This window comes from Enterococcus infantis (assembly GCF_049166715.1).
In the GTDB taxonomy this organism is placed as follows: domain Bacteria; phylum Bacillota; class Bacilli; order Lactobacillales; family Enterococcaceae; genus Enterococcus_C; species Enterococcus_C leclercqii.
In genome coordinates, this window is the sequence record NZ_JBMHFB010000002.1 from 1 (window position 1) to 57,671 (window position 57,671).

The following is a 57,671-nucleotide window of genomic DNA, read 5'->3' on the forward strand; positions in this document are numbered from 1 at the left end:
TTTTAGCTTGAGCATCTGCCGAGAAGCATCAGATCCGAGGAGACTCATTTTCAAGGGCAATCGGAGCAATAACAGGAAGGTTTCATGACACCTTATAAATTTTGTCAAAAAAAGGGTTGCCATTCCACTATATATCTTCGAAGAAAATGGAAAAGTCTATATCGAGCGACCATACGACGGTATTTATCGTAGTAATAGGGAACTAATGACAAGAATTAAACAAATTGTGGACAATTAAGTATTAGAATATGGGGCAGAGTCAGCATTTAAGGTTGACTCTGTCTTATTTTAGCTCTTTGTCAAATGATGTTGTTTTGATCAAATCACACTTTAAGAAATGCTTCGGCATTTCCTTTTTTGTATTACTAAATGATTTCATAGGTGATTTGATGGATTGGGAACACATCTGAAGGTGGCGGGAAGTCCTGAACCTAAACACTATCCTCTTTTTTATTTATTATGAAGTTTTCATGAAATCATTGCTCTAATTTTATCGTGGGTAGGAAATCAGCGATAAGAGATTGAGATGAGGGTAGAGATTTATCTCATGTGCAAAACTTCTAAGTTTTACAGATGCAAGCTGAGTGTGATAAAACCAGCTTCGGGACATGCGCAAATTATATATGCAAATGGAGGGGCTATTTTTGATGGTTGGATACGCCAGAGTTTCAACAAACGACCAAGAATGAGCAGGTCAAATAGGAATGTTAAAAAGTGCTGGAGCAGAAAAAATTCACAGCGAAAAAATTTTTGGTACAAAACGTGATCGTCTAAAATTTGAGGAATTGCTTTAGACGCTTTCTCCAGGTGATGAATTGATTGTCACCAAGTTGGATCGACTGTCGCCTTCGATTCAGCAGGGAACCATCTTGATCTCGGAACTACAAGAAAAAAATATCGTGGTAAATATTCTTAATATGGGTCGAATCGATCAATCGCCCAGTGGCAGCTTAATGTTGAATATGTTTTTGGCGTTTGCCCAATTTGAACGTGATATGGTTGTTCAGCGAACCCAAGAGGGAAAAGAGTATCAGCAGCTGCATAATCCGAATTACAGAGATGGTCGACGAATGAAGAAAACGCCACGACAAATCAAAGAGATCCTAGATTACCTAGAAATACATACTTATAAAAAAACGGCACGATTATTTGAAATTGATAAATCTACAATCGAGCGATATAAGCAGCGATACGGCGAGATAGTATCGAAAAAGTGATGAGAAAACAGAACCAAAAAGACCCATGCAAGAATGCGTGGGCGTTGGTTGGGAGTTGGGACAACACGAAAAGCTACAATAGCAGTAGAACTTTGTGCCTTGATTTGGCCAATCGCTGCGGATTTAATTCTCGTGATAAAGAGGTGAACGAAATATGATGGATCATATTGAACTATATGTAAATGACTTAGAAAAAACAAGAAAGTTCTATTCTACTTTGCTTTCCCTTATGAATTACCAGCTTTATCAGGACTGGGAGCATGGATTCAGTTACAGGTATAAAACATTTTACATTGTCTTTGTTCAGGCTGAAGAGAGCTATCGAGAAAAAGGATTTCATAGAAAAAACATAGGATTAAATCATCTGGCATTTTCGGTTGATAGCACAGAACAGGTAGATCAGATTCGAGTAAGAATGAAGGATTTTGGTGCCAAAGAACTGTATGTTGATAAGTTTCCTTTTGCCGGTGGAAAAGATCGCTATACTTTCTTTTTTGAAGATCCAGATCGTCTAAAATTAGAAGTTGTTACGCAAGCTTGTTAATTGATTAAACCTTACTGGTAGTGAAGAGATAAAGGGGAGCATGTATGCAGCAATTGATTATGTTATAATAAGGTTGTTATTGCAATCGCCTTCACGAAAAGGGGGATTTTTTATGCTAATCTCTGGAACATTCTGGTTCATATTTTCATTTATCCTATTGGTAGTCAATCAAATATACAGTGATTTATATTATAATTCATCGAATCCCCTAATGCTAATCCTTGCTATTATTTCGTTTATGCTAGGCATATTATTTTATTATCAATATTACTCGAATAAAAAACAAGGGAATGAAAGTAAGTGATTTTTTTTTGCCGCAATTACGATAGAAGGAAAACGGCACTACAAGAGCGGATTTTCAATGCCAGAAGCTGCATATGTTGAATGACGTTTGCAACTGGGGAAAGAGCATTTAGGGTGACTTGCAAGGCTCATACGAAAATAATACCATTTTCATAGAACGAGGTGAGGAAAAAATGAACAAAGAGTTACGTAAGTCATTTCTATTTGCGCTTATTATGGCCTTAATCTCTGGTAGTCAGATGTTAATGGTTTTGTTTTCTCATCGCGCGCTTTGGATAAAATGCTTGTCAGTACTGATCTTTATCATAATCCTCGCCCTTTGAACTTGGTTTTTTTATTGTAATTTCAAATTTAGTAAAGTATTGAATCAGTATGCACAAAACTTCCATTTAACGCCTGAAGCTGTGGCACATGCCACAGGTCAAAACCGTTATGATTTTTATTATCTAACCGGTAACAAGACGATGGTTTTTTATAGTGGTAACCTAAAAAGGCGAAAGCATATTATTGAAAGTCTAGTAAAGCAGTATGGAAAAATACAGGATTAAGCTGAAATTACTAGGCTCTTTTGATGCTGGTAATGCAGAAGTGAAATAGTTGAATAATACGGAAAATAAGCCCGTCGAATCTCGCTAAAGGTTACGACAGGCTTATTTTTTTCTTGTCATTACTGATTTTCAAAATCAATGTTGCAAAAGCTAACGCAAACATAACGCTTCAAAAACAGTCGAAGCTATTCCTTTCTAAGGAAAAGCACACAATCAAAAGTCATAGGTATTCCCCTTTTATGAGAGTTTGCCATTTTTGTTATTCCTAGATATTAATCAAACGGAGAGGCACTTCATTTGTCAAACTGGCTATATAGGTGAAGTGTTCCATCGAAAACCTGATAGACTTGGTCATATTTCTTCAACGTCACTGATTGAGTATCATGAGTTACTTCAATGTATATTCCTTGCTGATATTTTACCAGAAAGTCCAAAATAATTTGCTTAGATTTTTGGTCAACTCCAGTAAAAGGCTCATCTAAAAATGTAATTGGAAAATCAAAATTCAGCATTCGAAGAATACAAATAATCTGACGCTCACCGCCACTTAATTCAGAAATGTCATGATAATTTATTACTCGATTTTGAATAGATTCGGGTAGTTCGTTAAGTAACTGATTCACTTGTGGATTCAGAGGATAACTTCCAAATAAAGTTACATTTTCAGTAAAGGAAGCTTCAAATAAATGTTCTCTTTGTTGTAGTGTGAAGATAGATGCAGTTCGATCACTTGTATTTATTGGAACATCATCAAAGTAAAATGAACCAGTAGACGGGGTCAGTTCACCGTTTAGTAACTTAACCAGTGTTGATTTTCCAGCACCGCTCTGTCCAATGATAGCTGTAGGATGAAACTTTTCAAAAGTTACTGCATCAATAAACATCTTGTACTCGTTTCTTTGAAAACTAAGATTGTTAATTTCAAAAACTGCTACTTGTCTTGGTGGATAATCAGACTCCTCTAATTCCGGGAGTTCTAGCTGCTCTTCAATTTCCGCAACAATATCTTTTGAAGAATTCAAGACATTTATACAACTCAAGACTCCTTGCATGGATCCAATCAATTGACCTGTGTAGAGAAATGCTGCACTGACGGCACCTAAGCTTATTTCATTATGTAATAGTAAGTAGCCAGCTAAGGAGAAAACTGCCAAGTTCATCAAATTAGTTCCGATACTATTGGTCATGTCACTGAGAACTCGGAATTGACCGAAGCGAAAGTTTTTTTCTTCGGATTGTGTCAAAGAGTCTTGATGCCGTTTCCGAAAGATTTTAATTGTTTTCTGTTGTACATATTTATAGCCAGAGAGTAAATCCAATAATAGACGGTTGTATAGTTTTAGTTGGCCTAATTGTTCCTTTCGTAGTTTTGCCAATTTTTTTTGTGTAAAAATTGGCAAAAGTGAGGTTCCAACTGAAAAGATTATAATAATCCCCATCAGTCTTAAGTCTAAAACAAATAGCATACTACCACAGTAAATGAGCAAGTTTGCAATACTTTTCAGGAGATCAATCCAGGCACTGAGGTAATCTTCGTATACAGCATCTACATTGTTATTTATGATGCTCAAATAATCTACAGGCTGTGCTTGTTCAAATTTCTTTGGCTTTTGTGAGATGAATTTCGAGAATAATTGCTGCCTGATTTCCAAGTTGAAATCTCTTGATAATTTCCATTCCCACAAACGATTTAAGTATTCAAAACAGTTATTTAAAACAACCAATATTAGAAACCAAATAATCAGTTTTCCAAGATAAGGCGCTCCAAGGTTATATTTATCCATAAGAAGTTTTGTCATCATTGGAAAGAGAGAAGACGTCAGAGAAAAAATACCGTAAAAAATAAAGCCTGCCATAATGGTCCATTTCAGTTTGTTGATAAGCTTCTTCATCTATCTTTCCTTTCAAAAAAGATCGAGGAAGACCTCGATCTTTTATACCGTTCTTAGTTTTTTATCAAAGCAGAAGGTTTCATAATTTTTCCAAAATTTTAGTGATGAAACGTTTAACAAAGAATTATACGTTTTAATCATACGATTAAGGTTAGCCATTAGTTCGACTAATAGACCGGTATATATTGATGAATTCGAGTTATAGCTGAATTGAACAGTTAAGTTATCCATACCCGTGCGGAGATCTATTTTATTGTGCTGAATAACTCATCTATGAACAGTATAGATGAGTTTTATTTACTTGAATAGTGATAGATTGAGATTTTTGACTCTTAGTATTTCTTTATAACAATAGTTGGATTAGCTGAAAGTGAATCTATTGTTAGCTTGTAGAGAACGGCAACTTCAGTTGATAGATATCTATAGTATGAGATTAAAGGCTATATGGAAAGTGTTCAATAATTATATATTGAAATAATTGGTTTTTGATATACCAATAATTGTATGGTTTATAGAGTTGTTGTTGAAAACGAGATTATACGGATATTTTGTTAAAAATAAAGAGAGGCTCTAGGATTTCTTGGAAAAAAAGAGCCCGTAGTTTGGTGGGAGTAATTGCTAAGTTCTGATAGAAAAAGAAGGTCGGCATTATTTTTTGCGTGATATACTATTTATAACACCGCGAGATTAGTGATGATTTGTAGATATTGCAATACAAAGGGTACGAAACTATTAACGGACAGTATCACTGTGCAAATTGTGAACTGGATTTTAGTGAGAACCAAAAGGTATCATTTTAGATATATATCAATCAATAGACGACCAGAGATAGGATAAAAAATAATGCATTTTTAATGTCCTTATATTGAAAATCACATACTGATAAAAATATAATCTATGAGGTGGAAAATGAAAAAGGTGATGCTTTTTTTCTTATGTATCTTAGCAGGTTGCAGCAGTCAAAAACTTGAAAGTACAGCTGTAGAATTAGAAGATTCAAGGGTGTATTCTAAATCGGAGATACAACAAGGTGTGAGGGTAATTGAGCAGAAGTTTTCCGAAGAATTCGAATCTGGGCGGATAACTAAACTACACTATAAAGATGAATATATCGAAAAGATAAATGAATGCTCTGATGAGAAATCCTGCATGGTATTTAGAGCTGAGATGGAGTTTCCAAATAGAGACTCTAATCATGAACAGAATGCGAAAGACAGGTTCGATAACTGGTACTGGTATCTCACTTATGACACAGCTGAAAACAGGTGGGGTGTTTCCAATTATGGCTTTAACTAAGCTTTTTGCTGCTTGGTACACTAAGTATTGTGGAGCTTAAATGAGTCTTTAAGAATTTGAATGTTTTAGCTTGCGATTTTTTTGAGCGGCTTTTTCAGGAAGTTGTGAACTCAACTGGCGCAAACTTAAGCGTCTAAAAGGTTGCTCAATCAAATTATCCACCTTCAGACACAAGGAGTTTACACAAAATTGTACTCGCTTTTCGCTGCGAGCTGAACTCGGTTCCGGCGTTTGACTAGGTTCAAAAAGGCGCCCACTAAAAATTTCTCCAAAGCACTTCACGAGTAATCTCAAACAGTTCGTCGTGAAAATTTAATTGAGGAATACTCGAGTAAAGTAGGAATCGAGCGTGTGGCCGATCATTCCGAAAAAGTATCGCTTTCCTTATAGGAAGGGGATACTTTTTTGATAAATTGACTATCTTATGTTGGTGAGTTTTTGCTGATCGAGTTGTAGTTTAGAAAGATAGCCCAATAAAGGAATAGTATGTTGTGTGCGTCTAATTTTAACACCATGCCTGTTCTATCAATAAATTTGTCTTGATTTTTAAATGTATTGCTATCGTTAGAAGTCAGTTGTGTTTTTTATTAGTGTGTAAAGGGATGCTTGAAATAGATGTATATAACTCGTAGTATCTAATTTTAAAGTTATCGTAAGCGCTGTAATTTTTTTGATATTATATTACTATAACCATTAAAAGGAAAGACTAAATTATTTTATGGATATCGCTTGTTTTGAAAATGAAGGTGTTGGTAACTGAGAAATGGTGATTTTCTAGACAATTTAAAAAGCGGGGACTCGTATGAAACAAAGCATGCGCCACTTGAAGCAGTTCGCTACTCTTTTCACTCGACATAGAGCTGTAATTTTTAAACTAGGGACTATCTATTTTTTTCGTGGGATTTTCCCGACAATGTATATGATTGTGCTTGGAAAGATGATTAATCAGTTTCTGGAACAGTTGCAACCTGACACTCTAATGGTAGAACGTTTGTTACCGCTAATTCTGCTGCTGGGAACGCTCTATTTTCTACAAAGTCTGGTAGCTCATAGATTAGATATAGCAAATATGCGGTTTGAGCTCTTCTGTGAAAGGACACTTGAGCCGGAATTGGTAAAGCGGCATTTGGCGACTCCTTATGAAGTGATGGAGTCTGAAGATTACAAAGATCAGGTTGAGATGATCTTTAATGATTTTTCAGGACGCATTGCTACAGCTGTGCGGAATACATTTGAGCTCTTGTCGGTAATTTGTTCGTTCTTATTAGTGCTCGCAATCGTTGCCAGTCAAAATATCTGGATTGGCCTGGGTATTCTAGCAATTACGCTGCCGCTAATCAAGATAACTATTGAGAACGGTAAAAACAATTATGCTGTATTTTCAGAATTGATTCCATTGAGAAGGAAAAATGAGTACAAATTTTCCTTATTTAACAGTTTTGAGTTTGCTGAGGAGCGTCTGGTATTTGATAATAGTGAGGCATTGGATAAGTTTTACGATGAAGATTGGGAACAGATGTATCGAAGGGAGAAGGAGCTTGCCTTTCCATTCTTTATGAAGATCAATGCTGTGACTGTTTTTTCAAGTCTTGTGAGTGTCTTTACAGCACTGATTCTGATCGTCCCAGTCTATTACGGGCAACTTTCTATCGGATTCTTTATTGCATTGCTTAATGCCCTCATGATGGTGATGAACGCTGTTTCAAATGAACTACTTCCAATTGTGGAAGACTACAGCGAGAACTGGGAATATATGGCTGCTGTAGGGGCTTTTTATACGCAGGCCAGTCAGTTATCGGACTTGGAGAAAATGCAGATGCCGCCTGAAATATTCGAACAAATCCGTTTTGAACATGTTTCTTTCAAGTATCCGGGGGCCACAGCGTATACGCTGAAAGATGTCTCCTTTGAGTTAAATAAAGGCTCAAAGTATGCTTTTTTTGGAGAAAATGGTTCAGGGAAATCTACTATTATCAAACTTTTGCTAGGCTTGTATGGCAATTATGAGGGCAACATCTACTTTGGTGAACTTGAACTCCGGACTCTGAATAAGACCGCCTTAAGGAGTAGCTGCAATCTTATGCTACAGGACTTTAATCATTTCGCAATTCCAGTTTTTGATTTCCTCAATCTCAATGATGGTAGTTGTGAGGCGAATAAAATTGAATGGAATCAGGAGTTAAAGGAATTGCTTGGCCCCGAATATTTGGCTGATTCCTTGATGTTGGGAAATATCCACCAACAAGGCATTGAATTGTCCGGCGGTCAGTGGCAAAAGCTCCTCTTTTTAAGATGCAAGCATCAGATAAAAAAATTGTTCATTTTTGATGAACCTTGTGCTTCACTGGATTGTCGCGCAGAAAAACAATTTTATCAGGAAGTCGAAGGGTTATGCAAAAATGACCTGGCTATCTTTATCTCTCATCGAATGGGATCCGTTTTTTTAGCAGATGAAATTTTTGTTATTCACAAGGGATCCATCGAAGAGTCTGGAGAATTTCGAACTTTGGTAAATAACGGTGGTCTGTTTAGTCACTACTATCACAATCAAAAAAGTTGGTATGAAGATGAAGAAATTTGTTAAGTTATTTACCCTTTGTTTTTCTTTTGACAAGATGCGTACAATCTGGCTGGCTCTCCTTTTATTGGCTGCGAGTCTTTGGTCTGTTCTAAAAGTAGCATCATTGTCAAACATGATTGATGTTTTATTTGCCGCAGAAAGTCTGAATGAGCGTATTGCGAGCATTATTGGATGGGGCGGCTTTGTGATTTTTTCTCACTTGCTCCATGCAATGACCAGTTATTCTCTGAATGGAGCTACTCGACGATTGACCCATCAGCTGAATCGTCATGTTGCGAAAAAAATTCCGGCATTGTCACTGGAAGCTGCACATGATCCCGATTTTCTAGAGGCATACACTACATATCATACTGCTGTAAGGGAACTTCCCGTCACTTTCATTGGGGTTCTAAAGATTTGCTTTGATACGATTCCGTTTCTGATATTTATCAGTGTATTAATTGCTAATTATTATTTCCCGTTGATTGCAACTGTGCTTCTATTAATTACTTTGACAATCGTAACCATGCGGCGTAATCGAAGTACAGATACTCTTACCAATGCTTATGAGACAAAGAAAACGGCCGAGTTGAAAAAGTCCTACTATCAATCTCTGCTCTTTAAAGACCGGGCTTTACTGGAAATCATTGCAACACAATCAAAAGACCGTTTTTTCAATTTTTATGCCAATAGCAACAATCAGTTATCTCAAGTTGACGAAGAAATAAGAACTTTTCACCTAAAACAAAAACAAAAAAATATGATTCTCAGCGTTTTGGGATATCTCCTAGTTCTTGCTATCTTTTCTGCCGCGCTGGTGACACAACAAATTACGATTGGTGAATTTATCGCGCTGCTTTCCATCTCCGAAATGCTCGTGGAAAATACCAAGGCTGGCTGGGCCATCTATTTTGAAGCAATCTGCGAAAAGTACGTGTATCTCCAATCTTTCCATGATTTTACCGAAGCTACCTCTTATTCTGTGGCGCCTGCTCGTCTTGAAAAAGCTCATCAAATTCATTTAGAAAACATTAGCTTTCATTACCCGGGTACTTCTGAGAACGTCCTTCACGAGGTCAATTTGACGGTGACAGCTGGCGAAAAAATCGCCTTCGTAGGGGAAAATGGCTCTGGGAAATCTACTCTTTTGAAACTGATTTTGGGTCTGTATACTCCGACAACCGGTCATATTCGCTATCAAGAGGGCAAGGGAAATTCCCGCCGGTTTGGTAAGATTTCCGGGCTTACCCAAAACTATAGTCGCTATAAACTATCCTTTCAGGAAAATATTGCTATTGGCGAAGATGTCACAACAGTCAATCCTGCGTTCTTTCACCAAGCGATTGCTCCTTTACGTTTGCAGCAAAAATTAGAACCTCAGGGGATCACTGGGACTACCAATTTGAGTAAAGATTTCGGCGGGTGCGAGTTATCCGGCGGTACTTGGCAGCGGGTTGCTCTGGGAAGAAGTTTCTACAAACCAGCTAATTTTCTGTTTTGGGATGAACCCACATCAGCGATTGATCCTCTAGAGGAAAAGCGACTTTTTTCGGTCTTTGAGGCTGCTGGGAAACAAAAAACAACTTTGCTCGTAACTCATAAATTAGCTGCTGCAAGACATGCGGACAGAATCTACGTATTAGACAAAGGTGAAATTATTCAACAAGGAACTCATCACGAGTTACTGACTTTAAATGGCAAGTACAAGGACCTGTGGGAGACACAAATTTCACTTTTTAAAGAATTGTGATTTCGTCACTAATTAGAAAGACTCCAATAACAGAGGGTTTCTTCGTCGTGCTTTCCCCTTACTGAGGGAGGTTAACTGCAATGCTAAAAAAGGGCTCTGATTTTTATTGAACCACTTGATAAATGACAACAACAAAACAGGCCAAAAGGAAGGCGAAAATTGAGCGCAAATAGCGTCTTGTCAAGATAATACAAATAATTAAGGAAAGATGGTTTTGTGATTTGGTCTCGCTTACAATTTCGAATGTTATAATTAGATTGATATACGAAAGATCGAAAACTGTAGTGGAGAATTCTATTGTAGCGATGTTCTAAGAGTGGAGGGATTTCATGGATTGCAAAAATCATTTTTCCGGAATCAGCTTTTTCAAAAATGTGGCCAACAGATGGTTTTTTCTTATAGGAGCAATGGTGTCCATACAATTTCTTCTGGGGCAAAATATCGCTGAACTGAATGAAACATTATGGACTGTTTTATTTGTAATAGCTATAGGGATAACTATAGTTAAATATTTTAGACAGTCAGATTAGCTGCTCCGGCTCACCTCTTAGAACAATAAGGGAGAAGCTTGGGTCTAATCATTATTTTCTACCCCTGCTCTTAATTTTGGACTGTCGTTCTAATAAGCGCGCTACAAGTAATCAAAAAGGAATACGAAACTGCTAAAGTAGAAGAAGGTACACGCCAATAGGTGAAAAAGAGTGTTCCATTTATTTTGAAAGAGAATCTTGTGCTGATTCTCTTTTCAAGCGGCACGACTTTTTCAAACCCCAAATTTGGGCTTAGGAATTGCTTATTGAGGGTGGAGTGAAAATATAAAGAGAAGAAACACTCGTTTAGACAGGAGTTTTTATGAAAAAATATTTATGGGCAATTCGTGGCTATATCATTCTCGGAATTGTATTAAATTTAATTGAAGCATTTCTTACCTCGCTTTTTCTATTGTTTCCTGGCTGGATTGTAGATAATTATCACAAAGGACTTTCATACATCCTCTGCCTAACTGCTCTTTATTCCGGTATTTTTGTCCTCTATCTTATAAATGCCTATTTCTCAAATCGTGTTTCAGACTATCGGCGCATAAAATTTGAAAAGGAAATAAAAAAGGATTTTTTTAATTCCACGATTGGAAGGGATTATGAAAGCTTTCATGAGTACAGCAATGCAGGGTACATTTCCATGCAGGCCAACGACATTACAGAGATGTGTCAGAATTATTTAAGTCCGTTACTAGCAATTTATAGATCGATTTTATTAATCCTGGTCTTTGGAATTTCGTTAGTTTTATTTGTGAATGTTTGGGTGGCATTGGTTATTTTGATCTTTTCGATTCTGGTCGTCTTTGTACCTAGAATTACAGCAAAAAAATTAGCACAAAAAAATGAGGTTTATTATGCTCGTTTGGGGAACTATACAAATGTGATTAAAAACTTCTTCGATGCTCACGATATTTTGGATAGTTCTAGTCGAAAAACGATTACTTCTCTCCATGAAGATGAGCTGGACGATGTTCTGAACTCAAATATGTCTTTCCGAAAGACGAATAGCTTAGCAATGGTCATCAATGGTGGTGCAGTTGAATTTGTGGCGGTCATTACTTTTATTGTGGTTGCGTTGTTGCTCTTTCACAATCAAATTACTGTCGGAATGGCGACGATTTCCTTTACCTATAGCACGCGATTTATCGAGCCTATTTATGAGCTTAATGTTTGTTTAGGCAAGGTAAACTCGGTAAGAAAGGTTCAAAAGAAATTACTTGGAATTATCAATGAATCCAAGCGTCAAGAAAATAGGACAACAAAAAAATTCCGCACCATCGAAACTTCTGCCTTGCATAAACAGTACAAACACGCGAGTATTCATCTTCCAATCCTATCGTTATCTTTTCCTAAAAAATATTTGATAACAGGTGAAAATGGCACAGGGAAGAGTGTTTTGCTGCGATTACTAATGAACTTTGAGAAACCCAATCATGGAGCAATCCGCCATGATGGTGAAGGCAATCTGGATGTTTCGGAAAGTGTCTGTTACTTACCGCAAAAAGTGGTGATTTTTAATGGATCGTACGAAGACAATGTCACGATTTATCAAACCTATGATTCTAGTCGGTTAGAACGGTATGAATCACTTTTCCCAAAAGCAATTATTCAACATATCAAAGAAAATGAGGATCTCCATAAGCTGAGTGGTGGTGAGAAGCAAGTCATTGCGCTACTTCGAGGATTGTGCAGCAACAAGGATATTTTATTGATGGATGAACCGTTTGCCGCGATGAACACATTGACCATCGAACACTTTGTAAAAAGGATGAATCAAATCGACCGAATGTTGGTAATCGTCGCTCACAATATGGAGAACTATGTAGAATTATTTGACGAAGAAATTATCGTGGTACGCTGATTCCTTCAGATAAAGGAGCGTGGATTTTTTTAAACTGGCTGAAATTCATAAACTGTACGAAGAAAATCGTGCAGTGAAGGCAGTTATTGTTAATTGGTAAATCCAAGGAATTAAAACTGCCAGGTTTGACTTGTTAAACTATAGCTTGAAGCGACTGCTCTATTTAAAAAGAATCAACCCCGATAACTGAGGGATTGGTTCTTTTTTTGATAATAGGCGGTAAGTGTCAAGCGTTTCACTGCAGATGCAGCAATGGCAACTGGCAACATCTGTTTCAGCTATCTTCCGGAAAGTGGTATAATGACTGGAAGGAGATTTTTAAGAAGGGCTGTGGCGACGTGCGTTTTTTACATACGGCTGATTGGCATATCGGCAAAAAATTCAATGGCTATGATCTGTTGGCAGAACAAGAGGCAGTCATCAACCAGATTATCGAGATTGCCGTGGCTGAAGCTGTCGATGCAGTAGTGATTGCAGGGGATCTCTATGATCGCGGGGTGCCACCGGTAGAAGCGGTGGCCTTGTTTAACCGACAAGTGGCGCAGTTGAATCTGGAAAAAGGGCTGCCGTTGTTGGCGATTTCCGGAAATCATGACAGTTCGATTCGTTTAGAAACCGGGAGTCCGTGGTTTTCGCATACCCGGTTTCATCTGCACACTCGATTAGAGCAGTCATTTGTTCCGGTGGCAATTGGCGATACGCAGTTCTTTCTATTGCCGTATTTTGAACCAATCGCAGCACGAATCTATTTTGAAGACGACACGATTCGCACAATTGCAGAAGCCATGCAGCTAGTTGTGGCGGAGATGAAAAAAGCGTTTGATCCGGCTATGAGACAGGTATTGGTGACTCACTTTTTCGTAGCGGGTGCCACGCGGACAGATTCAGAAACCAAAATTGAAGTGGGCGGGCTGGACAATGTGCCGGCGGATCTTTTCGATGATTTTGACTATGTGGCATTGGGGCATCTTCATGGCAAGGATGCCGTGAAACATCCCCGAGTGCAATACAGCGGCTCGCCGTTGAAATTCTCGCTGTCGGAAGCGACGCAGGAAAAAGGTGTATTCATCGTGGATACTACGGCTGCCCAAAAGCGACAATTTTTGCCGCTGGTGCCAGTTCATGATGTTCGAATTTTGACTGCTGAGTATGACCAGTTGCTAAATCCTGACTTTTATCAAGCCGTGGGACGAGAAGATTTCTTGCAGATCAAGCTTACAGATCGAGCGGTGATTCCTAACTTGATGAACACTTTGCGGGGAATTTATCCACGCATATTGGGAGTTGAGCGAGTCAGTGGTGTAACAAAAGTGCAACAGAAAGCGGCTGAGCTGCCTCAAGAGCGTAATCCCGAAGCGTTAGTCCAGGACTTTTTTGCTGAAATGACTGGCGAGACGCTTTCGAATCAGCAGCAGGAATGGCTACGAGAAGCTTTGCAAGAGATCACCAAAGAATGATCGAAAAAGGACCGGGGTTCCAAGAAAAATGCTGTGAGCTGAAGCATTGTCAAAACAGCATTGCCAAAACAGATACGAAGGAGGAGCAAAATGCAACCGCGTAAATTGACGCTGACCAATTTTGGGCCGTTTATACAAGAAGAAGTAGATTTTGCTGCTTTTGAAACCAACGGACTGTTTCTGATTAGTGGCCGTACTGGCGCTGGCAAGACGACGATTTTTGATGGCATGACGTATGCTTTGTTCGGTCAGACTTCGGGTAAGCTGCGCTCGCCTAAAGAAATGCGTTCGGCTTTTGCTACACCTGAAGAAGAGACCGAAGTGCGGTTTACTTTTGAACACGGTGGCTTTTTATATGAGGTTCAACGACGGCCGGAACAAGAAGTTGCTAAAAAACGTGGCAATGGGATGACGAAGCGGGCAGCCAAAACCACGTTGACGATTTTTGACAGTAATGGTCAAGAACAGCGGCAAATCAGTAAGGATGTGGATAACTACATTCAGGAGCTGTTACATTTGACTGCCGATCAGTTCTTTAAGATTGTTATGTTGCCCCAAGGTGAATTTCGAAACTTTTTGGTGGCTTCCAGTTTAGATAAAGAGCAGGTGCTACGACGACTTTTTGACACCCAGTTGTACACACACCTGAATGACTGGCTGAAAGAGCGAGTGACGGCGGGTGGCGAAACACTTAAACTACTGGATATGAAGGCCCAGACACTGGCGGAACATTTTCAGTGGGCATCGGCTACGCCACCGGAAAGTGTCAGCTTGCCGGAATTAGCCGCAAATTGGCAGGTAGATATTGCCGGCCTAAAAGAGAAAGAACAGCTGACTGAAAAGCAGCTGCTGGAAGCACAAAAGGCTGAGAAGGTAGCGGAAGCCGCTTTCTACGATGGCAAGGAACGGCTGGGACAGTTTGAAGAATTGGCAAAACTAGAGGAAGCAGCGGAAGACTTGAAAGCACAGGCTGAGGAGATTGCCGGAGCGAGAAACAAGCTGCAACAGCTCCAGTGGGCCAAGGACAATCGTCATCTGTTGGAGAATCAGCGGGAGCAGCAGCTTCAAGAAAAGCTGCTGATGGACAAACTGGCGTCAGCTCAACAGCTGGCAGATGAGCTGCAGCAGGCTTTTGAAACGTGGCAAAAGGGACAGGCAGCACAGCGCAGTCGTAAAGAAGAGATGACCCAAAAAAGGCAGCACTTGACTGAAAAAGAGCTACAGCTGCCGCTAGCTCGCCGCAGTGAGGAAAAACGGCAAGAAGCTGCTTCTTTGCAGGATTCTTTGGCGCAAGTTACTGAGAGAGTTCAACAACTGATTCAAAAAGAGACTGAAAAAAAAGCACAGCTACAGCAGTTGGCGTTGCAATTGGCTGAAAAAACTGACCTGCAAGAATACAAGTTGCAATTGACGCAGTTGGAAAATCTGGTTGAAAAGTTGACGGACAGTCTTCAGCAAGCTAAGTCTGCAGAACAGGCAGTTACCGATGGACAACAGCAACTGAAAAAGATACAACAATCTCTCCAACAGCAGCAACAAAAGGTACAAGTAACTCATGAAGAATTATTGACATTAAAAAGTCGTCAGGCGGCATTGATGATTGCCAAGCTATCATTGGATTTACGTCCGGGAGAACCATGCCCGGTTTGTGGGGCATTGGAGCATCCTAAAGCACACAAGGAGCGGCCTGAATTTTCCGCAGCTGAAATCAGCGAAAATGAGCTGCAGTTGCAGGTATTGGAAACCACGTGGCAGCAAGCTGAAAAGGATTTAACGGCTCTTGAAACCAAAGCAGAACAACTAGCGGCAGAACTGGAACTGCTGGCTCGTAAGCTCACTGAGGCAAAAGTGGAGCAGGTGCGTCATGAGAATATTTTTGATGAAGCATTGGCTGCCATCAATGCTAAGGCTGTGTCGATCGCTTTAGCTGATCAAAGAGGGACGGCAGCTGATCTTACCGGTGATACCACCGCAGAAGCCTTGGTAGCAGCCGCTGATTCGGTGGCTGCAGCAGTCAGTGACACCGCAACACCACCACAGATATTGTCCCACTTACAAAAAGCGTTACAACAAAAAGAAGAGCATCTGACAAAGACCGCCCAGCAAGCGGACCTTTTGCAACAAGAGTTAGCGCTTTTAGCAGTAGAAATAAAGAACGAAACCACAACTCAGCAACAATTAACCAGTCAATCTCAAAAGTTGCAGGGGGAATTGGCCGGTTTGGAACTACAATTGGGGACTGCTCGGTTGCCAGAGCTGGAACAGGCAATTACTGAGCTGGCTGAAACGGTTACGAACCTGGAAGCGACGAGTGCTGCTTATGAAGAGCAAGGGCGTCAGCTGCAAGCAGAGCAGCTGACTACGGATGTTCGTTTGCAACAATTGACCGAAGCATTGACTACTCAGCAGCAAAAAGCAGCACAGGCCACGAAAGCTCTTGAAGAGCTGTTGGAAAGTGCGCCATATGAGAAGGTGACTGCCGCTGATTTGACGGAGTTGGTAGCGACTTTGTCTGAGCTTGAACCGTTGGAAAAGAAAATTTCTGACTTTGCGCAGCAAGAGGATTTTGTGACCCGTCGTCGGCAAGAGTTGCAGGAAAAACTAAAGGAAACAATCACGCCGGAATTGGCGCCGTTGGATGCTGCTTTTGAAGCTGCCCGCAAAGTTACCAAAGAGGTTCAAGAACAGCTATCTAAACAGCAACAACAGCGAATAAACAACGAGGCTACCTGTCAAGAATTGCAGCAACTGATTGCAGCCAACGAAGTGCAAGTGGCTCAGCAGACGCAGCTGCTGCAATTAGCAGATACCGTCAGCGGCCGTAATGCCTATAAGACTAGTTTGGAACGCTACATCCTCCAGAGCTATCTGCAGGAAATCCTGTTGGTAGCCAATACGCGCTTGGCTCGTTTGAGTCGAGGACGTTACCAGTTTCAATTGGCAGACAAAGAAACTGGTGGTCGGGGTATGAAGGGCTTGGACATTGATATTTACGATGACAATGCTGGGGATGCTCGGCGTGTCCAGACCCTTTCCGGTGGCGAAAGTTTTATCGCTGCATTGGCTTTGGCACTATCATTGGCGGATGTAATCCAAAATCGTGCCGGAGGGATTGCCATTGAAGCGTTGTTCATCGATGAAGGTTTCGGCTCATTGGACGAAGAATCTTTGGAGATGGCGATGGAGGCCCTCAGTATGATTGAAACGGAAGGGCGCATGATTGGAATCATCAGTCATGTGCAGGAATTGAAAACCAGTATTCCAAGACAAATCCTGGTGAAAGCTGACGGTGCCGGCCAAAGTCGCATCGAAATGCAGCTGGAAGCCAGTCAATGAATCCGCAGCATCGTTTTTAACACAGCTGACACACTTCCTTTGGTCAAAGTCTGACTAAGGACAAGAAGTGGTTACTCTTTTGGTGTCAGGCAGTGGAAATGGCAAAAAGCGGAGGCAATAAATAGGAGGAAACCACATGAAATGGAGTATCCCGGAAAAGGTCATTGAACGGGGACGCGATTATTTGAAAGAGGGCCGGGTGCTGTCAGTGACACCGGATGCGGCGAATAATGTCTGGCATGCAGAAGTGCTGGGCAGCGAGCTGTATTTTGTAGATCTGGACGCCACTGCCAAAGAAGAAGATTACTGTCAGTGCCCTTATTGGGAAGAACACCATTATTGCAAGCATACGGTGGCTGTAGAATTGTATTTGCGGCAAGAGGGGAAGACCCGTCGTATCAAGGCTGACGACTTGGAAAAACCCAGTGGCTTCTCTGCCTCGGAGATGTTTTCCAATGGCTTTTCTCGTCTGCGAGACGCCGAAGACAAGAAACCGCAGCCATTGAGTCTGCAGTTTGTCGTAGAAAGCATCCCTACCAATCCGTTTCATCCGGAGCTGTCTGTATTGGGCATCTCGGTGAAACTCGGCTATCGCGGGCAGACTCGCAATTATGTGGTGAAAAATATTTACCGCTTTTTGACGGCTTACCAAGAGGGAAAAAAACTGCTCTTGAACAAGCAATACCAGTTCCAATTGGGGGCGGGGGCATTTACTGAGGCGGAAAATCAGCTGCTAAGAGAACTAGCCGGTTTGGCCCAAACGCAGGAATTGATGGGGCAGACGGGAATCCAAAATCGCGGCAAGCTGGATAAAAAATACCTACTGCTGCCGGTGGAATTTGGCCGAGACCTGTTGGAGCAAATGCGGATTTTTCCCACGGTGCTGCAGTTTGAAGAGGGAAAGCTGGGCCCAATACTTTTTGCTGATGAGGGACAGCCGTTAGCCTTTTCAGTGCGTAAAAAAGGAGAAGACTTTCAGCTGAGTATCGATCGGCTGTTTCGCCAACTCTTCAGCCATTATCGCTGGGGAGTTGCCGGCGAAGCCATCTATCCGCTGAGTCCAAAGCAACTGGAAATCTATCAGACATTAGAACAGCTACTGAAGCGCTTGCCAGAGCCGGTAATTGCCTATCCGAAAAATGAACTGTCGGTCTTATTTAAACAAGTGCTGCCTTTGTTGCGCGAATTAGGCGAAGTAACTGTCGCCGAAGAGGTTTACGAACACATCAGTGAGCAACCATTGGCAATCAAGTTTGTCCTGCGACGTAAGCAGGGAAAAATTCAAGTACAGCTGGACTTTCGTTATGGAACGACTACCTTTTCCAGTGATCCAAAATATCAGGTGAGTGCGGACAATCATCCAGAAATCATGCGGGATTATCAAAAGGAAGAGCGGGCACGGCATTTGTTGCAGCGCTTTGGCTTTGGTATCAATGACACCGGTTTTGCAAAAGAGATTCCGACTGGTGGCAAGCTGTTTGACTTTTTCACCAAAGAAGTGCCCGCGCTGCAGCAATTAGGCGAAGTATTGATGGGGAAAAAGCTGCGGGAGCTGTATCTGGATGCAGCCGGCCATCCTCCTAAGCTGACGGTAGATCAGGAAGGCTCCTGGTTAGATGTCCGCTTCGACATCTCAGGTATCGCTGACCATGAAATTGATGCGGTTTTGGCTAGTCTGTTGAATAATGACCGCTTTTACACATTGGAAAATGGGCAGATCATCACCTTTGATTCTGAAGAGTTTCAGCAGACTTCTCAAGCGCTGCAAAGTTTGCGGGACCAGCTGGCTAGTCAAAAAGGCCATCTGCAGCTGCCTTTGAATCAAGGATTGGCATTGCAAGAGCGGCTACAAGGCGATAATATTTCCTTTACGGCAGCCTTTTCTGAGATGGTCAAGGACTTGTTGCATCCGGAAACTTTCACGACACCACTGCCAGACGGTCTACAAGCGGAATTGCGAAACTATCAGGTGACAGGTTTCCGCTGGTTGAAAATGCTGAGTCATTACCACTTTGGCGGGATTTTGGCTGATGAAATGGGACTGGGAAAGACGCTGCAGGCAATCACCTACCTGCTTTCAGAAAAACAAGAGGGCAGTAAACTGCAAGCCTTGATCGTCTCACCTGCCAGCTTGACCTATAACTGGCAACAAGAGCTCAAGCGTTTTGCGCCACAGCTGAAAACAGCAGTGATTGGCGGCAATCGCAATGAGCGGGAAAAATTGCTGGCCGAGCCCTTGGATGTCTACATCACTTCTTATGCCAGCTTGCGTCAAGATGTGGATATGTACCAAAATCGACCAATCACCCATCTAATTTTGGACGAAGCACAGATGGTCAAAAATAGTACTACAAAAACCGCGCAAGCATTGCGATCCTTGCAGATTGATCATCGCTTTGCCCTCAGTGGCACGCCAATTGAAAACAATCTGGAAGAGCTGTGGTCATTGTTTCAGATGATTATGCCGGGTTTTTTCCCGAGTCGCCCGAAATTCAAGGAACTCTCCGCTGAAGCAGTAGCTAAAATGATTCGCCCCTTCATTTTACGGCGGGATAAAAAAGCGGTATTGAAGGATTTGCCGGATAAGCTGGAACGCAACTACTACAGTGCGCTGACGGAAGAGCAAAAGACGATTTATCTAGCTTATCTGCGGCAGATGCAAGAGCAGATAAGCGGTATGGATTCTCAAGCCTTTCGTAAAAATCGGATTGGGATCTTGGCCGGGCTGACGCGGCTACGACAAATTTGCTGTGACCCACGGCTGTTTATTGAAGACTATGAGGGTACCTCCGGAAAGCTGGAACAAGTGAAAGATCTGGTACAGGCTGCCAATGAAAACGGCCGGCGGATTTTATTGTTTTCTCAGTTTACCGGGATGCTGGACATCATCGAAGGAGAACTGGCGCAGATGGGGCTGACCAGCTTTTATCTGCGGGGCTCTACGCCGCCTAAAGATCGCATCAAGATGGTGGATGCTTTTAACGCTGGAGAAAAGGACGTCTTCTTGATTTCCCTGAAAGCCGGCGGTACCGGGCTGAACCTGACCGGAGCAGACACGGTGATCCTCTATGACCTCTGGTGGAATCCAGCGGTGGAAGAGCAGGCAGCTGGCCGGGCACATCGTATCGGTCAGAAGAAGGTGGTGGAAGTCTGGCGTTTGATTGCGGAAGGGACGATTGAAGAACGAATCGATTTGTTGCAAAACGAAAAACGTGAACTCTTCCAAAAAGTCATCTCCGGCAATGAAGCTCAGATTCAGCAGTTGACAGAAGAAGATATCCGCATGATTTTAAATGCCGGTGCCGAGTAAGAATTTTTGGTACAGGTTTGAGCGAAAGCAGTCCATTCATAGCTGCTTTTGTATTAAAAAAAGGATCTTGTCTCACCTGAATTGGTGAAGCAAGATCCTTTTTGATAGTTGTTTTGCCAAGTTATCTCCGTAGGTAATTGAGATGGCGAGGTGGCATTGATTAGACGGACAGCGGCGCAAAGATTCCGCAAACGGTGTCGTGGAGTTGATCGAAACCGTTCAATTCCAAATCGAAGAGCTCCTGTTCACCATGGGGAATGTCTCGCAGACGATGGTTGAACCACAGGGCATGCCAGTCACAGCTTTTGGCACCGACGATGTCATTTTCAAAGCTGTCGCCTACATATAAAGTAGTTTTACCGTCAAAGCCAAAGCGCTCTTCGGCCAATTGGAAGATTTCCCGTTCTGGTTTTTGGAAGCCTGTTGCTTGGGAAATAATCACGTTGTCTGGATGAATCCAGTGCAAAAGACCCAGTTGTTTGACTTTTTTGTATTGGTGGTCGGTGGGACCGTTGGTGATGATCCCCATTGGAATCTCATTTTCTTTCAGGAAATCCAGTGTCTTGCGGACTTCTTCGTGCAATGTAATATTGTCCAGTTCTTCTTCATAGATAGCTTGAAAGCGCAGTGCGTCAGTATCGGAAATACTGTCATAGCCCAGATCTCGCAGCGACTGTTGGATGCGATAATTACGCATAGTCACGAGGTCCCATTCGCCAGTCAAGACTTTCGGGAAAAGCTCATCAGAATGAACACGGAAACGGATGTACAGATCGTGCATGTCATCATCACAAAAATCAGTTACGATTTTGTGGACGGCATTTTTAAACGGTTGTTGCTGATCATAAAGTGTATCATCGACATCAAATACGATTGCTTGAATCAAAGTTCGACACGCCTTTCGATTTCTGTAAATTTTCATGTGGCTCACACAGGTATCATTCTAGCAGAAATTCGACGAAAAAAAAGGCGGAAACCGCGCTGTATAAAGGTTTATTCTACCTTAAAAGCTCTCGAAGGCGACCTGGCAACAATCCGCTATTTTCAGTTTTCTTTACCGAAAAAAGATTTTGCATTGCCCAAACGCTTTCCTTATAATGAATAGGATCTGTTCTTTGGCGAATTAGTCGTCAACGAACAAGAGTGAAGAGAAGAGAGGATAAGAGATGTTACGACGTTTTTTTAGTTACTATCGTCCTTATAAGGGCTTGTTTTTGTTGGATTTTGGCTGTGCGATTTTAGTGGGGGCCTTAGAGCTGGCGTTTCCGGTGGCGGTTAATCAGGTGATTGACGACATCATGCCCCGTCATGATTTCAAGCTGGTGATGCTGGCGTGTGCCGGATTGTTTGCCTTTTATGCCATCAACACCGCATTGCAGTATATTGTGATCTTTTTTGGGCACAAGTTGGGGGTCAATATTGAGACCGATATGCGTAAAGACTTGTTTCGTCATTTGCAGCGACAGTCCTTTGCCTATTATGACGAACAAAAAACCGGTAATCTCATCAGTCGGCTGACCACTGATTTGTTTGAAATCTCTGAAGTGGCGCATCATGGTCCGGAAGATGTTTTCATCACCATCATGACGCTGGTAGGTTCTTTTGCGCTGATGTTTCACTCCCATGCAAAGCTGGCGGTGGCAACCTTTGCTCTATTGCCGCTGATTACCATTGCCTTGGTTTTCTTCAATAAAAAGATGACACAGGTAAATACCCGCATCTATGAAAATCTGGGAGATTTCAATGCCGGTGTGGAAGCTAGTGTCAGTGGTATTCGAGTGACCCAATCCTTTGCCAATGAGCCCTTTGAAGGTGAGCGCTTTGACGGACTCAGCCAAGGGTATCGCCAATCTAAAATTAAATTTTACAAAGTGATGGCCGCAAGTTCGGCTTATAACTACTTGCTGATTCGCTCAATCAGTCTTTTTACCCTGATTTTTGGAGCGTATTATGTGATTCAAGGGGAGCTGACGTATGGTCAGTTCGTCTTCTTCATCTTGCTGTCAAACGTGTTTGTTCGGCCAATTGAGAAGGTGAATAACATGATTGAAAGCTATCCTAAAGGTTTTGCTGGCTTTAAGCGGCTGACCGATGAGCTGGATCGGCAACCGGAAATTCAAGATCGTCCGGGGGCGGTTGCAGTCAAAAGCCTGCGAGGAGACATTCATTATGATGACATCTCTTTTGCTTACGGTGACGACAACAAAAAGGTACTGAGCCATATTGATTTGCAGATCAAACCAGGGGAAACCGTCGCCTTGGTGGGCCAAAGCGGTTCTGGTAAGACGACATTGAGCAATTTATTGCCCCGATTTTATGATGTGACCGCTGGAGCCATTACCATTGACGGCATGGATATTCGGGATATGACTTTGGAATCCTTGCGCAATCAAATTGGGATTGTGCAGCAAGAAGTTTTCTTGTTCCCCGGCACCATTCGTGAAAACATCGCGTACGGCAAATTAGATGCTACTGATGAAGAAATCGAGACAGCGGTAAGATTGGCACATCTTGAAGACGCTGTCGCCAATATGAAAGATGGGCTAGACACGTCTATAGGCGAGCGGGGAGTGAAACTTTCCGGTGGTCAGCGGCAGCGGGTGGCTATCGCACGGATGTTCTTGAAAAATCCACCAATCCTAATCTTAGATGAAGCCACATCGGCATTGGATAGCGAAACTGAAAAAGTAATTCAAGAATCATTGAATTCTTTAGCCGCTGGTCGTACCACATTGATCATTGCGCATCGTCTGGCAACTATCAAATATGCTACCCGTATCGTAGTGGTAAGTGACAAGGGCATCTTGGAGCAAGGGAGCCATGAGCAGCTATTGAATCAACAGGGACCCTATGCAGCACTCTATCAGTCTCAATTCCGTTAATTGTCAAAAATTTCCAAAATGTAGAAATAAAATGACATAAAACTCAACGTGCTTTCTAGTTTTTTAGCGGATTCTTTCTTAAAAAAATTCTTTTCTACCTTTTTTCAGGTATTAAAAAAATGAGGTTTCAGAGTGAAGGATTTATTCAAAAAAAACGTTTATTTTGTGGTATTCTGTGTTTCCAAATTTGCCTTTTACTGACTAAAAAATAACTGAACTATACAAGTTGGCGGCGATGAGCATGAAAAATTTTCTTTCCTGAGAATCCCGCGTAGTTCTTCATTATTGATCGATGTAAGCTTTTTCATAAACGTAGTCAAAAAATAATTTTTTTGAACAGAATATAAAGTGCGAATCGACTCGAAAAATTCTTAACAGCCGATTTAAGTAAATGTTTCACTAAATATATTGTCGGTTTTAGTTTCGATTAATATGGGAATAAAATTTGTAAATTCTCATTTATAAAAAATGAAAATTCCTGAAAACCGGTAAAAACGTGGGATGAGGCATTAAGGTAAATTTAATTTTACGAATATTTTTTTGAGAAAAGACTGGATATTTGATTTTTCATTGGGTATAATAGAGTCAGATTTAAAGATGAGGGCGATTCAATGAGACCCTCCAAGATATAAAAAGGAGTGATTACGTTGTTGACACTTTATACTTCCCCAAGTTGTACGTCATGCAGAAAAGCTCGCGCGTGGTTGCAAGAGCATGAGATTCCTTTTGTCGAAAGGAACATTTTCTCAGAGCCTTTGAATATTTCTGAATTGAAGGCAATCTTGCAAATGACTGAAGATGGAACCGAAGAGATCATCTCTACTCGTTCCAAAGTCTTCCAAAAACTGAATATTGATTTAGATGAATTGCCGTTGCAAGAATTGCTTGATCTGGTCCAAGAAAATCCGGGTCTGCTGCGTCGTCCAATCATGATCGACGAAAAACGCCTGCAAGTTGGTTTCAATGAGGATGAAATCCGTCGCTTCCTGCCTCGTGAAGTTCGTCAATTGGAACTGCGCCACGCACAATTGATGGCTGGCCTTTAAAATTATCTATGACTGATGGAGACAGAAGAAATATATTCTGTCTCTTTTTTTGCTCTAAACCCCGAATATGATGAAGTTTTTTCAATCAAAGGAGTTCGCTTTTGTGTGACTGATTTTAGGAAGTTTCATGATGCTCTTGATCCTGATGTCCCGCCTTCGTTTGAAGAAACAGCACTGCTCGATGTACCAAAAAAGTACCAGCTGCTGATTCAGCCTGATAAAATTTTAGTCAGGCAGCATTTGAACTATTTCGTAAGTAAAAGACGACTCTCTGCCAATCATTTTGAATGGCAGAGAGTCGTCTTTTGGAATTTTATGTTTGGTGATGCTCGCTATGCAGGAGTGTCACTGCCACTACCTATTTTAAAGTTTAGTCTGTAAAATAGTAGCGGGTCAGCTCAAGTGCATCATGTTCCATCAAGAGCTTGCCATGTTCTGACAAAACTTCTGATGTGGCGCTGCTGCGGCGAGCAAACTCAGCCATATAGGCTAAATAGTCTTCAATCTGGCCGTCGCTGATCAATTCATCGACAAATTCCACTTCCAAAAAGTAGAAGCCGGCCATTTGATAGAGGTTGCTGATCACGCAATCCAACTGTACCGCTTGGGCCATCAATACCAACTGCTCAAAGTCTGTCATCTCATAGATAAATTTACGAGGCAGCGGGTCTTGCGTGTCACGACTGTTTTCTTGCAGCTGCTCACCGATAGTCCGGCGCAAGATGGAGCCGGGCTCATCTGGGAAATCCTCGGCAAACTCATCAAGGTCGTTGAGATCCTCCATGTTGAGGTTCTTGCTGATGAATAATTCCAGGCCGTCTCCTTTGGGTAGTACTTGGAAGGTCACGGCTTCGCTTCCTTTGAATTCTTCATCTATATCGACTTCTTCGAGAATGCTGTAAAAGAAATTTTCGACTTCATTGTGATTGCCTAAAAGATCCAAAAAGGTGATTCCCCGCGCAGCTAAATCTTCACTTTTGATTAGGACCCGGATAGTATTTTCGTTAATGTGTTCCATTTCCATTTTTAGCTACACCTCATTTTCACGTGTTTTCAATATGTATCCATTGTAACGAAACTCCCCCAAAAGTAAAGGAAAACCTGTCACTCTAAAGAGAATCCTAAGGCCCGGCCAAACCGAAAATTGACTGCAGGTGCCACGCCCAAAAGCGGTCTGCAGAAGCTTGAAACATTTCGGGGAGCCAAATGCGTATCTCCTTTTGTAAATCAAAAAGGGAGGTAGACAGATGCTGATTGCTAAAGACCAAGAGGGTTGTTTGATTACTGGGGCAGCATACCGGCAGACAGGGAAAGAAAAAGAGCAAAGGGCTTTAGTCTGTCCTGGTTGTGGCAAAGAAGTAATCTTTAAAAACGGTAATGAGAAAATTCCCCACTTCGCCCATCGTGCCAACCACGAGTGCTACACGTTTTCTGAAGGGGAGTCATCGGAGCACTTGGCAGGAAAAGAATTGTTGCAGCGAATTCTACCGCCAGAGGCTTGCTTGGAGGCCTACTTACCGGAACTCTCACAGCGGCCAGATTTATTATGGCGACGCTTGGCGGTGGAATTTCAGTGCTCTGCGCTTTCTGCCCAAAGGCTTCAGGAACGAACGGAAAATTATTTGGCGCAGGGATATGACCCTTGGTGGATTTTGGGCCGGCATTTTTTGCCGGAAAAAGGATTGCGCTGGTCACAAGTAGCCAAAGCCGTGGTGCGCGATTCACCTCAAGGGCTGGAACTGTGGGGATTGAATACTTCAAAAGAAAGTTTGCTGTATTATCATGAGTTGGACTGGCATTATCAAGAAGGCACGCTGTTTTCTGTTACAGAGCATGGGGTGGGAGAAGCGTTATTTGCCGGCTTGTTTCATCCTGGCGGGCTAAGACGAAAACGAAAGGTACAGCCGAAATGGCGGATTGCCGAGTATCGTGTGCAGATGCAGCGATGGTTGCTCGTTCGTTCAAAGCGGGTCTTGCGCTTGCAAGGCTGTTGCTATGAGCGGGGCGGCAATCTACTGGCTTTGCCGGATTGGTGTTATCTGCCAGGAAGCTGTCAATTTTTGTTAGAGCAACAGTTGGTGTACTTACGTTTTTTGTTTTTACTGGATCCAGAAGCAAGTTTTGCCGCTTGGTATCTTGAAGCCAGCCAGGTGGTGGAGTGGCCGTTTCTGCTTTTGGATAAAAAAGCCGTGCTGGAAGAAGTTTTTCACGAGTGCCGTCGTTTGTGGCAAGCTATTTAGGAAAGGAGCGGCGCAGCTCAGTTCAATTTCTCGTATTGCCAGTTTATTTGACGCTGCCCTTGGTTATCGAAGATTATTTTTATTGGCTGAAGCAGTTCCTTCATAAAAGCCGCTAGTCTGAAAGTCTTAGGACTAGAAAATTCTGAATACTGTGATAACATAGGGGTGTCCGCTCTTGGTAAAAGCGCTATCTATCGCGTTACTAGCCAAGACACGGGGAAAAATAATAGCATTTGCGGAAATTTTCGCAAAGAAAAGGGGAACGGGTATGACTGAAACAACACAATTGCCAACACGAGAATCACTGCCAGCAGATCTGACTTGGGATTTGACGCTGATTTTTAAAGATGATGCGGCCTTTGATGGCGCATTTGCTGACTTGAAACAAGAGATTACCAAAGTGGGAGATTACAAAGGAACCTTGGCGCAAGGGCCGGAAGCTTTTAAAGCAGCCGTAACTTTCATGCTAGATGTCTATCGCCGTCTCGAAACACTTTATGTCTATTCTCATTTGAAAAACGATCAAGATACAGCGAATGCTGCTTATCAAGGAATGTATGCCAGAGCTTCCAGTCTTTTAGCGGAAACCAGTGAGGCACTGTCTTGGTTTGAACCAGAACTTTTGGGCTTGTCAGATGACGTGATTTGGGGCTACTTTGAACAAGATCCTTCACTGGAAGTCTATCGTCACTATGTGAAACAACTGGTGGACAATCGACCACATATCTTACCAGCAGAACAAGAAGCGTTGTTGGCTGGTGCCGGTGAAATCTTTGGCGCGGCGAGCAATACGTTCTCTGTTTTAAACAATGCCGACCTCGTCTTTCCTACTATTGAAGGCAGCGACGGAGAAAAAATTCAGCTGTCCCACGGTGTTTATGGGCAATTGATGGAAGCGACTGATCGTCGTGTGCGAGAAGCAGCTTTCAAAGGGTTGTATTCTGTTTACGAACAATTCCGCAATACCTTTGCCCAAACGCTGACTACCAATGTCAAAGGACACAACTATAAAGCGAAAGTTCGTAACTTTGCCTCGGCTAGAGAAGCAGCCTTAAGTGGCAACCATATTCCAGAAAGTGTGTATGACACCTTGGTAACGGTGGTCAATAAGAATTTGCCGCTGCTGCATCGATATGTCGAACTGCGTAAGCGACTGTTGGCTGTCGACGAGCTGCATATGTATGATATGTATACACCAATTATCGGTGAAGCGCCGATCAGCTACACTTATGAAGAAGCAGTAGCCAAAGCCAAAGCCGCTTTGCAACCTTTGGGAGCAGAATATCAAGGCGTTGTGGAGGAAGCCTTCGCTAACCGCTGGATTGATGTCGTTGAAAATAAAGGAAAACGCAGTGGCGCTTATTCTTCTGGCGCTTATGATACGGCACCATATATCTTGATGAACTGGCATGATACACTGGATCAGCTTTTCACTTTGGTTCATGAGATGGGCCATAGCGTTCACAGCTATTTCACCCGCAGTAATCAGCCATATGTCTACGGGGATTACTCGATTTTCTTGGCAGAGATTGCCTCTACGACCAATGAAAATATTTTAACTGAGTACTTGTTGGAAACAGAAACTGATCCTCGGGTCAAAGCTTATGTCTTAAATCATTATTTGGACGGGTTCAAAGGAACCATTTTCCGGCAGACTCAATTTGCTGAGTTTGAGCATTTCATCCACATGGAAGATGCAAAAGGAACCCCGCTAACAGCAGAGTTTCTCAGTGACAACTACGGCGAATTGAACGAGAAATACTATGGCACAGCAGTCGCAGCTGATCCTGAAATCAAACTGGAATGGTCCCGGATTCCCCATTTCTACTATAATTACTATGTCTTCCAATACGCAACCGGCTTTTCTGCTGCTTCAGCACTGGCAAAAAAAGTATTAGATAAAGAACCGAATGCTTTGGAAAACTACCTAAACTATCTGAAATCCGGTTCCAGCGATTACCCAATCGAAGTCATGAAAAAAGCCGGCGTCGATATGACTAAAGCCGACTATATCGAAGACGCGATGAAAGTTTTTGAACAACGCTTGAATGAACTAGAAGCCTTGATTGAAGAAATTGCTGACTGATTGCGCCAGCTAGCGGCACAAACTGCTAAAAAAAGGACAAGCCTAACTTGTTCAAAAATTGCTCTTCTTCAGCCTTTGAAATTCTTAACAACGAAAAGACAAGTCACTTCCACTATTTTCAATGGAAGTGACTTGTCTTTTGTTTCCGGCTCACATTTTGTAATGTTGACCTTGGAAAACGTGATCGGTTTTGCTTTTAATTGAAGCAAGGCGGCCTTTAGCTCTCAAGCATCATTTACTGTCTCGGTGGTAATGGTGGAAGGGGAGATACCAAACTGCTTTTTGAAGGACTTACTAAAGTGGTAGGCGTCTTGGTAGCCGACTGCTTTAGCCACTTCTTTGATGGTGCTCTTGCCTTTTTTCAACAGGTCCATGGCATGGGTCAGGCGGATATTGATCAAGTAGTTGATAGGGCTCATGCCGACAGATTCTTTAAAAATGCGTGAGAGGTATGTGGGGCTGACGAAGTGATCCAGCGCCAGTTTTTCCAGTGTGATTTCTTCTTGGTAGTTGTTTTCGATGAAATAAATGGTTTGGTTCACGATTTTCTGATGCCGTTTTTCACTGGAAGTCAACTGCGGCAAAATACTGGTATGTTGCTCAGTCAAGCCTCGCAGGATATACGCCAAAATCTGAATAACTTGCCCTTTGTGCATCAACTTAAACTCGCTCCCCTCATCATTGAGCTCGCGAATGGCTTCCCACGCTTTGTCGATGACGTTGTGCTGATAGCGCCCCAGCTCTAATAACGGTTGTGTATTAGGAAAAAAGTTACGTTTAAGGCCGTCCAGTGAGATGTTTCGCAAGCCGATGTGGAGTTGGTGAGAACAAGTGTTGGGCGCTTGCCATTCACTGTGTTTGACGCCGGGATTAAATAGCAGAATTTCACCGGCCCGTACTACGAGAGGGTCTTGGGGGCCAAACTGATACATGGCCTCACCTTCCAGCATGATGGTGATTTCTAGAAAGTCGTGGCTGTGCATCTTACTAAAATTGTCCGGCTTGTTCCAAGGATCGAACAAGTAGATGATTTCGGGATTGAAGGTTTGCGGATTTACTAGCTGCATGTTGGATTCTCCGTTGTTTTTATGTGCTTTTGCGGGTCAGGTCAGATAATAATATTCTACATCAAAAAAACTAAAATATCCCATTTCAATCAAAATTAAATGGGTTAAGCTATATAAACGACAGGAGGTATGTCAGAAAAATGAGCAATGCACAGTGGATTTGGCAATATGTCAAACAGTACAAGGGGAAAATCGCTCTTGCCACTTTGTTTTTGATCGGAAATGCGATCTTAATCGTCATCAATCCGTATCTGGGCAAAATGGTGGTGGACCAAGTCATTTATAAAAATGAAGTGAACTTATTGATTCCGTTAATCGCTATTATGATTGGGACCACCTTGGTACGAACGATAATGCGCTATTCCTATCAGATTTTGTGGGAGCGGGTAGGGCAAAATACGATCTTTCAACTGCGGGAAGATATGTATAAAAAATTGCAGGAATTGGACTTTGATTTCTTCAACCATACACGGGTGGGGGATATCATGGCCCGCATGACTGGGGATACCGATGCGATTCGTCATTTCGTTTCCTGGGTCATCTATAACATCATGGAATGTGTCATCTGGTTTATGGCAGCGGTTGCGGTAATGGCTTTCATCAACTGGAAGCTGATGTTGGCGTTGGTAGCGGTGACGCCGGTTATCTTCTTGATGACCAATGGCATGGGGAAAAAAGCCCGTCCGTTGTTCTTTGAAATTCGGGAAAGTTTTTCACGGTTGAACTCAATGGTAGAAGAAAACATCGGTGGCAATCGAGTGGTCAAAGCCTTTGCCAGAGAAGATTTCGAAATCGAAAAATTCAATGGCTACAACGATGATTTCAAACAGCGAAACATGGCCTCGGCCAAGGTTACTCGGACGTATCTGCCGGTTTTAGACGGTTTGGCAGGTTCATTGGGTGCGATTACACTGATTTTCGGTGGTGCTCTTTGTATTCAAGGGACCATGACGATAGGTGATTTGGTCGCATTCAATGGTTATTTGTGGATGTTGAACAATCCGATGCGGATGGCCGGCTGGTTGATCAATGATGTTCAGCGTTTCTCAGCAGCCTGCATCAAGATTCGGCAAATGTTAAATGCGGAGCCCCAAATTGAAGTTTCCGAAGAAAACCAAGTGGTACCAATCAAAGGCTTTGTGGAATTCCAAGATGTTTCCTTCCACTTTTCCGATGATCCTAATCACAATGTTTTGGAAAACGTCAACTTCAAGATTGCACCAGGGCAGTCCATCGGGATTTTAGGTGAAACGGGTTCTGGTAAGACAACACTGGTGAATCTGGTGGGACGTTTTTATGATCCGACGACTGGGAAAGTGCTGATTGACGGCAAGGATGCCAAAGATTATCCAGTCCGCCAGTTGCGGGAAAACATCTCCATGGTTATGCAAGACGTTTTCTTGTTTTCCAACACTATCAGCGACAATATCGCATTTGGGAATCCTTATGCTGACAGTGATTATGTTCGGCAAATGGCGGTGGTGGCCGATGCGGACGCGTTTATTTCTCGAATGCCACAAGGGTATGAAACAATCGTTGGTGAGCGGGGTGTCGGTTTATCCGGCGGTCAAAAACAGCGGATTTCATTGGCCCGGGCTTTGGTGAAAGACCCATCGATTTTGATTTTGGACGACACCACGTCAGCCGTTGATATGGAGACGGAAAGTAAAATCCAGCAGGAGTTGGCGAAACTAACAGAAGCAAAGACCACTTTTATCATCGCCCATCGTATCTCTTCAGTGCGGGATGCCGACTTAATCTTGATGATGGAAAAAGGCCGTGTAGTGGAACAAGGAACCCACGAAGAGCTGGTTTCAAAAGGCGGCAAGTATTACGAAGTGTACCAAAAACAACTAGGACTTACTGGAGGTGAGGCAAATGGCACGGAATAAATTCGATGTGGATGAGGAATTGGCTCAGGAGTTTTCCTGGTCGGATCTCAAGCGATTGGCTCAATATATCAGGCCCTATAAAGGACCGATAATCAAAGTCCTGGCTACGATTATCCTGGCCAATACAGCCGGTATGCTGGCGCCCATCTTCACTCAGCGGGCCATCGATACCTCGATTCCGCAAAAAAATATGCAGGAATTGCTGCTGATTGGTGCAGCGTTTCTAGTCACGCTGGTGGTCATTGCTATCTGCATGCGCTACCGGATCTTCCACATTACAGAAATTGGACAAGATGTCTTGAAGGACATGCGCTTTGATATTTTTGAACATTTGCAACGACTGCCTTTCTCTTATTTTGACAATCGGCCCCACGGTAAGATTTTGATTCGAGTGGTCAATTATATCAATACCTTGAGTGACTTGTTGAGTAACGGTTTGATCAACTTAATCTCTGATATTTTCAACGTGATTATCACGCTGGTATTTATGTTCTCCATTGACTTTAAACTGACGTTGTACAGCTTGATGCTTTTGCCGGTCTTGTTCGTGATGGTCTTGTTCATCCAAGGCAAGCAGCGAGTCGCTTATCAAGTTTTAAGTAACAAGCAGTCAAATATGAACGCCTATATCCATGAAAGTATTTCGGGAATCAAGATTACACAATCTTTTGCCCGTGAAGAAGAAAATCTACGGGTTTTCCAAGAAGTTTCTGAAGACTATCGGAGTTCCTGGATGCATGCGGTTAAAATTCAGTTTCTCTTATGGCCAGGGGTCCAAAATATTTCTGTAATCACCATGTGTATCATCTATTTTGTCGGTGTGCGCCAAATTGGTGTGGAGGTTTCCACTGGGACGCTGATTGCATTTATCGCCTATATCAATAACTTTTGGAACCCAGTAATCAATATTGGGAACTTCTACAACAGCTTGATTACTGCTACGGCCTATTTGGAACGAATCTTTGAAACCATGGATGAAGTGCCGGATATTCAAGACAAACCAGGCGCAATCGAATTGCCACAGATCAAAGGAAATGTTGATTTTGAGCATGTGACTTTCCGCTATGAAGAAGGCAAGGACATTCTAAAAGACGTCAGCTTCCATATTGACGCTGGTCAGTCCATTGCCTTAGTAGGACCGACAGGAGCAGGTAAGACGACTGTCATCAACTTGTTGAGCCGTTTTTACGACATCAATGAAGGATCCGTGAAAATCGACGGATACGATGTTCGCGATGTCACTTTAAATTCACTGCGGCGCCAGATGGGGGTTATGCTGCAAGATACCTTCGTCTTTTCAGGAACGATTATGGAAAACATCCGCTATGGTAAATTGGACGCTACCGAAGAAGAAATCATCGCCGCAGCCAAAGTCGTGCGGGCCCATGATTTCATCAAAGAGCTGAAAGATGGCTACAATACGGTTGTAGAAGAACGAGGGAGCACCTTGTCTGCCGGCCAGCGTCAGCTCATCTCCTTTGCTCGGGCGCTTTTAGCAGATCCAAAAATCCTGATTCTGGATGAAGCCACGTCTTCCATTGATACCAAGACCGAAGAACTCTTACAAGAAGGCTTGTTGAAATTATTGGAAGGACGAACCTCATTTATCATCGCCCACCGTTTGTCTACCATCAAAAATTCTGACAAGATTTTCTATGTTTCCGGCGGTACCATTGCCGAAGCCGGCAGTCACGACGAGTTGATGGCCCAAGGTGGCTTGTACCATCATTTGTACCAATCGCAATACGATCTCTTGCAGGCAATTTAAGAGAGCTGATGAACAGTAAAAAAGTCAACTGGCGTATTAATGCCAGTTGACTTTTTTGTGGCGTGCCCCACAGGTGCTCTATTATAAGAAATGCCGCCAAATTTTTGGTAGAGGTTAGTTTTCCATCAGTTTGCCAAATTTACGATTTTGGTACCATGAGCTTCAGAAACGCCCAATTCTTTGACGACTTGATCGACATTTTCAAAGGTAATACCCGCGCCAGGCAAGATTAAAAGACGACCGTCAGCGTAAGCAATCAGCTCTTTTAGACGGGAAAGATTGTCAAGAATTGGTGTGCCTGCCGCTCCGCCGTGGGTCAAAATACGATCTACGCCGTGACCAGCCAGCCAATCGATGGCTTCAAACTGCCGTTCAGCCGGAATTGCGTCGAAAGCCATATGAAAGGTGATCTGTAGACCTTCTGCATTGTCGATGAACAGTTCCAGTGCTTCTTCGTCCAACCAACCGCTAGGGGTCAAGCAGCCGAAAACAACACCGTCAGTTCCAAGTTTTTTGGCTTCAATTAAGTCGGTGTGCATAATCTTCAGCTCAATATCGTTGTAAACAAAGTCACCACCGCGGGGACGGATCATGGTCATTACCGGCACCCCTTTTTCACCAGCATAGCCCAATGCTTCTTCGATGACACCGGTCGAAGGCGTTGTTCCGCCGACAGCCAGGTTGTCACATAGCTCGATGCGGCCAGCACCGGCATGGATGGCCGCTGGAATATCCGTATAATTTTCAGCACAAAATTCTTTAATCAACTAAAGTCACGTCCTTTGAAATAATGAATGATAGCAAGTCTACAAGGCAACAAAGCTTTGTAAGCACCTGCTCTTCTGTGTAGAATTTTAACATATCTCTGTGGTAAAGTAGAGGACGAGGCGCCGATAACATAGCGGCCATAGGAAATGACACAGCCGCTGGAGCATACGCGGCAGAAAAAAGCAGTAGACGAGGAGAACAGGATGGAAAAGAAGATTGATCGTGGCAAACGCTTTGTCTACGAACAGGCGCAATTATTTCGTTGCCCACTGTGCCATACCTCAATGAAGGGCAGTGCTGCTGGGCTGATCTGTGAAAACCAGCACCGTTTTGATGTTTCTAAAAAAGGGACCCTGTTCTTTTTGACCCACCAGGTGAAGACGGATTATGACCACGAGATGTTTGCCGCCCGCCGCCGCATGATCCAAAGCGGAATGTATCAACCGCTGCTCAAACGACTAGCAGCATTGGTACCGAGTGCGGGAACACTGCTGGATGTCGGTTGTGGCGAAGGTAGTTTTCTGGATTTGTTGTTAGAACAAACTGGTCAACAAGCAGCTATCGGGTTTGATATTTCCAAAGAAGGAGTTTACATGGCAACGGAACAACCGCAACCAGCATTTTGGTGTGTGGCTGACCTCACCAACTTGCCTTTTGCTGATAAGCGTTTCGATACAGTGCTGAATATTTTTTCCCCTTCAAATTATCGGGAATTTGCCCGAATCTTGAAGCCGGCGGGGCAGTTATTGAAGGTGGTTCCGGGCCCTCGTTACTTGCAGGAACTCCGACAAGCCTTCTACCCGGAGGATGTCACTAAGCAACAGTACTCCAATGCGCCTGTGGTAACGAAATTCACAGAGTTTTACCGACACTTCGAAAGTGAAGAAATAACGTACCAGTTTGAAATTCCAGCAGAGCGAAGACTGGATCTTTTGGAAATGTCCCCTTTAGAATGGGGTGTCAAACCAGAGCGAAAAGCCGAATTAAAAAAACAACCTTTAAGTAAAATCACAGTTGACTTATTGCTCCTGAAGGGCGAAAATTCTGCTTTTTTGTGAAGTTTTTGAGATTTTCCTGTTGCAAAAATCTGCGATGGGTGATATAGTTACGTCAAGTCATTTTTCATTGGTTTTTATCAGGTTCCTGTTCTGATAAAAGTTAGTGAAAAGAGCTTCACTAACGTAACAACTTGCCGTGCTTGACACCGAGTTGCTACGTTTTTTTTGTGCTTTTTTTTTCGGGGAGCTTAGGTTGGTCGTGTGAATTGTCTGTTCTTGAAGAAGAACACTTCGAAAACTCAGTGTGTAGCGGAAGGCGTGAGAAGGGAATAGAGGCTTTGGTCTGCAAAGTGAAGGAACGGGCTGTGGCTTGGTCCTTTTTTTGTTGCGATGGTTTTGGTTTTTTAACGATGCAACGATACATAGATTGATTATTAAAAATTAAATTTCATGTTATGGGAACCTTTTGTTGGGTTGCGGACTCTAACTGTATATAAAAAATAAGGAGGGCGAAATGGAGGATATCGAATTTTTAGTTAGGCAAGCTCAGCGGGGAAATCACGAAGCTTTTATTCAGCTGATTTCCGGATATGAAAAAGTACTATATGTAACGGCGCAGCGCTTTTTGAGAAACAAACATGATGTTGCGGACGTCATGCAGGATACAATTTTAATCGGCTTCCGGGATATCAAAAAATTGAAGAGTCCCAAATATTTCAACACATGGATTTACAAAATTTTGGTGAATAATTGTAAAAAATATCTAGCCAAGAGTGGTCAGCTCTCTTTTTAGGAATACGATGGGACTGTCAGTTACTCTTCAGAAAAAATGGAGTTAAACGAACTGATTGGACAGATTGCTGATATCTACAAGATTCCACTGGTTCTTTTCTATTACAATGATTTGAGCCTCAATGAAATCAGCGAGATCTTGGAGATACCTGTGGGAACGGTGAAATCGAGGTTATCTCGAGGACGCAGTTTATTAGAAGAGCAGTATAAACACTAAAAGTATATGAGATGACGAATTCAAAAAAGGGGGCACTACAATGGCGGATTTTGAAAATCAGTTGCGCGCAGCATTGAGAGGAGAGGCAGAAATGCAGATTGACCCACAAGTAAAGGCCAAAATCGATGCAACTTATGAAATAATTCGAAAGAAAAAACGTAACAGGCAACGGGTTAGCCGCATTTTGGCAGCAGCAGTGGTGTTGTTTGTAGCAGGGTTAGCTGTCGCTCAGACAGGGCCTGGTGCAGCTGCATTCGATTATATCCAAATGAAATTCTTTTCCGGCACGGTGACTGATAAGAACTATGTTCGTAACGAGAACCTGGTTGCTGTCGATCAGGATGTGGTAATCACGCTGGAAAGGTTCTACACCGATGATCTTGCCGTTGGCTTTACGTTGGCAATCGACTATTCCAAAAATAAAAAGATGGTTGAAAAAGAACATTGGGCCGAAGAATTCTGGCCAAGGATGACTATCCAGACTTCGGAAGGTCGTAATTTGGATGAGTTCGCTATGAGAATCGATGGCAATTTGGACAGGGAAAATCATGTGATGGAATATTACTTTGAAATGCAACCAAAACAATTTGCCGGATATGCAAATTTAGAGGAGATTGATATTTCAATCGATAAAGTTACCGGCTTTGAGGCACGGCAGCCTTCTAAGCCTGGCTTTTATATGTTGGACAGTATAGAAACAAAAGGAAACTGGAATTTTACAGTAAATAATCGGAATATCGAAAGATTGGCAGGTAAAACCTTTTTACCGACAACTGAAACGGAGTTACCGATAGCAGCTGGAATCGCCTATCCTAGCGGGTTTGCAATCAAGATCACTGATTCAAAAGCGCTGCGGGCAATGCTCCATCAGCGGGTCAAAGAAGGAAAGAATAATTCAGAACGCTTACGGGTAGAAAAAAATGGGGAAATCACTTATTACGAAAGGGATAGTGGCTATGAAATGGTAGAAAATATTTCCTATACGGTTTTTGCTTACACTGGTTATGATGAGGAGGCAAAAATCTTCTTGGAGAAAGAGGGTTTTGAAGATATCGAACTGAAATTTTCAGAATAGCTTTTCCAAATAGAATATCAAAAGAAACCGGCCAGATGGTATATCCGTGTGGCCGGTTGTTTTTTACAAGGGGTTGTCGGTGGTTTTATTTCAACAGGGCTTTTTTCGGCTTCTGAACGTCAAACTGTTGTCGAAGCTTTTTGAGATACAGCAGCGTACCTGTAAAAAAGACGGTCAGTATAAAAAGCGGCAGCCCCTGGATGACGATGCCTCTACTGGTTAGAAAGCTTATTTTGATAAGTTCCAAAACAGCGGGATGCCAGAAAAAAAGTTCTTTTCCGATGGCTCTGAATTTTTGATCAGGAAGACGTGTAAGCTGAGGTTTTAGTAGACAAGGAACAACAATCAGCAGCAAAGGGATCAAGCTGAATAAAAAGTTTTTGTCATCTCCTTGATTGTGGTAAATCAGCCAACCTTCGCCACTCACGAATAATCCGCTGAAAAACAACTTTAAAGGCAGCTGTTGTTTGAAAAAAGGCTTTTGGTAATTGTCTTGTAAGAAAAAACCAAGCCAAATAAAAATCGGCGCGAAGAAAAGTCCGTTGCGTGTGGTGAAGAAGACACTCCTGTAAAGCTGATACACCGGTTCAACGGCACTGTGGCTGAAATAGGCAGAATAAGTTTCGTAGGAACCAATAGCATACAGTGTCAAAAAAAGCGCAAAGCTCCCGAGATACCCTATATGCTGGAGGAGTTTTTCCGTCAGGCGGGTTGCAAAAAGTAACGCCGGAAAATACCAAAGGTGGTAACAAACCCCCAAGAAGAGTAAGCCCCAAACGATTGCAAAAGGCAGTAGTAAAAGAGACACCTGTCGTTCATATAAAATAAAGAGACCATAAGGCAGATAAACCCAGCTGAGGTAGCGGTACGTTTTGTATTGTTGGCGGAAAAAAACGTACCAGTAGTCTGGCTGTGTTTTTTGACGTTGCCGATAGAAAAAACCGTTGATGACCAAAAAGAAGGGAACAGCCATCCGGCAAAAAATCGACTTGAGTAAAAAATGAAGCCACGGAATTTCCGACAAGCGGCCACAGTGAACCAAAATGACAAGAAGTGAAGCGAGCAATTGTGCTAGTGATAAATAAGGATATGTTTTTTTCACAGGAAAACCTCCTATCAGGTTTAGCTAGTGTAACTTTTTACTGTTGGGCTTAGCCAGCAACGATGGGTAACAAAGGGCGAAAACCTTGATGTATTAGTATGTTCTATTTTGTTGCGGCCTTTTTTTGAATGGAAGAATGTCGTCACAGTCTTTGATTTGCTATACTGTCAGCAAGGAAAAGTTGCGAAAGGAAGTTTGGCATGCGCATAGGGAAAATCATCAAGGAGGAACGTACAAAGCGACAGTTAACCCAGGAGAATCTGGCGGAAGAGTTTTTTGTTACCCGACAGCTGATTTCAAAGTGGGAGAATGATAAGAGCTATCCGGATCTGGATCAGGTCGTAAAACTGAGTGAGTTTTTTCAGCTGCCGTTGGATTATCTTTTAAAGGAAGATCAGAAAATGGTGGAGGAACTGAATTTCGATAGTCGCTCAAAAAAGTGGTTGAAACGCAGTGTGGCGGGTTTGTCTTTTGTCATTGTGGGAATCTTGGTAACGATGGGGCTTCTTTTTTGGAACGATACATTGGTATTGGAGGCTGATGATCTGATTATTACAGGAATCGAAAAAAAGGAGCTTTCTCCCGAAGAAGTCACAAATCCGGTCACCGGCCAGAAAGTTCAATTACCTGCGGATGTAGAGTATGTGATCTCGTTTAAAAGTGACCGTTTGTTTTGTGATTTAGCTCGGGTCTCAGGCTATGCGCAGGCGGTGGACCAATCGGGAATCCAAGTGACTGTCCTCGGGTTTAGAAAACTGTTTGGTGGACGAAAAGAAAGTAAAATTTATGTACGGAGTTCTCGGGAAAATATTCTGGAAAAGGAAGGTTCAAATCTAAACAAAGGCATTTATTTTGCTGGGCTGTCTGCTCATTTTGCCAAAATAGACGAGGGCCAGCTGTTGATTCGAAAAGAAATCCTTGCTGAATTACCCAATTCTCCAAAGCTGCGGCTGGAATAGGTCAGGTTGACAGAGCTGCTGGGAGAAATTTGGCCAACACAAAAGACTGACTCACGGCGGTCTGCCCATTGTATTTTGCGGTTTGAATTTTGATTAAAGCATTTTTTTAAACGGTGAAAAGGCTGGATAATATCCGCTTTCTCACCGCTTTTTGTATTTGTAACAGAAGCAAAAGTTGTCGGAGTGGGCGTGTTCGCTTTTTGAAGATTTGTTTTACATACGTGAAAAGCAGTCTCGGACTACTGCGCAGGGGCGGAAAGTTGTGCTATAGTAGGAGAAGAATTTTGCGGGAGGCTGGTCTGATGACCGCTGTCTACCGTGACAGAAATGGAGATTTTTTGCGTGAATCATATTGTTTTATTTGAACCGCAGATTCCGGCCAATACCGGCAATATTGCTCGAACTTGTGCGGCCACGAATACCCCGCTGCACCTGATCGAACCGCTGGGCTTTTCTACTGATGACAAGCATTTAAAACGGGCAGGATTGGACTATTGGGAAGCTGTTGCAATCAGTTACCATCAGGATTTGGCGGCTTTTTTGGCGTACCTTGAAAAAGAAGAGAAGGCACAGCTGCATCTGATCACCAAATTTGCCAATCGGGTGTATTCTGAGGTGGATTATACCGATGGACAGGAGCATTACTTCATGTTTGGCAAAGAGACCACTGGTTTGCCGGAGACGTTCATGCGGGAAAACGCAGAAAAGTGCTTGCGAATTCCTATGAACGATCAACATGTTCGTTCGTTGAATCTCTCAAACACCGCGGCAATGGTCGTCTATGAAGCGCTGCGGCAACAAGGGTTTCCTAATTTGGAACTGACCCATCATTATGAACACGATAAGCTGGACTAAAAGCCAGTAAAAAGATGCGGCTGAGAAACTATCCCAAAATAGTTTCCAGCTGCAGTAGACTTATCAATTTATGGAAAAGAGCGAGGCGCATATGCAGATTTACTTTACCCGACACGGCAAAACCGAATGGAACAAGGAACGACGCTTTCAAGGCATGTTGGGAGACTCCCCGCTATTGCCTGAGAGTATGAAGGAGCTGGATCTGTTGGGAGAGCATCTGGCGGAGGTGCCGTTTGAAGCAATCTATGCGTCTACTTCACAGCGGGCCCGTAAGACGGCTGAAACTATCGCAAGTCATTTGAAGCAACCGGCGCCAATCTATTACAATGATGGGCTGCGGGAGCTGGGGCTGGGCAAGCTGGAAGGCCAGTTGATTGACGAGATGAGCGGGGTGTACCCAACGGAACTGGATCACCTGCGCAATCGACTGGATCTGTATGATCCACGGGTTTTTGCCGGGGAAGCCATTGAGGACGCGTTAGCCCGTATCGAAACAGTTGTGGCGGATGCAGTGATGCAGCATGAAGGTCCGCTGTTATTTGTCGGGCATGGGGCATCATTGACCGCAGCAATCCAGTGGTTGGCGGGCAAAGAATTGTCTCAATTGCGGGAAATGGGTGGTCTGGTAAATAACAGCGTGACGATGATGGAGGCGATTGAACCGTTGAAATTAACCCCTTATCGGCTAGTCACCTACAATGACGCGTCATTTCTCGGTGATAGTGCCGGAAGAGATGCACTGTTGTAACAAGACGTTTTATATTTGCCACTGCTTTGAAATAGAAACAGATGAAATTAAGAGAGGAGCGGCAGCTTTTGTCAGAGACACAAGGAACCATCGACGGCACGGTTGCCGCGATTTTTTATCAAAACGGAGGCAATTTTTTCAAAGTCCTCTTAGTAAAAGTAGCAGAAACCGACTTGGATTATCGAGATGACGAGATCGTGGTCACGGGTACTTTCGGTGATGTTCAAGAAGGAGAGGCCTATCGCTTTACCGGGCAACTGGTGGAGCATGCAAAATACGGACTACAGATGAAGGCTGACAGTTATCAACAAGCGCAGCCCACGTCAGCGGCTGGACTGATTCAGTTTTTTGCCAGCGATAAGTTTCCCGGAATCGGCAAGAAAACAGCGGAACGAATCGTAGAAACACTGGGGGATGATGCGATCAACCGCATGCTGGATGACCCCAGCTTACTGACGCAAATCAGCGGGTTGACGAAGGCCAAGCGAGAGATGATTCTTGAAACGGTTCGGGCCAATCATGGCATGGATCAAGTCATCGTAACCTTGACCAAGTATGGCTTTGGTAGCCAGCTGGCCTTTGCTATCTACCAGACATATAAAAATGAAACACTGGATATCATCCACGAGAATCCCTATCAACTTGTGGAGGACATCGACGGAATCGGCTTCAAAAAGGCCGATCAGTTGGCAGAGCAAATGGGGATTTCTGCTGATTCCCTACAGCGAATGAAGGCGTGTGTTATGCATCAAATCTTCCATCATGCGCTGTCTTCCGGGGACACGTATATCCCTGCTCAAGAGCTTTTGGAACAAGTGCTGGAGCTGTTGGAAAGCAGTCGCCCGGTGGAAATTCCACCAGAAGAGCTGGCTAATGCTATCATCCAGTTGGTGGAAGAAGGCAAGATCCAACAAGACGGCACGGAGCTTTACGACAATTCCCTTTATTTTGCCGAATGGGGCGTTGCTAACTCGGTGGAACGCTTGTTAAAACGAAAAAGTGAGATCGTTTATGACGAAAAGCGCCTGAAAAAAGAGTTGCGAAAGATTGAAAAAGAGCTGGCTATCAGCTACGGAACTTCCCAAGAAGAAGCGATTTTTGAGGCAATCAAATCCCCTTTGTTCATTCTTACCGGTGGTCCTGGTACCGGCAAAACCACGGTCATCAATGGTATCGTCAAATTATTTGCGGCTCTGAACGATGTGGATCTCAGCCCCCACAATGCCTCCAGTGATGTCTTTCCCATTAAACTGGCAGCACCTACTGGACGAGCAGCCAAGCGAATGAATGAGACTACTGGACTGCCGGCAGGAACGATCCATCGGTTATTGGGACTTACAGGCCGGGAGAAGACGCCTTCTGCCAGTGCCAAAGAGTTAAACGGTGGTCTGCTGATTGTCGATGAGATGTCGATGGTGGATACTTGGTTAGCCAACACCCTGTTTAAGGCCATCCAAAACGACATGCAAGTCATCTTTGTGGGAGATAAAGATCAGCTGCCTTCTGTAGGACCCGGACAAGTCTTACATGATTTGTTGCAAGTAGAAGTGATTCCAAAGCGGGAGTTGACAGAAATCTATCGGCAGGAAGATGGCTCGAGTATTATTCCGTTGGCCCATGAAATCAAAAACGGCCACTTGCCGAAAAACCTTACCGTCAATCAAAAGGACCGCTCCTTTTTCGCTTGTGATGCCTATCAGATTGAACCCATCGTGGCTCAGATTGTCGGTAAAGCCAAAGCAAAGGGCTTCACGCCACAAGACATTCAGGTGTTGGCTCCGATGTATCGGGGGCCTGCCGGGATCAATGCTTTAAACAAGATGATGCAGGAAATTTTTAACCCCAATGATGGCACGAAAAAAGAAGTCTTGTTTAATGAGGTGGCCTATCGCATTGGCGACAAAGTGCTGCAGCTGGTCAATGACGCCGAACAAAATGTCTTCAATGGTGATATGGGGGTAATTGTGGGTATCACCTATGCCAAGGATTCAGAAGAAAAAACTGATGAACTGACGATTCGCTTTGATGCCGCCGAAGTTACTTACAAGCGCAATGAATGGAATAAAATCACGTTGTCTTATTGCTGTTCCATCCATAAATCTCAAGGCAGTGAGTTCAAAATGGTGATTCTGCCCATGGTCTACCAATACCAGCGAATGCTGCAACGAAATTTGTTGTATACCGCTGTTACTCGCAGCAAGGACTTACTGATCTTGTTGGGAGAGACCCGTGCTTTTGAAACCGCGGTGCGGGTGGAATCCGCTACCCGCCGCACGACATTGCAACGACGGATAGCCGAAGCAGCCGGCATCACTCCGGCGTTGGTACAAAAGATCCACCAATACGAAGATCAACAAGCCGATGAAGGCCATACCGGATTGGTAACGTCCCTGCCGCTTCCAAAAGCTGAGCTGCCTTCTTTAGCAGCTGTGACAGCTAAAGAATCAGCGAAGGATAAAGTGGTTGAGCTTCAGCCAAGCACTGAAAATCCAAGGGCTGCTGTTTCTGTTGCTTCTCAAGAAGAGACACGACAACCTGTGGATTACGCAGCACTCACTCATGAGATGCAGCCGTCTTTGAAATCAGGCGAAGACGTGCAAGAAAAGCCAAGCCTGGAAGAAGACACAGCTGAGTATCTTTTGACTCCGCAATTGGTTCGTTCCGGGACTGTAGATCCATTGATTGGCATGGCTGGTGTAACGCCGATGATGTTTATGGAGACAAGTGACGGAGAACAGTGAAGCTGAGGATAGAAGCAACACCCAAAAAGACACTCAAACATGCCGAAACAATCGGTGAATTGAGTGTCTTTTTTGCGCCTTTGGTCACTAGCCTTGAAAACTGTGCTGGACGTGCTGCTAGTCTTTTTTGTACCAGACCCACTGCTTTTTCGTCGTAAAGGTGATGTCAAAAGGGCGTTTACCCATGACTTCACCGTCAGCTTGGCCATATTCCGGAACGGTGGAAACGATACGAATTTTAGAACTGTTGAAGTGGTGATAATATTTGGAAGTTGTGTGGGTCTTGCGAATCAGCTTAATAATCAGCCAAAAGATTTTGAGCATGTTGATTCGTTCGATAACTACGAGGTCAATATTGGGCTTGTCTGCTTTTGCCATGGGAGCAATAGCAACCCCGCCACCAAAATAAGGATGATTGGTGGTGGTACAGAGAAAGGCTTTGTTATAAGCATATTCGGCACCGTTGACTTCTACTAAAATAGGAAAGCCTTTTTGTGTGAAGAGTACTTTCACGATTGAAATAATATAGGCCAACGAACCAAGATTGTACTTATTCAATTGCTGTTTAGTGAGAGAATCGTTGGTGGCATTGACAATGGCTGCATCCAGACCGATACCGACATTGTTGATAACTACGCCGGTCTCAGCTTGAATTTTTTCGTCGTAGAGCAAGTTGTTGACAGCTTGCGGCTCTTGCGCTTGAACAATCTGCCAAAAGGCTTTTTCTGGCTGAGGGGACAATCCAATGCCCCGAGCAAAGTCATTGCCAGAACCGCCGGGAATGTAGCTGACCGGGATATCTTTGTTTAGGCGGTACAGCTCATTTAAGACTTGGTGCAAGGTTCCGTCGCCGCCAATCACCATCAGTAAAGGAAAGAGCTGGTCGTCGCCAATCGTCTGATTTTCAGGATCCCAAGGGGCCAAAACATCTTCAAAGACTAAATTGCGGACGAGCTCTCGTTCGTGACCGGCGTGATCGGTAAAATATAATGTATGAGCAAATTTTTTATCTTCCAGTAAAGCGATGATTTTCTCACCGACTTTTTGTCCCCGGCCACTGCCGGAAGCCTGGTTGACTAACACGTGAAAGTGGAATTTCATGAAGGGCGCGTCTCCGTTTCTATAAATGCCGAAACAACAAGCTCTAAAGGCAATCTCTGCACTTTAGTCGGCTGTTTGCGGTGTCTTATTGCCAAGCTTTTGACGAAAAGACGCTGAAAGCCTGACAGCAATTCTCAATGCCCGTATTTTAACAGAGGTTTTTCAGATTTAAAAGAGAAAAAGCCGGCTTAGTCACAAGCCGGCAGTCGTTAGCTATGGTTTTTGGGAGTAGTTGCCCAACTTGAAGGCACAAAAATAGCCTAGTGAGCGAGGAGGGTGTTGCTTTGGTGGTCTTCTAATCAATCCAAGGTTCTGATGTCCACTTGTTTTGATTCCTTCACTCACTAGACCTGTTCAATTGGTAAGGAGTTCTCAAATTCCCACGTCCTTTTTCGTTTTGTAGCTCATAACAATTCTTTTCAGGCAGCGCCTACATCGGCTGCTTTTACTGGGAATTCCTATGACCCCTTACACTTATTTTATACCATGTATCTAGGGGAAAAGCAAGCGTTTATTTAAATTGGTATATCTGTATTTAGAAAGTTTTATACTTTAGGAGAATTGCTGTGTAGCCGATTATTTTTGAAGTTATAGTTATTTTTTTTTTTTTCTGTTTCAGTTTATTTTACCAATAAGATTTAAATTGGTATTGTCGAATGTAAAAAAGAGATAGACTGATAACGGTAGTTCCATTTATTGAAGAAATCTGCTATACTGGCTATCGGATTCGGGAGGGCACTCCCCGCGGTTCGTTTGACTACCATCCCGCGTAACCAAAACTAGGAGAAAGAAGGAAAAACAATGCAAGAAAAACTCAATAAAACTAGCTCAGTGAGCAATGTTCGAGTGCTGACAGTGAATGCTGTCGTGGCAGCTCTCTACGTAGTGTTGTCGCTGATCACCCCGCTGGCGGCTGGACCGGTACAGCTACGAATCTCAGAAGGATTGAATCATCTGGTGGTTTTCAACAAGAAATTTTTGTGGGGAATTTTCGTGGGCTGTGTCGTTTACAATGCCCTGTTCGGCTACGGAATCATGGATGTGGTTTTCGGCGGCGGACAGACACTTTTGGCGCTGACAGCTACGAGCCTGTTGGAAAAAAGAATCAAGAATGTCAAAGTTCGCTTGGCAGCCAATACCTTGTTCTTTACTGCAAGCATGTTTTTGATTGCAATCATGCTCACTATCACGGGTGAAGTGCCGTTCTGGGCAACGTACGGAACTCTGGCACTCAGTGAAGTAGCGATTATGGCAATCACTGCACCTTTGATGTACCTGTTGAACGAAAAATTGAATTTTAGTCGCCGGGTTTAATTCCTCGGGACAACATAACCTCCCTTGTATTGCTTGGGAGGTTTTTTGTTTTTTCATGCTAAACTGATAATAGAAGAAAAGGCCCTGGAAAAATAACGCGAGGAGGAATGAGAATGGATGACTTTGATAGTTTTGTTGGCTGGAATCACTTTATGGAGGATGAGGAGCAAAAGGAAGCCTCGCTAGCTGCTGATAATGCGGAAACAGATGAGGAGGATTCTGAGGGGGAAGTTAAAGCCGAGCTCGATGAAAATGAGCTGTGGGAGGATGCAGAAGACAGCTTTTCTAATGAAGAGGATCAAGAGTGGTGAAGGGTTCTCTTTACGCTGGCAGGAAAAGAAAAAATCGTTGCTCGCCTGATTGTCACTAGGGGCCGCCGCAACTTGACGGCGGTTTTTTTTCGTGGTATTTTAAATTGTATGAGTTTAGGCACCTATGGTTTGAATCAAGAAAGAGGAAGCAATCAATGGCAACGAAAAAAGCGGCTTTGGCCTGTTCGGTGTGTGGTTCCCGCAACTACACCAAATCAGTGAGTGAAGGTAAAAAAGGCGAACGCCTGGAGATTAACAAATTCTGTAAATATTGCAATCAATATACATTGCATCGGGAAACAAAATAACGACCTGTCGGATGGAGGGATACCCATGAAATTTATCAAAAGCGTCTTTGCTGAAATGAAAAATGTGACTTGGCCCACGAAAAAAGAATTGCGAAAAGATACACTAGTAGTAATCGAGACATCAATTATTTTCGGTCTGATGTTCTTTGTGATGGATACGGCGATCCAAGCCTTGTTCGGTCTGATTTTAAAATAATTTAACTGGTGGATTCCCACAAAGGGTGCTATAATACCAGTGAAGAAAAACTTCGGGCAACTGAGGTTTTTTTATTTTACCAAAGAACAGGAGTCCTTAAAAATGGAATCATTTGAACGTAATTGGTACGTGTTGCACACGTATTCCGGCTATGAAAATAAAGTCAAAGCAAATATTGAATCTCGCGCCCAAAGCATGGGGATGGGGGATTTCATCTTCCGTGTCGTGGTTCCGGAAGAAACTGAGAAAGAAGTTAAAAACGGTAAAGAAAAAGAAGTCGTTCACAAAACGTTCCCTGGTTATGTACTGGTGGAAATGGTGATGACTGACGAATCTTGGTACGTGGTTCGTAACACGCCGGGAGTTACCGGTTTTGTCGGCTCTCATGGTGCCGGCAGTAAACCTGCACCACTTTTGCAAGAAGAAATTAACCATATCTTGCGCTCCATTGGCATGAGTACCCGTCAATCGGATTTGAAGGTAGCTGTGGGAGACACTGTCAAAATTACAGAAGGTGCCTTCTCCGGTTTGGAAGGTCAAGTGGCGGAAGTCGACGAAGAGCGTCAAAAATTGAAAGTCACCATCGACATGTTTGGCCGGGAAACCAGTGCCGAATTGGACTTCGATCAAGTCGACAGCTTATAAAAAGAATGCCGCTCGGGTTTCGGGCGGCTTTTTTGTCAGCAAAACAGGAATTAAAAGACAGAGAGAAGGAAAAGGCGTGATCAAAAAAATGGGCGGCTGGCTAATGGGGCTAGGGCTGGTGATTGTTTTGACTGGATGCGGCGGCCAAAAGAGCCCCGTTTCGTCAAGTTCGGCAGTAGCTAAATCAGCAGATCAGACGACGGTCATTTCTGAAACAGCGGAAACGACTACGAATGGGGCGAAAGAGAATTCCATTGTAAAAAGTTCTCGGCCGACAGTGTTTATTCACGGTTATTCCGGTGGTTGGGGGTCATTTGGCGGGATGATTAGTCGTCTCAGTGGTGACGGGACGGGGCTTAACGAATTATCTTTGACTGTGGATGCGGCGGGAACTGTCACGAGTAAGGGGAAACTTTCCGGTGAAAAAACGAATCCCTTGATTCAAGTGCTCTTTGAAAACAATCAAACCACTGATGAGAATTACGCTACTTGGATCGCCGCTTGTTTGGCATATCTCAAACAAGAATACAACATCAATGAAGTTAATCTGGTGGGTCATTCGCAAGGTGGCGTGGCAGTGGTGAAATATTTAGGTGAGTATAGTGAAGATGCCCAGCAGCCAAAACTCACGAAGGCGGTTGTGATAGCAGCTCCCTTTAATGATTTTACCGACACCGCGGCTAATCAAAGCCTCGATGATGAAATCCAGCAAGGACCAACAGTGAAAAATTCCCGTTATACGGAAATTTTTGAAGTCGGTAGTCAATTTCCCGTCGACTTGCCACTATTGGTAATCGCCGGGCAGCTGTCCGAGGAAGATCTTTCTGACGGGACGGTGCCTCTCACCAGTGCATTGGCGGGTATCGCACCACTACGGCAGGCCAAAGTTGCGGTTAGCTATCAAGTCTTCACTGGCAAAAACGCCCAACACAGCCTCCTACATGAAAATACCGCGGTCGATCAAGCAGTGACTAATTTTTTGTGGGGAAAATGAAGGGGAATTTTTTTAGAATACTATCCTTGTATTGGAGTTGACGAATATCTAGTGAGATGGGATAGTTGTTGGGTTAAAGAACTGACAGGGGTGTGAACATGATAGCACATAGTGATTCTTTCTTACACGAAGATTCGACGATTGAGGGACTTAAAATTATCAACAGTAAGACGGTGACTGATGAGCGAGGAACCGTGCGAGAACTTTATCGTAAAAGCGCTTATTCACAAGTATTGCCAGAAAATGTTTCTTCTTGGAAGCAGATTAATCTGACCCGTACAAAACGTGGCGCGGTGCGGGGGTTACATGGGGAAGCAATGTCAAAACTAGTCACAGTAGCCTATGGTTCAGCTTTTGGTGTTTATGTAGATACAAGACTAGGCAGCAAAACAGTCGGGGCCGTAGTGACTGTCCAACTGAGACCAGGTATTCAAGTATTTGTCCCTCAAGGAGTCTGTAATGGATTTCAGGCACTTGAAGAAGATACGGAATACCTGTATTTCTTTGATAATGAGTGGCAGCCGGGCATGTCTGGTTCTGCGGTGACACCATTAGATCCCGAATTGGGCATCCATTGGCCGATTGTCATTGATCCTACTGATTTAACACAGATTTCTGAAAAAGATTCACAGGCACCCACATTAAAGGAAGTACTTCATCGACCTTCCTAAAAGCAGCCAAACTATTTAAGTGATTACTAAAGGCGAGCGATTACTAAATCAAGTACCTGCATGAAAATAATTATTGAAATAGAGGCCACCGAAGGAATCCCGCCGGTAGCCTCTATTTGTCTATCCTTTTTGAAGATGATGTGACACCTACATTTTTTATATTTATTGTGAGAAAGCTGGGAGAAAGTATTCATGCTTGCCGAGACGTTCACCGCGGCTTAGGTGCCAAGGATTTCATTAACATTTCAGTCCAGTCTTCCGTGTAGTGAATGTTAATCTGTCGATAGATTTCTGGGGCTGCCACGCCACGGACCATCGCTTCCATATATAACATTAAAAATTCATCGGAATACTTCAAGTCAATTTTACCTTCTTTGCGACCTTGATGAAATAGATCAAGCATCAAGTTGTAAGAACGCTTGGTGTAAGCTGCCATCACAGCAGCCAGCTCTGGGTCGTCTTCTTGCGTGTAAAGATCCATCATATCTACGAAAAACTGTTGGTCTACCCGCTCCAAATGGCGGACCTTTAATTTCGCCATCGTCACCAGTTTTTCCTCAAAAGACATAGGCTGGGCCAACATGGTTTCAGCTTGCTGGCCTAAATCCTCCATGTAGTCAATGAAGACTTGCTGAATCAGTTTTTCTTTGCTTTCGAAATACTTGAAAATAGTGGCTTTGGCAGTTCCAGAGGCTTTTGCCACGGCAGCCATAGTCAGTCCGGCAACGCCTTGGGAAGTATTGATTAAATCAAAGGCACTCTGCAAAACACGGGCCTTTTTTTCTTGGGTGCGTTTTTCAAAGCCGTTCATAAGATCACCTGCTCATAAGTTTCTACATCTATTATAATCGGTTTTTTTTGAACTGCAACCATTGTAGTCGTTCAAAACTAAATGGTATTTTCGTTGACTTTTCGATTTTTCAGGAATAATATTGGACTCGAAAAGAATAATCGGTTTAAAATTGTTGAGTGAACTCTCAAAGAAATTAATTTTCGGAATCGAGGAATGATTATGGAAGAGATTGTAAAGGTGTCAGGGTTGCAAAAGAATTTTGGTAAGTTTCAGGCGTTGAAAGAGGTAAGTTTCACCGTTGAAAAGGGGCAAGTAGTCGGCTTTATCGGTCCCAATGGTGCCGGTAAGTCAACGACAATCCGTACGATTTTGGGAATCATCAAAAAAGACGGCGGAACCGTTTCAGTTTTTGGTAAAGATGCTTGGAAGGACAGCATTGAGATCCACAAACAGCTTTCTTACGTGCCGGGAGACGTTGCTTTATGGGGGAATTTAACCGGTGGCGAAATTATTGATCTCTTTATGAAGCTTCACGGTGGCGGTGATCACAACAAACGAGAAGAGCTGATTAAAAAATTTGAACTGGACCCTAAGAAAAAGGCTAAAAGCTATTCAAAAGGAAACCGGCAAAAAGTCGGCTTAATTGCAGCCTTGTCAGTGGAATCGGAGCTGTATATTTTGGATGAACCAACTTCTGGACTTGATCCTTTGATGGAAGCAGTCTTTCAAGAAGAGGTGGAAAAGCTGAAGCATTCAGGTAAATCCATTCTGCTGTCGTCTCATATTTTGAGTGAGGTGGAGCGGTTGGCAGACAAGGTGGTAATCATCAGAGAAGGTGTCGTGGTGGAAAGTGGCACGTTAGATGACATGCGCCATCTTACCCGTTCAACGGTAACGATTGCCGTTGAAGGTGATTTGTCTACTTTGGAGAAACTGCCGGGGGTTCATGATTTTTCTATTCAGGGGACACAGGCCACCTTTTCCCTCGATGATCAACATATGAATGCATTGCTCACAGCAGCGGCGGGTTTACAGGTGAAAAAATTTGAGGTCGTACCACCGACACTGGAGGATCTGTTTATCCGTCATTATGAAAGCTAAGACAGACCTATGATAAAAGCAGCAGAAACAGCGCTGTTGGGTTTTGTGACGCTTATTTTCCAAGAGGAGTGGGGAGCATGAAAGAGAAATTTGCCTTATGGTATTTGTTGTTTATTGAATATTTGAAGCGAGACTGGAAGAAAATTTTGATTTGGGTCGTGGGTCTTGGTAGTTTTAATGGAGGCTTTGTGCCGGCGTTTGAAGAGATCGCCAAAGGGCAAGGTCTGGTTGGGATGTATGAAACGATGCAAAATCCCGCCATGACAGCGATGGTAGGCCCGACACCTATCACTCAGAGCAGTTCTTATACCGTCGGTGCAATGTATGCTAACGAGATGCTGCTTTTTTGTGGATTGTTTGCGATGATTGTCGCAGTCTTGCATGTCGTAGGACATACCCGCAAAGAAGAAGATCTGGGGTTGCAGGAATTGATTCGTTCGTTTCGAGTCGGTCGTCAGGCCAATTCTCTGGCGGTCATTGTAGAGATGACGCTGATCAACCTTTTGATGGGAGCCTTGACAGCTGTTTTGATGGGCAGTTTCGGAGTGCACAGTATCGGTTGGCAAGGCAGCTGGTTGTTTGGCGGCTCGGTTGCATTGGCAGGAATCCTCGGCGGCGTGTTGGGCTTACTGTTGGCACAAATCATGCCAACTTCAGCGGGAGCCACTGGAGCGAGTCTTTCTCTGGTTGGAATCTTGTACATGGCTCGGGCTGCAACGGATGTCTCGGCACCGAACCTATCCATGTTTAATCCGATGGGCTGGACCTATTTGACCTATCCCTTTACGGAAAATCGCTGGTATCCATTAGTGATTGGCTTAATTTTTTCATTGGCGGTAGTTTTGCTTAGTTTTGTATTGGAAGGCAATCGAGATCTAAATGACGGCTATTTACCGGAAAGAGAAGGACGCAGTCGAGCACCGAGGAGTTTACTATCGGTTCCAGGACTTTTACTGCGGCTAAATCGCGGCGTTGCCATTGGTTGGCTGATTTCTTATGCAGTATTAGGGGCGGCTTATGGCTCGATCTACGGCGATATGCAGACTTTTTTGGATGGCAACGAGTTGTTAAAACACATGTTCACTCAAAGCGGAACCTCTATTGAAGCTTCCTTTACCGCTACCATCATGATGGTGATGATCGGGTTGGCCATAATCTTACCAGTGGCTATCGTTAGTAAACTGTTTTCTGAAGAGAGCCGGCTGCATTTTAGTCAATTATTTTCCACCAAAGTTTCTCGTGGTCAGTTGTACTGGTGGACGATGATTTTGGCATTACTTTTCGGTATCTTGGCAATTGTCTTTTCTGCCGGTAGCTTGGGTGCTGCGGCGCTTTCGGTGATGTCGGAGACTACAACGATGGATCTAGGAGATTTCTTAGCTGCCGGTTTCAACTATCTGCCAGTAATGTTGTTTTTCATAGGCCTAGCAGGAGTGACGCTGGGCTTTGCGCCAAGTCTGGGTAAGGGAATCTACGGCTATTTAGGATATTCTTTTGCGGTCAGTTATTTTGGCGGAATCTTGGATCTGCCAAAATGGTTCAGCAAGACATCAGCCTTGAACTGGCCCTCCCCCATGCCAATGGAAAACTTTGATGCTTGGAGCTTTGGCATCGTTTTGGTGATTAGTTTGCTACTAATCTGTGTCGGCTATCTCGGCTATAAACAACGGGACCTGAAAGAAGGTGCCTGAAAAAAGCGTTCCTCTGCTTTTAGCGGGGAACGCTTTTTTATTGTCTTTGCAAAAATAGCGTGGAAGTAGTGAGTGCTGCTAAACATTGCAATCAAGTCACTGGGCATTTTTGAGAAACTGGTTCCTAATAACCTGCTTTAGGTAAATAATAATTTATTGAATGAAAAATAATAAAACGTTTAGAAAACGCTTTATCGAACGAAGATTATCATAGAATAAAAAACGTTTTGAAGGCAAACGATGAAAAAAAGAGTAAAAAAAAGATTGACCGCTTCGATAGTGCGTGCTATTCTGTAGTCAACAAATCGGAAACGTTTCCAGTTGGTGCAGTTTTGCTGCATCGCTCTTTTTAAAACAAAGTGGAAACGTTTCTAAAATAGAGGCAGGAGGGATTCAAGGTGGAAAAAGTTACACTTGAACCGGAAGAAAGGAAGCTCAAATTGTCAGAACCCGGCGGTAAGGAAAGCACAAAATGGGTCAGATTGAAAAAGCGTCTTCACAGAGATAAATGGATGTATTTGCTACTTTTACCGGGAATTGGATTGACGGTGATTTTCAAATATGTGCCTATGTACGGAGCGATCATCGCATTTAAAGATTACAATCCAATGCTGGGAATCATGGAAAGCCCGTGGGTAGGGTTGGCTCACTTTAAAGAGTTCATCGGTTCGCCAAACTTTGCCATGCTCCTGACCAATACCTTGAAGATCAGTGTCTACGGGCTATTGCTGGGCTTTTTTCCACCAATCTTGTTAGCGCTGAGCCTTAACCAGATCCTCAATAAAAAGATCAAGCAAAAAATTCAGTTAATCCTGTATGCACCAAACTTTATCTCAGTAGTAATTATTGTGGGGATGTTGTTTCTCTTCTTATCGGCAAATGGTCCAATCAATGGACTGGTGGAAAAAATTACCGGTCAACCAATCATGTTTATGTCCAATCCAGGCTACTTTCGGACGATTTACATCCTATCCGGCATCTGGCAGGGGATGGGGTGGGCTTCTATCTTATATACCGCGACTTTAGCTGGTGTCAGCACGGACTTATATGAAGCGGCCAATATTGACGGAGCCAATGTGATGCAAAAAATCTGGCACATTGATTTGCCCGCTTTAAAACCGGTTATGGTTATCAACTTCATCTTGTCTGCTGGCAATATCATGAATGTCGGTTATGAAAAAGCTTATTTGATGCAAACGTCTATGAATATTCCGGCTTCTGAAATCATTTCGACCTATGTATACAAGGTGGGCTTGCAGTCAGGTGATTATGCGTATTCGGCGGCTGTCGGACTTTTTAACATGATCATCAACGTCGTTTTGCTGCTGCTGGTGAATGGGATCACCAAAAAGCTTAATGACGGCCAAGGATTATAAAAGGAGGATGGCTTTATGAATGCCAATGCTTATACGAATTTTGATCGCCGCATCTTGTGGGTCAATCGGATTATTGTGGCTTTTTTGGTCCTGATTACTATTGTTCCTTTAGTGTATGTGGTGATTGCGTCTTTCATGGATCCGGCAACGCTAATCAATAAAGGCTTGAGTTTTAACCCGCGAGACTGGACGATCCAAGGGTATCAGCGGGTCTTTGCGGATGACTCCATCCTAAGAGGCTTTCTTAATTCACTGTTTTATTCCTTTACCTTCAGTCTGTTGACAGTGTTTATAACGATGTTGACGGCATACCCCTTATCAAAACCGGATTTGGTCGGCAAAAACATTATCATGACCTTTTTTGTTATCACGATGTTTGTGGGAGGCGGCTTGATTCCAACCTACTTGTTAGTGAAAAATCTGGGAATGTTAGACAGCGTGTGGGCACTGATTTTACCTGGGGCTATTAATGTTTGGAACATCATCTTAGCGCGAACGTATTTCAGTGGACTGCCTAAGGAATTATCGGAGGCAGCTACCATTGACGGGGCCAATGATTTGCAGATTCTTTTCAAAGTAATGCTGCCACTGGCTAAGCCAATCATGTTCGTCTTGTTCCTATACGCTTTTGTCGGGCAATGGAACTCCTACTTCGATGCCATGATTTACATCAAAGATCCTGATTTACAGCCTCTGCAGTTAGTTTTACGCAATATTTTGATTCAAAATCAACCGTCACAAGATATGGTAGGGGCCAACACAGCAATGGCAGAGATGAAACAGATTGCTGAACTGATCAAATACGCCACCATCGTGATTTCTAGTTTGCCGCTGATCGTTATGTATCCTTTCTTCCAAAAGTACTTCGACAAAGGCGTGTTGGTGGGATCAGTCAAAGGATAAGCTTAAGTTCTGCCACTGATTTTGTTCAATCAAGGCGTGTTCAAACACGACCTAACATTCATATAAAAAGGAGAATCTCACATGAAATCAAAGAAATGGTTTGTTCCCATCCTACTGTCTTCCGCATTGCTTTTAGGGGCTTGCTCTGGTTCGGCAGCGGACAAAGCCAAGTCCAGCCCGGATTATGAACTGGAAAAGGTCAGCTTTCCTCTGAAAGAAAAAGTTTCCTTGAAGATGATCTCGCAAGGTGCGGCATTGGCGCCTAAAGACCCTAATGACAAGCTGATTTTCAAACGTTTGGAAGAAGATACCAACTTGCATATTGATTGGACCAACTACAACACGGATTTCGCTGAAAAGCGTAACTTGGACATTGCCAGTGGTGATCTGCCGGATGCCATCTTCAATGCTGGTGCCGGTGATTATGATCTGCTGAATTGGGCTGAAAGTGGGGTAATCGTACCAGTGGAAGATTTGATCAATGACCACATGCCCAATCTAAAAAAGATTTTTGACGAAAACCCAGAGTATCGCCAATTATCCACGGCTCCTGACGGCCATATCTATTCTTTCCCGTGGATTGAAGAACTGGGTCAGGGCAAAGAATCGATTCATACGGTTAACTGCATGGCCTGGATCAACACGGATTGGTTGGAAAAATTAGGACTGGAGATGCCTCAAACAACCGACGAGCTGATGACCGTCCTGGAAGCTTTTAAGAGCCAAGATCCCAATGGCAATGGAGAAGCAGACGAGATTCCCTTTAGCTTTATCAATGATGGCGGCAACGAAGATATGAAATATATTTTTGGGGCTTTCGGTGAAGGAGACAACGACGATCACCTGATTGTTGACAATGATGGACAGGTTCAATTCACTGCTAACAAAGAGGGCTACAAAAACGCAGTGAAATACTTGAACGAAATGTATCAAAAAGGGTTGATTGATAATGAAGCTTTTGAACAAGACTGGAATACCTATGTGGCCAAGGGGAAAGAACATAAATACGGGGTCTATTTCACCTGGGACAAAGCCAATATTACCGGAGACAACGACAGTTATGATGTGCTGCCTGTCTTAGCAGGCCCGGATGGCACTAAACATGTAACCCGCACGAATGGCATGGGTTTTTCTCGGGATCGTTTCGTAATCACCAGTGCCAACAAAAACTTGGAGCTGACTGCCAAGTGGGTGGACAAGATGTACGAACCATTGCAGTCGGTGCAAAATAACTGGGGCACATACGGCGATACGGAGCAGGCCAACATTTTCGAGTTGAAAGATGGAATGCTAAAACATCTGCCACTAGACGGAGAAGCACCCGGAGAGCTGCGGCAAAAAACGGAAGCTGCCGGACCATTGGCAGTTTTGGATGCTTATTACGATACCGTGACTACCATGCCAGATGATGCCAAATGGCGTCTGGATCTGATGCATGAAACCTATCTGCCATATATTACGGAAGAAAATAATTATCCAAAAGTCTTTTTAGCGAAAGAAGAGACCGATCGATTGGCAAAAATTGAGACGGACATGTGGGATTATATTTACCGTAAGCGGGCCGAATGGATTACTGGTGGCAAAATTGATGAAGAATGGAATGACTATCTGACTGAATTGAAACGAGTAGGCATTGATGATTGGATTCAGATTAAACAGGAAGGTTATGATACCTTCGTGGAAGGAGCACAATAGATGTTGGTTGACGAAGGTGGGGTCTTAGAGAAGGCCGACCGTTTTATTGAAATGATGCAAGGAAAAGTTGATCCTCGTTACCGCCAGCGCTATCATTTGATGGCGCCGGTGGGCTGGATCAATGATCCCAATGGTTTTGTGTTTTTTCAAGGGTATTATCATTTATTTTATCAGCATTATCCCTATGATAGTCAGTGGGGACCGATGCACTGGGGGCATGCCCGTAGCCGTGATCTAATTAGCTGGGAACATCTGCCAGAAGCATTGGCGCCGGATCAGTCTTATGATAGCGGTGGTTGTTTTTCCGGTAGTGCTATCGAAAAAGAGGGAAAACTGTTTTTAGTTTACACTGGTTGCCAAGAAATTGATGGGGTGATGCACCAGCAACAATGCTTGGCAGTGTCAGAAGATGGGATTCATTTTACAAAATTTACCGGCAATCCTATTGTGGGCAAAAAAGAGTTGGGAGATCAAGGATTCATTCAAGATTTTCGAGATCCAAAAGTTTTCCGGCATGAAGACAGCTACTACATGGTGGTAGCGACTAAAACTGCGGATGAGCGAGGACGAATCCTGCTGTTCAAATCGCCGGATCTTTTCAAATGGGACTTTTTCTCTGTTTTATTGGAAGGGCAAAAAAACCAAGGCATCATGTGGGAATGCCCAGATCTCTTTTCTTTGGATGGACGTGATGTGTTGATTATCTCTCCAATCCAGATGGAA

Annotated in this window: 46 protein-coding genes and 1 pseudogene (1 of these 47 running past the window's edge); 39 read left to right on the top strand and 8 right to left on the bottom strand. The window is 43.3% G+C overall.

The window, feature by feature from the left end; genetic code table 11:
- Window positions 1-94: 94 nt before the first annotated feature.
- From ACOMA8_RS02640 to ACOMA8_RS02650, 3 genes and pseudogenes are all read left to right on the top strand, one after another.
- Window positions 95-238: a DUF5301 domain-containing protein gene (locus ACOMA8_RS02640; RefSeq protein ID WP_421368738.1), complete on the top strand. Its 144-nt coding sequence runs from the start codon at window positions 95-97 to the stop codon at window positions 236-238.
- 574 nt (window positions 239-812) lie between these two features.
- A pseudogene (locus ACOMA8_RS02645) lies at window positions 813-1,217 on the top strand (recombinase family protein); the annotation flags it as partial.
- A 154-nt stretch (window positions 1,218-1,371) separates the two neighbouring features.
- Entirely contained in the window at window positions 1,372-1,761 is a 390-nt protein-coding gene (locus ACOMA8_RS02650) for a VOC family protein (RefSeq protein ID WP_421368264.1), read from the top strand.
- 1,144 nt (window positions 1,762-2,905) lie between these two features.
- On the opposite strand, the gene ACOMA8_RS02655 is transcribed toward ACOMA8_RS02650, so the two are convergent.
- On the bottom strand, window positions 2,906-4,504 hold the full coding sequence (locus tag ACOMA8_RS02655; protein WP_421368267.1) for an ATP-binding cassette domain-containing protein: 1,599 nt from the start codon (window positions 4,502-4,504) through the stop codon (window positions 2,906-2,908).
- 909 nt (window positions 4,505-5,413) lie between these two features.
- Here ACOMA8_RS02655 and ACOMA8_RS02660 point away from each other — a divergent pair.
- The 8 genes from ACOMA8_RS02660 to ACOMA8_RS02695 all read left to right on the top strand — a co-directional run bounded on the left by ACOMA8_RS02660 (window position 5,414) and on the right by ACOMA8_RS02695 (window position 20,613).
- Window positions 5,414-5,800: a hypothetical protein gene (locus tag ACOMA8_RS02660; protein ID WP_421368269.1), complete on the top strand. Its 387-nt coding sequence runs from the start codon at window positions 5,414-5,416 to the stop codon at window positions 5,798-5,800.
- A gap of 802 nt (window positions 5,801-6,602) precedes the next feature.
- On the top strand, window positions 6,603-8,384 hold the full coding sequence (locus ACOMA8_RS02665) for an ATP-binding cassette domain-containing protein (protein WP_421368271.1): 1,782 nt from the start codon (window positions 6,603-6,605) through the stop codon (window positions 8,382-8,384).
- Window positions 8,368-10,110, top strand: coding sequence for an ATP-binding cassette domain-containing protein (locus ACOMA8_RS02670; RefSeq protein ID WP_421368273.1), 1,743 nt, complete (start codon window positions 8,368-8,370; stop codon window positions 10,108-10,110). The genes ACOMA8_RS02665 and ACOMA8_RS02670 overlap by 17 nt, the downstream gene beginning before the upstream one ends.
- A 329-nt stretch (window positions 10,111-10,439) precedes the next feature.
- Window positions 10,440-10,640 carry a hypothetical protein gene (locus tag ACOMA8_RS02675; RefSeq protein ID WP_161898849.1) on the top strand — a complete coding sequence of 67 codons (201 nt, stop codon included), beginning with the start codon at window positions 10,440-10,442 and terminating at the stop codon, window positions 10,638-10,640.
- 322 nt (window positions 10,641-10,962) lie between these two features.
- Window positions 10,963-12,510, top strand: coding sequence for an ATP-binding cassette domain-containing protein (locus ACOMA8_RS02680; protein ID WP_421368276.1), 1,548 nt, complete (start codon window positions 10,963-10,965; stop codon window positions 12,508-12,510).
- 338 nt (window positions 12,511-12,848) lie between these two features.
- A complete protein-coding gene (locus ACOMA8_RS02685) occupies window positions 12,849-13,967 on the top strand; it encodes an exonuclease SbcCD subunit D (protein ID WP_161898851.1) in 1,119 nt (372 codons plus the stop codon).
- A gap of 90 nt (window positions 13,968-14,057) precedes the next feature.
- Window positions 14,058-17,303, top strand: coding sequence for an SbcC/MukB-like Walker B domain-containing protein (locus ACOMA8_RS02690; protein WP_421368278.1), 3,246 nt, complete (start codon window positions 14,058-14,060; stop codon window positions 17,301-17,303).
- Between the two features lie 136 nt (window positions 17,304-17,439).
- The gene (locus tag ACOMA8_RS02695) at window positions 17,440-20,613 is read left to right on the top strand and encodes a DEAD/DEAH box helicase (RefSeq protein ID WP_421368280.1); all 3,174 of its coding nucleotides are present in this window, start codon (window positions 17,440-17,442) and stop codon (window positions 20,611-20,613) included.
- 160 nt (window positions 20,614-20,773) lie between these two features.
- Here the strand turns inward: ACOMA8_RS02695 and ACOMA8_RS02700 are convergent, their stop codons facing one another.
- Window positions 20,774-21,499: an HAD family hydrolase gene (locus tag ACOMA8_RS02700; protein WP_421368283.1), complete on the bottom strand. Its 726-nt coding sequence runs from the start codon at window positions 21,497-21,499 to the stop codon at window positions 20,774-20,776.
- Between the two features lie 280 nt (window positions 21,500-21,779).
- Here ACOMA8_RS02700 and ACOMA8_RS02705 point away from each other — a divergent pair, with 280 nt between their 5' ends.
- The 3 genes from ACOMA8_RS02705 to ACOMA8_RS02715 all read left to right on the top strand — a co-directional run bounded on the left by ACOMA8_RS02705 (window position 21,780) and on the right by ACOMA8_RS02715 (window position 24,922).
- Window positions 21,780-23,495, top strand: coding sequence for an ABC transporter ATP-binding protein (locus ACOMA8_RS02705; RefSeq protein ID WP_421368285.1), 1,716 nt, complete (start codon window positions 21,780-21,782; stop codon window positions 23,493-23,495).
- 647 nt (window positions 23,496-24,142) lie between these two features.
- On the top strand, window positions 24,143-24,541 hold the full coding sequence (spxA, locus tag ACOMA8_RS02710; protein ID WP_161898856.1) for a transcriptional regulator SpxA: 399 nt from the start codon (window positions 24,143-24,145) through the stop codon (window positions 24,539-24,541).
- 15 nt (window positions 24,542-24,556) lie between these two features.
- A complete protein-coding gene (locus ACOMA8_RS02715) occupies window positions 24,557-24,922 on the top strand; it encodes a hypothetical protein (protein WP_421368288.1) in 366 nt (121 codons plus the stop codon).
- Here the strand turns inward: ACOMA8_RS02715 and ACOMA8_RS02720 are convergent.
- Window positions 24,912-25,565, bottom strand: coding sequence for an adaptor protein MecA (locus ACOMA8_RS02720; protein WP_161898857.1), 654 nt, complete (start codon window positions 25,563-25,565; stop codon window positions 24,912-24,914). The genes ACOMA8_RS02715 and ACOMA8_RS02720 overlap by 11 nt on opposite strands.
- A 223-nt stretch (window positions 25,566-25,788) precedes the next feature.
- Between ACOMA8_RS02720 and ACOMA8_RS02725 the strand changes: the two genes are divergently transcribed.
- Together ACOMA8_RS02725 and pepF are read left to right on the top strand one after the other, a co-directional pair.
- Complete coding sequence (locus ACOMA8_RS02725) at window positions 25,789-26,781, top strand: competence protein CoiA (RefSeq protein WP_421368291.1); 993 nt, start codon at window positions 25,789-25,791, stop codon at window positions 26,779-26,781.
- A gap of 268 nt (window positions 26,782-27,049) precedes the next feature.
- On the top strand, window positions 27,050-28,867 hold the full coding sequence (gene pepF, locus ACOMA8_RS02730) for an oligoendopeptidase F (protein ID WP_421368294.1): 1,818 nt from the start codon (window positions 27,050-27,052) through the stop codon (window positions 28,865-28,867).
- A gap of 224 nt (window positions 28,868-29,091) precedes the next feature.
- On the opposite strand, the gene ACOMA8_RS02735 is transcribed toward pepF, so the two are convergent.
- On the bottom strand, window positions 29,092-29,934 hold the full coding sequence (locus tag ACOMA8_RS02735; protein ID WP_421368296.1) for a helix-turn-helix transcriptional regulator: 843 nt from the start codon (window positions 29,932-29,934) through the stop codon (window positions 29,092-29,094).
- Window positions 29,935-30,074: 140 nt separating this feature from the next.
- Here ACOMA8_RS02735 and ACOMA8_RS02740 point away from each other — a divergent pair, with 140 nt between their 5' ends.
- Window positions 30,075-31,826 (top strand): ABC transporter ATP-binding protein, encoded by a 1,752-nt coding sequence (locus tag ACOMA8_RS02740; RefSeq protein WP_161898861.1) that lies wholly within the window; start codon window positions 30,075-30,077, stop codon window positions 31,824-31,826.
- On the top strand, window positions 31,813-33,594 hold the full coding sequence (locus ACOMA8_RS02745) for an ABC transporter ATP-binding protein (protein ID WP_421368299.1): 1,782 nt from the start codon (window positions 31,813-31,815) through the stop codon (window positions 33,592-33,594). The genes ACOMA8_RS02740 and ACOMA8_RS02745 overlap by 14 nt, the downstream gene beginning before the upstream one ends.
- A gap of 125 nt (window positions 33,595-33,719) precedes the next feature.
- Here ACOMA8_RS02745 and ACOMA8_RS02750 read toward each other — a convergent pair whose 3' ends face one another.
- Window positions 33,720-34,361, bottom strand: a complete 642-nt coding sequence (locus tag ACOMA8_RS02750) for a copper homeostasis protein CutC (RefSeq protein ID WP_161898863.1) — start codon at window positions 34,359-34,361, stop codon at window positions 33,720-33,722.
- Window positions 34,362-34,565: 204 nt separating this feature from the next.
- Here ACOMA8_RS02750 and ACOMA8_RS02755 point away from each other — a divergent pair, with 204 nt between their 5' ends.
- From ACOMA8_RS02755 to ACOMA8_RS02770, 4 genes are all read left to right on the top strand, one after another.
- Window positions 34,566-35,420 carry a methyltransferase domain-containing protein gene (locus ACOMA8_RS02755; protein WP_161898864.1) on the top strand — a complete coding sequence of 285 codons (855 nt, stop codon included), beginning with the start codon at window positions 34,566-34,568 and terminating at the stop codon, window positions 35,418-35,420.
- A gap of 454 nt (window positions 35,421-35,874) precedes the next feature.
- On the top strand, window positions 35,875-36,153 hold the full coding sequence (locus ACOMA8_RS02760; protein ID WP_421368303.1) for a sigma factor: 279 nt from the start codon (window positions 35,875-35,877) through the stop codon (window positions 36,151-36,153).
- A gap of 36 nt (window positions 36,154-36,189) precedes the next feature.
- A complete protein-coding gene (locus ACOMA8_RS02765) occupies window positions 36,190-36,369 on the top strand; it encodes a sigma factor-like helix-turn-helix DNA-binding protein (protein WP_421368306.1) in 180 nt (59 codons plus the stop codon).
- Between the two features lie 40 nt (window positions 36,370-36,409).
- A complete protein-coding gene (locus ACOMA8_RS02770; RefSeq protein WP_421368308.1) occupies window positions 36,410-37,444 on the top strand; it encodes a DUF4179 domain-containing protein in 1,035 nt (344 codons plus the stop codon).
- Window positions 37,445-37,529: 85 nt separating this feature from the next.
- Here the strand turns inward: ACOMA8_RS02770 and ACOMA8_RS02775 are convergent, their stop codons facing one another.
- The gene (locus tag ACOMA8_RS02775) at window positions 37,530-38,546 is read right to left on the bottom strand and encodes an acyltransferase family protein (protein WP_421368310.1); all 1,017 of its coding nucleotides are present in this window, start codon (window positions 38,544-38,546) and stop codon (window positions 37,530-37,532) included.
- Window positions 38,547-38,746: 200 nt separating this feature from the next.
- On the opposite strand from ACOMA8_RS02775, the gene ACOMA8_RS02780 reads away from it, so the two are divergent.
- From ACOMA8_RS02780 to recD2, 4 genes are all read left to right on the top strand, one after another.
- Window positions 38,747-39,505: a helix-turn-helix domain-containing protein gene (locus ACOMA8_RS02780; RefSeq protein ID WP_421368313.1), complete on the top strand. Its 759-nt coding sequence runs from the start codon at window positions 38,747-38,749 to the stop codon at window positions 39,503-39,505.
- A gap of 327 nt (window positions 39,506-39,832) precedes the next feature.
- On the top strand, window positions 39,833-40,360 hold the full coding sequence (trmL, locus tag ACOMA8_RS02785; protein ID WP_202622163.1) for a tRNA (uridine(34)/cytosine(34)/5-carboxymethylaminomethyluridine(34)-2'-O)-methyltransferase TrmL: 528 nt from the start codon (window positions 39,833-39,835) through the stop codon (window positions 40,358-40,360).
- A gap of 91 nt (window positions 40,361-40,451) precedes the next feature.
- A complete protein-coding gene (locus ACOMA8_RS02790; protein WP_421368315.1) occupies window positions 40,452-41,108 on the top strand; it encodes a histidine phosphatase family protein in 657 nt (218 codons plus the stop codon).
- Window positions 41,109-41,149: 41 nt separating this feature from the next.
- Complete coding sequence (gene recD2 / locus ACOMA8_RS02795; RefSeq protein ID WP_421368318.1) at window positions 41,150-43,849, top strand: SF1B family DNA helicase RecD2; 2,700 nt, start codon at window positions 41,150-41,152, stop codon at window positions 43,847-43,849.
- A 117-nt stretch (window positions 43,850-43,966) separates the two neighbouring features.
- Here recD2 and ACOMA8_RS02800 read toward each other — a convergent pair whose 3' ends face one another.
- A complete protein-coding gene (locus ACOMA8_RS02800) occupies window positions 43,967-44,950 on the bottom strand; it encodes a diacylglycerol/lipid kinase family protein (protein WP_161898872.1) in 984 nt (327 codons plus the stop codon).
- A gap of 801 nt (window positions 44,951-45,751) precedes the next feature.
- On the opposite strand from ACOMA8_RS02800, the gene ACOMA8_RS02805 reads away from it, so the two are divergent.
- The 7 genes from ACOMA8_RS02805 (at window position 45,752) to ACOMA8_RS02835 (ending at window position 49,389) form a co-directional block, all read left to right on the top strand.
- The gene (locus tag ACOMA8_RS02805; protein ID WP_421368320.1) at window positions 45,752-46,264 is read left to right on the top strand and encodes a QueT transporter family protein; all 513 of its coding nucleotides are present in this window, start codon (window positions 45,752-45,754) and stop codon (window positions 46,262-46,264) included.
- A 113-nt stretch (window positions 46,265-46,377) separates the two neighbouring features.
- The gene (locus ACOMA8_RS02810) at window positions 46,378-46,575 is read left to right on the top strand and encodes a hypothetical protein (protein WP_161898874.1); all 198 of its coding nucleotides are present in this window, start codon (window positions 46,378-46,380) and stop codon (window positions 46,573-46,575) included.
- Window positions 46,576-46,730: 155 nt separating this feature from the next.
- Window positions 46,731-46,883, top strand: coding sequence for a 50S ribosomal protein L33 (rpmG, locus tag ACOMA8_RS02815; protein WP_161870291.1), 153 nt, complete (start codon window positions 46,731-46,733; stop codon window positions 46,881-46,883).
- Between the two features lie 25 nt (window positions 46,884-46,908).
- On the top strand, window positions 46,909-47,079 hold the full coding sequence (gene secE, locus ACOMA8_RS02820; RefSeq protein WP_161898875.1) for a preprotein translocase subunit SecE: 171 nt from the start codon (window positions 46,909-46,911) through the stop codon (window positions 47,077-47,079).
- A 102-nt stretch (window positions 47,080-47,181) separates the two neighbouring features.
- Window positions 47,182-47,724: a transcription termination/antitermination protein NusG gene (nusG, locus tag ACOMA8_RS02825; RefSeq protein ID WP_161898876.1), complete on the top strand. Its 543-nt coding sequence runs from the start codon at window positions 47,182-47,184 to the stop codon at window positions 47,722-47,724.
- 76 nt (window positions 47,725-47,800) lie between these two features.
- Window positions 47,801-48,718 carry an alpha/beta fold hydrolase gene (locus ACOMA8_RS02830; RefSeq protein ID WP_421368323.1) on the top strand — a complete coding sequence of 306 codons (918 nt, stop codon included), beginning with the start codon at window positions 47,801-47,803 and terminating at the stop codon, window positions 48,716-48,718.
- 98 nt (window positions 48,719-48,816) lie between these two features.
- Window positions 48,817-49,389 carry a dTDP-4-dehydrorhamnose 3,5-epimerase family protein gene (locus tag ACOMA8_RS02835; protein ID WP_421368326.1) on the top strand — a complete coding sequence of 191 codons (573 nt, stop codon included), beginning with the start codon at window positions 48,817-48,819 and terminating at the stop codon, window positions 49,387-49,389.
- Window positions 49,390-49,597: 208 nt separating this feature from the next.
- Here the strand turns inward: ACOMA8_RS02835 and ACOMA8_RS02840 are convergent, their stop codons facing one another.
- Window positions 49,598-50,200, bottom strand: a complete 603-nt coding sequence (locus ACOMA8_RS02840) for a TetR/AcrR family transcriptional regulator (RefSeq protein WP_161898879.1) — start codon at window positions 50,198-50,200, stop codon at window positions 49,598-49,600.
- A 201-nt stretch (window positions 50,201-50,401) separates the two neighbouring features.
- On the opposite strand from ACOMA8_RS02840, the gene ACOMA8_RS02845 reads away from it, so the two are divergent.
- The 6 genes from ACOMA8_RS02845 to ACOMA8_RS02870 form a co-directional block, all read left to right on the top strand.
- Entirely contained in the window at window positions 50,402-51,283 is an 882-nt protein-coding gene (locus ACOMA8_RS02845) for an ABC transporter ATP-binding protein (RefSeq protein WP_421368328.1), read from the top strand.
- A gap of 77 nt (window positions 51,284-51,360) precedes the next feature.
- Window positions 51,361-52,974 carry an ABC transporter permease gene (locus ACOMA8_RS02850; RefSeq protein WP_421368331.1) on the top strand — a complete coding sequence of 538 codons (1,614 nt, stop codon included), beginning with the start codon at window positions 51,361-51,363 and terminating at the stop codon, window positions 52,972-52,974.
- Window positions 52,975-53,486: 512 nt separating this feature from the next.
- Window positions 53,487-54,350 carry an ABC transporter permease gene (locus ACOMA8_RS02855; RefSeq protein ID WP_161898957.1) on the top strand — a complete coding sequence of 288 codons (864 nt, stop codon included), beginning with the start codon at window positions 53,487-53,489 and terminating at the stop codon, window positions 54,348-54,350.
- A gap of 15 nt (window positions 54,351-54,365) precedes the next feature.
- Window positions 54,366-55,253, top strand: coding sequence for a carbohydrate ABC transporter permease (locus ACOMA8_RS02860; protein WP_161898882.1), 888 nt, complete (start codon window positions 54,366-54,368; stop codon window positions 55,251-55,253).
- Window positions 55,254-55,334: 81 nt separating this feature from the next.
- The gene (locus tag ACOMA8_RS02865) at window positions 55,335-56,948 is read left to right on the top strand and encodes an ABC transporter substrate-binding protein (protein WP_421368334.1); all 1,614 of its coding nucleotides are present in this window, start codon (window positions 55,335-55,337) and stop codon (window positions 56,946-56,948) included.
- On the top strand, window positions 56,949-57,671 hold the start of the coding sequence (locus tag ACOMA8_RS02870) for a glycoside hydrolase family 32 protein (RefSeq protein WP_421368337.1). The gene runs 765 nt beyond the window's last position; 723 of the gene's 1,488 nt are visible here — the first part of the coding sequence; it begins with the start codon at window positions 56,949-56,951; its stop codon lies beyond the right edge, outside the window.

Excerpts from the sequence above, each read along its gene's own strand:
- ACOMA8_RS02650 (WP_421368264.1), top strand. The coding sequence starts at position 1,372 with ATGATGGATCATATTGAACTATATGTAAATGACTTAGAAAAAACAAGA.
- ACOMA8_RS02655 (WP_421368267.1), bottom strand. The coding sequence starts at position 4,504 with ATGAAGAAGCTTATCAACAAACTGAAATGGACCATTATGGCAGGCTTT.
- ACOMA8_RS02660 (WP_421368269.1), top strand. The coding sequence starts at position 5,414 with ATGAAAAAGGTGATGCTTTTTTTCTTATGTATCTTAGCAGGTTGCAGC.
- ACOMA8_RS02665 (WP_421368271.1), top strand. The coding sequence starts at position 6,603 with ATGAAACAAAGCATGCGCCACTTGAAGCAGTTCGCTACTCTTTTCACT.
- ACOMA8_RS02670 (WP_421368273.1), top strand. The coding sequence starts at position 8,368 with ATGAAGAAATTTGTTAAGTTATTTACCCTTTGTTTTTCTTTTGACAAG.
- ACOMA8_RS02675 (WP_161898849.1), top strand. The coding sequence starts at position 10,440 with ATGGATTGCAAAAATCATTTTTCCGGAATCAGCTTTTTCAAAAATGTG.
- ACOMA8_RS02680 (WP_421368276.1), top strand. The coding sequence starts at position 10,963 with ATGAAAAAATATTTATGGGCAATTCGTGGCTATATCATTCTCGGAATT.
- ACOMA8_RS02690 (WP_421368278.1), top strand. The coding sequence starts at position 14,058 with ATGCAACCGCGTAAATTGACGCTGACCAATTTTGGGCCGTTTATACAA.
- ACOMA8_RS02695 (WP_421368280.1), top strand. The coding sequence starts at position 17,440 with ATGAAATGGAGTATCCCGGAAAAGGTCATTGAACGGGGACGCGATTAT.
- ACOMA8_RS02705 (WP_421368285.1), top strand. The coding sequence starts at position 21,780 with ATGTTACGACGTTTTTTTAGTTACTATCGTCCTTATAAGGGCTTGTTT.
- ACOMA8_RS02715 (WP_421368288.1), top strand. The coding sequence starts at position 24,557 with ATGGAGACAGAAGAAATATATTCTGTCTCTTTTTTTGCTCTAAACCCC.
- ACOMA8_RS02720 (WP_161898857.1), bottom strand. The coding sequence starts at position 25,565 with ATGGAAATGGAACACATTAACGAAAATACTATCCGGGTCCTAATCAAA.
- ACOMA8_RS02725 (WP_421368291.1), top strand. The coding sequence starts at position 25,789 with ATGCTGATTGCTAAAGACCAAGAGGGTTGTTTGATTACTGGGGCAGCA.
- pepF (WP_421368294.1), top strand. The coding sequence starts at position 27,050 with ATGACTGAAACAACACAATTGCCAACACGAGAATCACTGCCAGCAGAT.
- ACOMA8_RS02735 (WP_421368296.1), bottom strand. The coding sequence starts at position 29,934 with ATGCAGCTAGTAAATCCGCAAACCTTCAATCCCGAAATCATCTACTTG.
- ACOMA8_RS02740 (WP_161898861.1), top strand. The coding sequence starts at position 30,075 with ATGAGCAATGCACAGTGGATTTGGCAATATGTCAAACAGTACAAGGGG.
- ACOMA8_RS02745 (WP_421368299.1), top strand. The coding sequence starts at position 31,813 with ATGGCACGGAATAAATTCGATGTGGATGAGGAATTGGCTCAGGAGTTT.
- ACOMA8_RS02755 (WP_161898864.1), top strand. The coding sequence starts at position 34,566 with ATGGAAAAGAAGATTGATCGTGGCAAACGCTTTGTCTACGAACAGGCG.
- ACOMA8_RS02760 (WP_421368303.1), top strand. The coding sequence starts at position 35,875 with ATGGAGGATATCGAATTTTTAGTTAGGCAAGCTCAGCGGGGAAATCAC.
- ACOMA8_RS02765 (WP_421368306.1), top strand. The coding sequence starts at position 36,190 with ATGGAGTTAAACGAACTGATTGGACAGATTGCTGATATCTACAAGATT.
- ACOMA8_RS02770 (WP_421368308.1), top strand. The coding sequence starts at position 36,410 with ATGGCGGATTTTGAAAATCAGTTGCGCGCAGCATTGAGAGGAGAGGCA.
- ACOMA8_RS02780 (WP_421368313.1), top strand. The coding sequence starts at position 38,747 with ATGCGCATAGGGAAAATCATCAAGGAGGAACGTACAAAGCGACAGTTA.
- trmL (WP_202622163.1), top strand. The coding sequence starts at position 39,833 with ATGGAGATTTTTTGCGTGAATCATATTGTTTTATTTGAACCGCAGATT.
- ACOMA8_RS02790 (WP_421368315.1), top strand. The coding sequence starts at position 40,452 with ATGCAGATTTACTTTACCCGACACGGCAAAACCGAATGGAACAAGGAA.
- recD2 (WP_421368318.1), top strand. The coding sequence starts at position 41,150 with ATGAAATTAAGAGAGGAGCGGCAGCTTTTGTCAGAGACACAAGGAACC.
- ACOMA8_RS02800 (WP_161898872.1), bottom strand. The coding sequence starts at position 44,950 with ATGAAATTCCACTTTCACGTGTTAGTCAACCAGGCTTCCGGCAGTGGC.
- ACOMA8_RS02805 (WP_421368320.1), top strand. The coding sequence starts at position 45,752 with ATGCAAGAAAAACTCAATAAAACTAGCTCAGTGAGCAATGTTCGAGTG.
- ACOMA8_RS02810 (WP_161898874.1), top strand. The coding sequence starts at position 46,378 with ATGGATGACTTTGATAGTTTTGTTGGCTGGAATCACTTTATGGAGGAT.
- rpmG (WP_161870291.1), top strand. The coding sequence starts at position 46,731 with ATGGCAACGAAAAAAGCGGCTTTGGCCTGTTCGGTGTGTGGTTCCCGC.
- secE (WP_161898875.1), top strand. The coding sequence starts at position 46,909 with ATGAAATTTATCAAAAGCGTCTTTGCTGAAATGAAAAATGTGACTTGG.
- nusG (WP_161898876.1), top strand. The coding sequence starts at position 47,182 with ATGGAATCATTTGAACGTAATTGGTACGTGTTGCACACGTATTCCGGC.
- ACOMA8_RS02835 (WP_421368326.1), top strand. The coding sequence starts at position 48,817 with ATGATAGCACATAGTGATTCTTTCTTACACGAAGATTCGACGATTGAG.
- ACOMA8_RS02840 (WP_161898879.1), bottom strand. The coding sequence starts at position 50,200 with ATGAACGGCTTTGAAAAACGCACCCAAGAAAAAAAGGCCCGTGTTTTG.
- ACOMA8_RS02845 (WP_421368328.1), top strand. The coding sequence starts at position 50,402 with ATGGAAGAGATTGTAAAGGTGTCAGGGTTGCAAAAGAATTTTGGTAAG.
- ACOMA8_RS02850 (WP_421368331.1), top strand. The coding sequence starts at position 51,361 with ATGAAAGAGAAATTTGCCTTATGGTATTTGTTGTTTATTGAATATTTG.
- ACOMA8_RS02855 (WP_161898957.1), top strand. The coding sequence starts at position 53,487 with ATGTATTTGCTACTTTTACCGGGAATTGGATTGACGGTGATTTTCAAA.
- ACOMA8_RS02860 (WP_161898882.1), top strand. The coding sequence starts at position 54,366 with ATGAATGCCAATGCTTATACGAATTTTGATCGCCGCATCTTGTGGGTC.
- ACOMA8_RS02865 (WP_421368334.1), top strand. The coding sequence starts at position 55,335 with ATGAAATCAAAGAAATGGTTTGTTCCCATCCTACTGTCTTCCGCATTG.